This is a genomic window from Planomicrobium stackebrandtii, assembly GCF_030814955.1.
Classification (GTDB): domain Bacteria; phylum Bacillota; class Bacilli; order Bacillales_A; family Planococcaceae; genus Planococcus; species Planococcus stackebrandtii.
Genome location: NZ_JAUSWB010000002.1, coordinates 1 through 57,671, shown reverse-complemented (window position 1 = coordinate 57,671; position 57,671 = coordinate 1). Strand labels below are relative to the sequence as shown.

Here is a 57,671-nt window from a genome sequence, read left to right as displayed (position 1 = left end):
GTGCTTGTATCAGACGACTGTCCGCCGCGATGTTCCAGGTTACACAATATATTTATAGCATTTTGAACGATAGCATGTGATTTTTGTCCATTAATATTGGCGATCATACCTATTCCGCACGCCTCATGCTCTTGATCTGGATGATAAAGTCCTTGTGGGATTGGATATTCCTTCTTGCTCATCAAACCGCCTCCTTCATTACACTCTTGTGTCATAATATTTTGATAGTATATCATAAGTCTGAATATATATACAATTACTCTGAGTAAAAAAACGTTTATTCTAAGGCCAAAATCCTACGCTTCGTTGAAAACGCTTCCATAATTTGCAGGATACATTCTATTTTTTATAAGAATTAACTGCATAATTATACAAGTCTGACAATTTTAAAATAAAAAAACCCCGATTTAACCGGAGTTTTCCTGCTTATATTTATTCAGTTATTTATGTCGCCAAAAGAACGGATAGCCTGCAAAAAGGCTTCACCATACTTTTCGAGCTTGTTCGCACCAACGCCATTAACTTCTAAAAACTCTTCATCATTTTTGGGCTTTCGCGCTACCATATCCTGCAATGACTTATCAGAGAAAATAACGAATGGCGGTACCCCAGCTTCGTCAGCCAGACTTTTTCGAACTACGCGCAACTCTTCGAACAAAGGATCGTTTGAAGCAATCTGCTTTGTGGCAACCGCACCTTTTCTCAGCACTTTTCGCTTGCCCAGCAATACATCTCTTCCGCCATCAGGTACATAGATAGTCGGAAACGAACCTTGTTCCACCGCCAGTAGCTCCTGGGAAATCATAAACTCAATCAAATTTGAAACTTCTTTGGCATTTTGATGCTTTAAAATCCCGTAAGTAGAAAGTTTATCAAAACCAAAGTCCAGCACCTTTTTATTGCGTGAACCAGTCAGCACCTGAGCCGTCATCGCCTTTCCAAATTTTTGTCCCATTCGGATCACGCAAGACAGGACCATTTGAACGTCTTTTGTCACATCCATACTTTCCCGGTCGTCCAAACAATTTCCGCAATGGCCGCATTTTTCAGCTGCAGTATCCCCAAAATAATGAATGATAAATTGCTGCAGACAACTTTCAGTATGGCAATAATCAACCATTCCCTGAAGTTTCACCAATTCTCCCGGAATGCGGCTTGGGTCTTGCGCTTGGTCAATTAAAAAGCGCTGCGTCTGGACATCCTGGGATGCATACAGCACGATGCATTCACTCGGTAAACCATCCCGCCCTGCACGCCCCGCTTCCTGATAATAGCTCTCCATGTTTTTCGGCACTTGATAATGGATAACAAAGCGGATATTGGATTTGTCGATGCCCATACCAAATGCGTTGGTAGCAACCATGACCGTTACTTCGTCATTCAAAAAACGCTCTTGGCCGACTTTCCTCTCCTGATCCGGCATTCCGGCATGGTACTTCGCTGCTTTGATGCCTTTTTTTATCAGCATCTCGTAAACCGAATCTACCGTTTTGCGCGTAGCAGCGTAGATGATCCCCGCTTCCTTGTCGTTTTTTGCTACATATTCCTTTACAAACCGTTCCCGGTCCTGTCCACGTATGACAGAAAACGTCAAATTAGCGCGTTCAAATCCGGTCATGATAGTATGCTGTTCTTCAATATTTAAAATCCGGCAAATGTCTTCCCGCACTTGAGGCGTAGCTGTTGCCGTTAAAGCAAGCACTGTCGGATTATTGGGAAACAACTCTGTCATGCGGCTGATCAACCGGTAGCTCGGTCGGAAATCATGGCCCCACTGAGAGATACAATGAGCTTCATCGACTGCAATAAGCGGAACGTGGACTCCCTGCAGTTCATTCAGGAACATTTCCGAATCCAATCGCTCTGGAGCAATGTACAGCAACTTGATGGCCCCACGCTGAACGTCAATCAATGTTTCCCGAACTTCATCAAAACCAAGCGAACTGTTTATATAAGCAGCCGGAATGCCGGCAGCCAACAGGGCATCCACTTGGTCTTTCATCAATGAAATCAAGGGCGACACCACAATCGTAGTCCCTTCCATAACAAGTGCAGGGATTTGATAACACATGGACTTGCCTCCGCCGGTCGGCATGACGCAAATCGAATTATGTCCTTCAAACACCTGCGTAATAGCTTGTTCCTGCCCAATCCGAAAAGACTCGTAGCCAAAATGGGATTGCAGTAATTTTTTTGCGCTTTCCAACAAAATAAAACACTCCTAATACTCGTATCGTATGAGTTAGCTTACCACATTTTTGACCCTTTTTCCCCGATTAAATGCCAACAAAAAACTCCTGTAAAAACATAAAGAAACCGCCTTTCAAGCTTTCGCTTCCAAGGCGGTTCCCCTACTCTCCTCACTTTTCAATTAAAGGGAAAGGATGGCTGTTTCCTGCACATTTTCTCATGCGTTAATTACTTATAATGAAAGAAACAATTGTTAAATTTCTAAATCCCATCGCTTCGCTTCTTCTTCTTTCATTTGCTTTTCAGTTTCTTCAGGAAAGGCGGTACGGAATTTATGCGTATCAAGAGGAATGATTTCCACCATCTTCGTAATCATCTCAGCAGGATCGTATTGATTTTCCAAAGCTTGATCGGCCTCTTCCATATCTTCTTTCCGCGTAAAGTGAATGGCTTCATCGTACCATTTCCATTTCGCTTCTGCGCTCCGGTCATTAAAGCCGGTCGCGAATGCTCCTGGATTGATAGTTGCGACTTGTACTCCATGACCTTCCAGTTCCTTTTGCATCGTCGTCGCAATCGCTTCGATTGCATGTTTAGTCGCAGTATATGGCCCAACATATGGTGTTGCCATAATCCCTGCCATTGAAGACATGAAAATAATTTTTCCTTTACCTTTATCCACAAATTTACGCGCAGCAATCTGTGCAGTCTCCAAAGTGCTGAAGACGTTGACTTCGAATAATTCCCTGAAATTTTGCATTGGTACTTCCGATAGCGGGCCACCTTCATTGACCGCGGCGTTAGCAACAAAAATGTCGAAATCGTAATCGAGCATTTGCGCTAGATCCTGAGGGTTTTTGATATCCATTTTAAATACATCCAAATCCAGGCCTTTTAATTTCGCTTCCTCACGCAATGCCGTCACTTGCGGAGCCGTTTCCACCGGGGCAATTACTTTGTGGCCCTGTGCCGCAAGGCCAAATGCTGCCCCTTTAGCCAGTCCGCTTCCTGCTCCTGTAATAAAAATCGTTTTGCCCATTTGTTTTAGCCTCCTATTAATCAATTTGCTATAACCCGTGTCTTCCCGTCAGATTCTGAAGTAAAACGCACTTAAACCATTCTCTGTTTTCCCTTGATTTTTTTTAAACGAAAAAATGCTCAATCCCTCGAACAGGATTGAGCATTTCTATCGGGCTTTTATTAAGCAATCAGGAAGTCGCGACTCCATAACTGCCCATACGGCGTTTAACCTGGATAAAAGAAGCAGCTTCAGCAATTTCATGCTGATTAAGCGGCTGATCGTCCAGCATTAAGTTGTAATCGTTTAAGAAACTGGTATTTTGAAGATCCACATTAATTGTCCGTTCGTTGCGATCCAACAAACTGTCGACCGATATCTCAAAATAATCGGCAAGTCTTTCGAGATGCACTACAGAAACTTGTTTCTTCCCACTTTCATAAGCCCAGACCGTACTTTTTGCAAAGCCGATTTCTTCTGCCAACTCTTCAGTAGATAGTCCTTTAGCTTCTCTTAAGTCCTTGATTCGTTTGCTTAACTGTTTCATTTTATACTCCTGCTCCCTAATTAATATTCTAACTATTTTAAATATACTGCACCTTGCGCTTTTTCACAATCTTTTTTGGATAATTCTTTAAAAAAGTGTGAATAATTAGTGAACACTAACTAAAGGTTACTAAATATGGTAATTTAATAGGATATTATATTTACTTAAATTACCATATTGAAGAGTATTTCAATTAGCAGGTAAATAGACACTTTAAAGATTATTTCCTTCCGCCATGCCACATCACCCACAAAAAAAGTAATTAATAATACAAATTTGAATTATAAAATTATTCTAATAAAACTTAATTTGTTAAAAATTTATAGAAGTTCAAATTTACAAGTGAATAAACGCTTTATTTATAGTCGATAAAATAATTTTGATTTTTTTAACTAAAAAAAGTATTATGTTAGAATAAACAATTGGAGGTTAGTTTAATGTCTGAAAAGTATTCTCGACAAGAGATTGTCAATAGTGTTCCTCAAAAAGGCTTTTTTGGCCACCCGAAAGGACTTTTCACCCTATTCTTCACTGAATTCTGGGAGCGCTTCTCCTATTATGGGATGAGAGCCATTCTGGTCTTTTATATGTACTATGAAATTTCCGAAGGCGGTCTTGGCCTTGATCAAACGACTGCGTTATCCATCATGTCAATTTACGGTTCACTCGTTTATATGTCTGGGATCATTGGCGGCTGGTTAGCTGACCGGATTTTTGGCACTTCAAAGGCTGTTTTTTATGGAGGAATTCTTATTATGCTTGGGCACATCGCTCTTGCGATTCCAGGCAGCCTTGCTTTATTCTTTGTTTCCATGGTTTTGATCGTCCTTGGTACCGGTTTGTTGAAACCGAATGTATCCAGTGTTGTCGGTGAAATTTACGAGGAAAATGATGACCGCCGCGACGCCGGTTTCAGTATTTTCTATATGGGAATCAACATGGGCGGATTCCTTGCCCCGTTGCTCGTTGGTACTGTCGGCATGAACATCAGCTTTCATTTAGGCTTCAGCATTGCGGCAGTCGGCATGTTCCTAGGTTTGGTGATCTTTGTAGCTACAAAGAAGAAAAATCTCGGATTGGCAGGAACTGTCGTGCCAAATCCCTTATTGCCTTCTGAACGCAAGACCACCGTTAAAATCTTTACTATCGGTGCCTTGATCATCGCTGCGGCAATAGCCATCGGCATTCCAACAGGATTGCTGACTTTTGACAGCTTTGTAGCGATTGTCGGTATTTTTGGTATTTTGATTCCTGTCGCTTATTTCACAGTGATGTATCGCAGCAAAAAAACAACGGAAGTAGAACGCTCGCACCTGTTGGCATACATTCCATTATTCATAGCTTCGGTCATGTTCTGGGCTATTCAGGAGCAGGGTTCAACCATTCTTGCGGCATACGCGGATACACGTACAAATCTTGAATTTGCAGGAATCACCATTTCTCCTGCCTGGTTCCAATCTCTGAATCCATTGTTCATCATCATGCTTGCTCCAGTATTTGCTTGGCTATGGGTTAAACTGGGAAGCAGACAACCGTCTATTCCACAAAAATTCTCTCTAGGATTGCTGTTTGCCGGTCTATCTTTCCTGGTTATCCTATTGCCAGCTTATTTTGGCGGTCCTGCGGCACTGGTCAATCCACTTTGGCTCGTTCTTAGTTATTTCATCGTGGTGCTTGGCGAACTTTGCCTGTCTCCAGTCGGGTTATCAGCGACAACCAAATTGGCGCCTGCCGCCTTCTCTGCTCAAACAATGAGCCTATGGTTCTTATCCAACGCTGCGGCTCAAGCCATCAATGCCCAATTGGTCAAGTTCTACACAGTTGAAAATGAAATGATGTACTTCGGAATTATCGGAGGCGCATCTATCGTCCTTAGTATCCTGCTATTCATCTTCGCACCACGCATCCAAAGCTTTATGAAAGGTGTAAGGTAACAAGAAAAGCGGAAGCGCCCGTGTAGATTCAACCGGCATAAGACAGATCGACGAAGCGGCGCTCTTTGCCGCACAGTCGGGGTGGCTTATGACCCTAGAATCTGGGCGCTGGAGCTGGACAACAAGAAAAGCAGAAGCTGCCGTGTAGCCCCGAAAAGCGCTGGAAGCCTTTTCGGTAATGGCGTCCTTCAGCCATTGACGGTAAGGCTGAAGCGACTCGAGGGGCTGGCAGCTGGAGCTGGACAACAAGAAAAGCGCAAGCTGCCGTGTAGATTCGACGGGCATAAGACGCTCTGGCGAAGCGGCGTTTCTTCAGCCGCATAGCCAGAGTGGATTATGACCCTAGAATCTGGCAGCTGGAGTCTGGACAATGAAAAGCGCAAGCGCCCGTGTACTCTCAAACTCAAAAACATACTAAAAATATGCTCTAATTAAAAAATGCACGACAGTGGAAACTGTCGGGCATTTTTTCATGTTTCTTCTATAATACTAGTTGTTTTCGACGATCATTCCCATTTGCCGCGCAAAAGCGATTGCTTGATCGGGTGAAACCTTGCACCCTTGAAGCTTTTCAATGGATACTTGGATGCTGTCAAAAGTATTTGTGCTTAAGTCGATGCCTTTCAGACTGGTTTCCGTGAAATTGATATCATTCATTTCACACATCAGAAATTCACTGGTCTTCAGTTCCATCTGGTAAAAGTCTGCAAAACGTAGAGAAGAAGAAACAAAACTAACCGTGTTGCATAAAGAAAAACCGAAAGTTGCATAATTCATGACACATTCATCAAACAGAGTGTGCCGAATTCCTGCCTCGGCAAAATTAGTGCCAAGCAATTTGGAATTGCGGAATTCCGTCCGATGAAATACGGTGCGGCTCAAGTCCGCATTAGATAGATCGCAATTCAAAAAAATCACATCGACAAATTCGGAACGCGGCCAAACCGTTTCAAGAAAATTAACGTTTTCAAAAATTACCTTATCAATATGAAGGGCTTCTGCCGTGCTAAAATCAATGGTTTCCTGCGAAATTTTGCAATTGCTTATGTAATTATCATCTATCGCCTCAATAAAAGACTGCGTTTCCAGTTCTTTTGGGATTAGCGGCTCCAACCTTTTGGCTTTCTTCATGACTTCCCGATTCGCCTCCTGAATCAACAAAAGGCTGCATCGATGGCGAGGCAGCCTTTTGATGTTGATACTTATTTTTTCACTAATTCTTTCCCTAAACACTCATCTATAATTTCAGGCAAGTCAATCCGGTCTTCCGTCACTTCAACTTGATAAACTTTATTGTCCTGCATGAACTTAAAGATGCCATTGTCAAAGTCAGTGCCGATTTCTTTAAAGAAAATCCCTTCAAGCTGGCAGTTTTTCGATTGGGTAAAGTTGATTTTATAGCTGTCTTCATCTTTCACCAAATAACAGCGTACACCTTTTTCAAACTCGTCCCCTTCAACGCCTTTCACCGTGCGTGCCAGTGAAACGACGTGAAGATCCACTAATGGAATTTCGCGCAGCAGCATATTTAGGAATGACCCTTTGGTAATTTCTTCCCATCTGCTTCTTGCAGTCTGCCCAATAATAATTTGTGTGATATTAAATTCATGAGACACTTCCGCAATCACTTTTGCAGAGGGGCGCTTTTCATTGTCACGAACAATAAACTCTTCGGCTTCATATTCTTCTGCAAGTTCTCTCCACCGTTCAATATAGGCTGCTTTTTCAGCATCAAACTCACCAACGGACTTCTGATCCACCGTTAAAATATACAATGGACAATCCAACATGGTAGCGAGTTTATTACCCCGATTGATCAACCGCTCACCATTCGGCCCGTAAAAAACACATACCAGGATGCTTTCATCCATTCGTCCTCTAATCTTTTTCATTTATGTTCACCCCCCTGTAATATAATTCATATCCTGACATTCAAAACTATGAAATTATACTTCTTCCATTATAGAAAATCAAGGGTTTTCATTTACTTTCATGTTTTCTATTCAGTAAGAATTCCCGGACTTTTCGTCTCAGCGTGGGCTGACGCATGAAAAGCACTTGATTTTCCTGTATAATTTGTATTGGTTGCTTTACGAGCCCTTATCATATCATATTGCAGGAAAAACGAAACCCATTTCCCTTATTATATACCCACTCTCCGTTTTTTCCATTCACAATTGCTTTTCTAATCCAATACAGGAGGTTCTGCTGTGTATCTATTGATTTTAGCTATTTTAATCCCGTTTATCGCCACCGCCCTCATTCCGCTCATACATAAACGAATTGGAGCCTTTCATATTGGCTGGTTCGTGCTGTTGGTCCCGCTCGCCCTGTTCCTAATTTTCATCATGCAAATCCCCGCTATCTCTAATGGTGAAACCCTGATCCAGGCAGTCAATTGGATTCCTTCAATTGGCATTAACTTTACAGTTTATCTTGATGGCCTCAGTTTGATTATGGCGTTGCTGATTACCGGCATGGGAAGCCTGGTAGTTCTCTACTCCATCTACTATTTATCATCATCCGATTCCTTTCCGCATTTTTATGCCTACCTGCTGTTGTTTATGGGTGCTATGCTCGGCGTCGTCTTATCTGACAATCTCCTTGTTTTATACGTCTTCTGGGAATTGACCAGTATTTCTTCGTTCCTGTTGATCGCTTTCTGGTATCATCGTAAAAATTCACGTTATGGTGCTCAAAAGTCATTATTGATTACTGTATTCGGCGGATTCGGTATGCTTGCTGGATTCTTGATGCTGCATTCCATGACTGGCACTTTCAGCATTCGGGAAACCGCCGCTGTTGTCGGCCAATATACAGATCACGCATTGTTTTACCCGGCGATGTTCCTGGTGCTGCTAGGTGCCTTTACAAAATCAGCGCAATTCCCTTTCCATATCTGGCTGCCGGATGCAATGGAAGCACCGACTCCTGTCAGCGCCTATCTGCATTCTGCCACAATGGTTAAAGCGGGCCTCTACCTGGTGGCCCGGTTCACACCAATTTTCGGGGGGACAGCCGAATGGTTCTGGACAATCACAATTGTCGGTCTTATTACTTTGTTTTGGGGGGCATTCTGTGCCGTTCGCCAGACTGACCTAAAGGCTCTGCTCGCTTATTCAACCATCAGCCAACTGGGCCTGATCATGAGTTTGCTCGGCCTTGGTTCAGCAGCACTGCATTTCGGAGATGGAGAACAAGGTGCGCTATACGGCTTAGCCATATTTGCGGCTTTGTTCCATATGGTCAACCACTCTACATTCAAGGGTGCACTTTTCATGGTAGTCGGCATCGTCGATCACCAGGTGGGGACGCGTGATATACGGCGTCTCGGCGGTCTTATGGCATTTCTGCCGATTACGTTTACCTTCGCTGTCATCGGCAGCTTTTCAATGGCGGGCCTTCCGCTGCTCAACGGCTTTTTGAGCAAAGAAATGTTTTTCACAGCTTCTGTCAATGCGGTTAGCCTTCCAATTTTTGGAGTTTCTACTTGGGGGTTGTTAATTCCGATCATTGCCTGGACAGCATCCGTTTTCACTTTCGTTTACTGCATGATTTTTGTATTCCGTACTTTTTTTGGTGCTCCTCAGTTGAAAAAATTGGATAGAAAGCCCGTAGAACCTTCTATCGGCATGCTTATTTCTCCAGCTATCCTATGCGTACTGATTGTCGGTTTGTTTTTTGCCCCTAATCTGCTGGGCGACCATTTACTGAAACCGGCCTTGCATGGCATCATTCCGGGAATTTCTGGAGCTGCCCCGCACATTTCCGCATGGCATGGCTTCAATACTGAATTATTTATGACCTTAGGAATTATTGTAGTTGGGACGCTTCTTTTTCTTACTTTCCGCAGCTGGTACAAAATTTACCTTATTCAACCCGCTGGATGGAATTTCACTGTCCTATATAATTCTTTACTTCAGGATTTGAAAAGAGCAGCAAATTGGATCACTACACATTATATGACCGGCCATTTGCCAGCGTATTTTGCCTATATCTTTGTTTTCTTCATTGCAGCGGCTGGCGGCGCACTGATTTCTACGGGGGCTTTGTCAATTGATCTGACAGCCGATTCGCCCATCACGACTTATGAAGGCATGCTGATAGCCGTGATGGCGATTGCGGCCATCAGTATTCCCTTCGCTAAGTCCCGTCTTACAGCTATTCTACTGAATGGTGTGCTTGGTTTTTCCATCGCTATATTCTTCGTGCTTTTCCGGGCACCCGATCTGGCGTTGACACAATTGGTCATCGAAACAGTTACCACTGTTCTATTTCTTTTGTGCTTCAACTTTTTGCCGGAGTGGAAGACGGAAGATTCTTCTAAACGCATTAAAATCCGAAATGCAGTTATCGCAATCGCTGCTGGGGTTATAGTCACGCTGATCGGCTTGACAGTCAACAGCGGAAGATTGTTCGAAAGCATTTCAGGCTATTTCGAAGATTCCTATGAGCTGGCCGGTGGAGACAATATTGTCAATGCCATTCTCGGGGATTTCCGTGCTTTTGATACCATGCTGGAATCACTGGTTCTGTTTATTGCCGGACTTGGCGTCTATACATTAATCCGTTTAAAACATGGAAAGGGGCCGGGAAAAGATGAACATTAATGATGTGATTTTAAAAACCGTATCGAAAGGCGCCGTCTTGATTATTTTAACTTTCGGCATCTACCTGTTCCTTTCCGGACACAATCAGCCAGGCGGGGGATTTATCGGAGGATTGGTAATTGCTTCGGCTTTTGTGCTGATGTTTTTATCCTACGATTCTGAAACTGTCAGTGATGCATTGCCGATTGATTTTAAAAAGTTATCCGCGTTTGGTGTGCTATTAGCCATGCTAAGCGGAATAGCACCGATGTTTTTTGGCGGTGCGTTTTTAGCGCAAAGCTTCGGCTATTTCAATTTGCCCATTTTTGGAAAAACAGAGCTGGCCACTGTCACCGTATTTGAAGCCGGCATTGCATTGACCGTCGTTGGTGTTGTCGTGAATATAATTCTTAGCATAAGTGAGGATGAGTAGCCTGTGGAATCATTGATCATTATTTTGGTCGGCGTCCTTACCACGGTCGCCATCTATCTTGTATTATCAAAAAATGTAGTGCGCGTCATATTGGGGACCGCTATTTTGTCCCATGCTGTCCATTTGCTGATTCTGGCAATGGGCGGATTGAAACAGGGTACGGTCCCACTGCTCGGTGAAGAAGCTGAAATTTACGTGGATGCCCTGCCCCAGGCATTGATCTTAACTGCCATTGTTATCAGTTTTGCTGTTACAGCCTTTATTCTTGTGCTGGCTTACCGTGCCTATCAGGAATTGGAAACGGATAATTTAGGCGCAATGCGAGGTTCTGATGATGAATAATATTTTAGTCCTCCCTATGCTGCTCCCGATTGTCGTCGGGGTATTGCTGATTTTCCTCCGGACCTATGGCCGTATCCAGGCCTGGATCAGCATTGCCGCCATGGTGGTGACGGCTGGCACTTCAATCTATCTTTTGCATACAGTACAGGCCGATGGAATTTTACGTTTAGATTTCGGAGGCTGGGAACCGCCTTTCGGCATTTTGTTCGTTGCAGACTCTTTTTCCGTTCTGCTGGTGCTGACCGCCAGCATCGTGACAGCCGTCTGCTTAAGCTATGCGCTGATCTCCACCAGTAAAGAATTACAGACCATGTATTTTTATCCGACCGTGCTGTTTCTGGCAGCCGGCGTCAACGGATCATTTTTAACTGGCGACTTGTTTAATTTGTTTGTTTGTTTCGAAGTAATGCTGCTGTCTTCCTATGTATTGCTGACTTTGGGGAATTCCAAACGCCAGCTGCGCGAGGCTATCAAGTACGTGTCCATCAATATCGTTTCTTCCTGGTTTTTCCTGGTAGCCCTGGCTTATCTTTATGGAACCCTTGGTACATTGAATATGGCCCATGCGGCAGAACGGGTTGCAGAAGTGGGCCAAACCCCACTCCTGACAACTATCAGCCTCGTCTTTTTGGTTGTTTTCAGTTTGAAGGCGGGATTGCTTCTTTACTTCTGGCTTCCCGGATCTTATAGTTCACCGCCCATCGTCACCTCTGCTCTGTTTGGAGCATTATTGACCAAAGTCGGAGTATATGCCCTGTTCCGCATTTTTTCATTGATCTTTTACCATCAGCCTGAAATCACCCATACCATCATCGGCATCATGGCCGGCTTGACCTTGATCGGCGGCAGTTTAGGCGCGATTGCCTTTAATGATATACGCAGCATTGCGGCCTATAATGTTGTCATTGCGGTTGGATTCATGCTTGTCGGGCTGGCAATTGCCACTCCTGAGGCAATTGAAGGATCCATCTACTACTTAATTCACGATATGGTTGCCAAAGCACTGCTGTTTCTGCTTGTTGGTACGATGATTACGTTAAGCGGTTCTTCAAAAATGGCGGGCATGAGCGGACTTATGAAAAACTATCCGCTGCTTGGATGGTCTTTCTTCATAGCGATGCTGTCACTTGCCGGCATTCCACCACTCAGCGGTTTTATTGGCAAAGTTTTGATCTCAAGTGCCGCAATCGACAGCGGATCTTACGTGTTACTGGCGCTGGCGCTGTTATCCAGCATTTTTGTCCTTTACTCACTGCTTCGTATCTTTAAAAACTGCTTCTGGGGCGAAACAATTGTCAGCAAAGAAGAACAACTGCCATTGCGCAGAGGTGTATTGCTGCCTTGTTTAGCGCTCGTAGTCCTGACCATCGGCATCGGCTTAGGCGTTGAAGGTTTGTCTCTTTACGTTACAGATGCTGCTGAAACATTACTGAATCCAAGTACTTATATCAATGCTGTTTTAGGCATCATCCAGTAAATCCATTTTCTATTGAAAGGAGTGAATGAAAATGCCGGCTCAGTTCTTATTAAACATTACTATTGCCTTTCTTTGGACATTGTTGATGGATGAAGACGCTTTTTATATCACAACTTTTCTGACCGGCTATTTGATCGGCATCGGGATCCTTTTCCTTATGCATCGTTTCTTTGGAACGAAGTTTTACTTATTGCGGGTTTACTCCACCATTAAACTGCTGTTTATTTTCGTTTCGGAACTTTCCCAATCCAGTTTGTTGATCATGAAACAGATTCTTAGTCCCAGGCTGAAAATAAAACCCGGAATCTTTACTTACGAGCACAGCATGGAAGGTGATTATGAATTGACCACACTCGCCCTCCTGCTGACTTTGACTCCGGGCTCGGTCGTAATGGAAGTGTCTCCGGATGGGAAAACATTCTATATACACGCGATGGATGTGGAAAGTTCACGTGATTCTGTTTTAAAATCCATCAAGGTTTTTGAAAAAGCAATTATGGAGGTGACGAGAAATTGATCGATACGATATTGACCATCGCCCTATCCCTTTTCATCCTGGCTATTATCCTGGCGCTTTACCGGATCATCCGTGGGCCATCGATGCCGGATCGCGTAGTCGCGCTCGACATGATCGGCGTCAATTTAATCTCAGGAGTGGCCGTATTTTCGGTTGTTCTCAGCACACATGCATTTCTCGAAGTCATCCTGATTGTTGGTATTCTGGCATTTATCAGTACCCTTGCATTGGCACGTTTTGTGGAAAGGGGCGATATTGTTGAGCATAAACACGATCGGTGAATATTTCGGTGTTTTTCTGATTTTGATCGGCAGCATCATGGCTGTAATCAGCGCAATCGGAATTCTTCGTCTGCCGGATGTCTATACCCGTTCGCATGCCGCCACCAAAAGCTCGACATTAGCGGTGTTGCTGTCCTTATTAGGTACCTTCATCTATTTCTGGGCATCCGAAAATTTCATCAGCGTCAGGCTGTTATTGGGCATAACATTCGTCTTTTTAACAGCTCCTGTCTCGGGCCACCTCATTACTCGAGCCGCTTACCGTTCAAATGTTAAACTGGCTGATTCTTCTACAGAGGATGCACTTGAAGATATATTAAGAAATAAAAAGGATGTATGATTTGCGACGCACTTTACTGCATACTTTATAAATTCAGAACTTACAGGGCATTGCCACTCGAAAGAGTGCGCAAATGCCCTTTTTTTAATAAGAAAGCAAAAGTTTATGATTCAATTCACAGGGAATAGGAATAAAAAAACAGAATTGGAGACGGACATCTAATGGAAAATGTGAGAGACACTTTTAAAGAAGTTGCCGCCGCAATCCTTCCAGTCACGGTAGTCGTCATTCTTTTGCAGCTCGTCTTTATACAGGTCCCCTTTGAAGCGGTCATCCAGTTTCTTATTGGTGTACTTTTTGTCAGTCTCGGATTTTTTCTATTCCTTATCGGGGTCAACGCTGGGCTGCTGCCCATAGGTGAAATGATTGGCAGAAGGCTGCCTAGCACCAAAAAAGCCGGATTTATTATCGCAACCGGATTTTTACTGGGTCTAGCCGTCACCATTGCAGAACCGGATGTCCGTGTTCTTGCCAAGCAGATTGAAGAGGTTTCTGAAGGAACAGTCAGCGCAGCAATTCTCATCCTCTCAGTTTCTCTGGGCTTGGCTATTTTCGTCGCATTGGCCATGATCCGCACCATCTTTCGAATTCCTCTCCATTATTTACTCATCGGCGGCTATGCTCTTGTCTTCCTCTTATCCCTTTTTGTACCCGAAGCATTTGTTTCCATATCCTTCGATTCCGGAGGTGTTACAACCGGACCCATGGCGGTACCGTTTATCCTGGCGCTCGGCATTGGCGTCGCTTCCGTTCTTCGCACGGAAGATGACAGTTCCGGCGAAAAGTTCGGTTTGATTGGTCTGGCATCCATTGGACCGATTTTGGCAGTGATGATGCTGGGGGTGTTATTCAGGTGAATATTCACGTTTTCGATGGATTCCAAACCGTGATGGCCGAAGTCAGTGTGGCCCTGCTGCCGCTTCTGGTTTTCTTCGCTGCTTTTCAAATCTTCATGCTGAAACTGCCTATGCAGCGTGTTCTGCAGGTCGGACTCGGTTTTATTTTAACTTTTCTTGGTCTTTCTTTTTTTCTGCAAGGAGTCCACGTCGGTTTTATGCCTGTCGGAACCATGATGGGAGAAGAACTTGGCAGGTGGGACAATAAATGGCTGTTGATTCCCATCGGTTTCGTCCTTGGCTTTGCCGCAACTTTTGCAGAACCGGCAGTCAGCATTATGACAGACGAAGTCGATGAGGAAACCGGAGGGTACATCTCCCGGAAACTGATGCTTTACACTTTATCCATTGGAGTCGGCGTTTCGATCGCTTTGTCCATGTTGAGAATCTTAACTGGCTGGTCGTTGTGGTATTTTATCATTCCGGGTTACCTGCTGGCCTTCATACTTGTATTTTTTTCAACCCAGACATTTATAGGCATCGCCTTTGATTCTGGAGGAGTGGCAACCGGGCCTATGACCGTAACTTTTGTGGTGGCTGTGGCAGTTGGAATTTCAACTGCTATTGAAGGCAGCGACCCTTTGACAGATGGCTTCGGAATGATCGCGCTTGTTGCCCTTACTCCAATCATCGCAGTACTGATACTGGGTTTAATCTTCACTAGAAAAGGTGGGAAAAAAACCAATGGTTCTTAATCACAGGCTGATGATTGCCATCGTCAAAAGAGGACATTCACGCGACGTAATTGCGGCCGCTAAACATGCCGGGGTGGATGGGGCAACCGTTATCTATGGAGAAGGAATAGGAAGAAATGAAAAACCCACTTTTTTTGGTCTGCCGGCAACCCATGAAAAAGATGTTATTTTCCTGGCATTGGATGGCCAACTTGAAAGCGGGGTGGCCCAGGCTGTCTCCAAAGCAGGAGAATTAGGAAAACCGGGCTATGGATTGGGCTTTACTGTCCATTTAAGCAAGTTGCTGGGAGTGCCTCATTTATCCGAACGGAGCGATGATAGAAGGAAGAAGAGAGGAGCCATAGACTTGGAATCAGCAGCAAAAGACTTTCAATTAATTGTAACCATTGTAAATTCAGGAGATTCTGCAGCCGTTGTTAAAGCAGCCTCAAAAGCAGGTGCAGAGGGTGGAACCATTTTAAATGGCCGTGGCACCGGCGTCAACGAACAGCAAAAGTTCATGAACTTCACAATAGATCCCGAGAAAGATGTCGTACTGACGCTGGTACCTGCCAGCTATGCAGAAGGCGTGATCCGAAGCATTGAAGAAGCTGTAGATTTAAATGCTCCAGGTAAGGGCATCGCATTTCTCATTGATGTAGAAAATGTTTTTGGCGTCAACCATTCTTCTTTCGACCGCCATAATCAACAGCACCGGGATCGCTGAATTCGATTTTATAAAAGTAAAGGTACGCCCAATGGCGTGCCTTTACTTTTTATCTTACTTGGTATGGTTTAGCCACCTTCCCTCTTGCCGTTGCTCTTTACATCAAATTGCTGGATACCTGATCAGAACCTCCTTCACCCTTCGTTCCGGCCGCTTTGGGTAGATCAAAGAAAAGTGCTCCGGCACAGTTCGTCCCTGGACGCGCCAGCGCTTAGAGGTGGCGCGGAGTGAAGCTAGCCCAAGTCTTTCTGATGTATTCATAAAAGGTACGAAGCAGACCTGCAGGTGAAAAATATAGCCTCCTATCGAGTTTTGTCGCAATCAGAAGATATCCTAAAATGAATGAAAAATTAGTTTTTTAACTGAAGATAGACAAAGGCGGCGATATATGAAAAACTAAAGTAATGACAACTAGTAGAAAGCAGGGCTTTTAGATGAGTGTAGAATTAAAAGAAAAAGGGAGATGGGATCCTTTGAAAGTTTTTTCAAAAGTCTCAGCCGCATATCTCCTCGCCTTTTTCACGAAAAAGAAAAACGGAAAGAAAATTGCCTTGGTTGGAGGAAACTTGGGTGAAAAGTATGAAGATAATGCTGCGGTTTATCATAAATACTTAGTGAACAACCACAAGGAACAAGTAACGGCCTATTGGATGTACGATCCAAAAACTACTTATGCCCAGGAACAAAGGATCGAAAACGCTGTTCCACTTGGAAGTTTCAAAAATTATTTGCTGTTTTTCCAAGCCGATTACACGTTCCACGGACATTCTCTTCTGTATGACATTGTTCCCTCAGCCGACAAATTTCTTTTCCTCAACCGGAAAACCCTCATTACCCATGTCAGCCACGGAATTGAAGGCTTTAAAAAGATCTTGATTCAAAAAGAAGATATACCGTTGTTAAAGAGAACTGATTATTTCAATTGTGCTTCGCAATATGAATACGACTTGAAGCTCAACGAATGGAAGATACCTGAGCAGAAACTGATCATCACCGGTTTCCCTCGATTTGACCGGTACCAGCCAAACCAGCCTTCTGCGGCAGTCAAAAACATTTTGATGATGATGACATGGCGGGAATGGCTTTTTGACCTGACAAAAGAAGAGTTTACCGACAGCGCATATTTTAAGAGCACCGTTGGTTTATTGAAGCATGAAGGCATTCAAAAATTGCTTACTGACCACAATCTTCACCTGAACATCGCTCTTCATCCTTTTATGAAGAAGTTTGAAAAGTACTTTGCCGGTTTAACAGACAATGAGCACGGCATTAAATTTCTGGATTTCAATCATGAAACTATTGAGTATTCGATTGACCATAACGATATGCTGCTGACCGATATCACCAGTGTTTCCTGGGATTTTCTTTACCTTAATAAACCCATCATATTCTATATGTTCGACAAGCAGGAATACCTTGAAAAAAGAGGTGCTTACTTGAACATGGATACGGATCTTTATGGATATAACGCTGTTTCAATCGACAATGTTTATGAATACCTGAAAAAAATTATCGAAGAAAACATCACCTCCAACGAATGGTACCCAAAAGCGAAGGATTATATTGATTACTTTGACCAAGACAATTGCAAACGCCTGACAAAACGTGTCATGGGCCTCTGATAGTTTCACGTGAAACTATCAGCATGCAATCAAAGCAAAACACACTCAAAAATGAGTGTGTTTTTTTATATCGCTAACTGCAACTCAACCGGGCAATGATCAGAGCCCCATACATCCGCATGGATTTTTGCACTTTTCAAATGCGGCAGCAGTTTTTGTGAAGCAAGGAAATAATCGATTCGCCATCCTACATTCTTTTCACGACAATTGGAACGGTATGACCACCAGGAATAAAAGCCTGTTTCCATCGGATGGAAATGGCGGAACGTATCCACAAAACCGTTCGCCAGAAACTGGGTCATCTTGCCCCGTTCCTCAGGAGTGAAACCTGAATTTTTCTTATTGGCTTTTGGATTTTTCAAATCGATTTCTTCATGGGCAACATTTAAATCTCCACATAAAATAACCGGTTTGTGGCGATCCAAGGTTTTCACGAATGACAAAATCGCTTCTTCCCATAACAGGCGATAATCTAAGCGAAGCAAACCGTGCTGAGAATTCGGAGTATAGACGGTGACGACATAATGCCCCTCAAACTCCAGCGCAATCATCCGTCCTTCTGTATCATGCTCTTCCGATCCCAAACCATATTGAACGGACAGAGGCTCTTCTTTCGTAAAAATTGCTGTACCAGAATAGCCTTTTTTATGGGCGTAATTCCAATATGTATAATAGCCTGGAAGGTCTATCTCTATTTGGCCTTCCTGTAATTTTATTTCCTGGAGACAAAAGATATCCGCATCTGCTTCAGTGAAAAAATCCATAAAGCCTTTTTTCATAACAGCCCGCAGGCCATTGACGTTCCACGAAATCATCTTCAAAACAATCCCTACTTTCTTTTCCTTTATCAAGTTTAAACGAATGCTGAGCTCTACTCAACCAATGTGGTGGATTCCGGCATGCAGTCCCAACCCCCTTACTGCCATCCATCAAAGTAACTCGCAGAGCATTTTTTCTTCCGATGGAAATATGTAAAATTTCTGTATTTTTTTAAACAATATGCATCATTTTTTAGAGTGTTCTTGTACAATAAACTTAACGTATATAGAGAAAATTCAATCATTGAAGAAATCAATTCCATTGAGCACCACTTAGTTTATTGGTACTTTACGTGTGATAAAGGGGGAAGAGCCATGAAGAAGTTTTCCAAAGAAGAAAAAAGCTGGGCTTTATACGATTGGGGAAGTTCTGCTTATTCCATAATTATTACGACCGCAGTTTTCCCCATTTACTACAAAGCATCCGCAACTGAAGCAGGTGTCAGTTTATCCGATTCAACAGCTTACCTGGGCTACACAATTGCAATCTTCACTTTTATATTAGCCATGATTGGCCCTATCCTTGGAACCATTGCCGATTATCAGGGAATGAAGAAAAAGTTTTTTACTGCCTTCTTCCTGTTGGGTACCATTTCTACAGCACTATTAGCTTTTGTGCCAAGCGATGATTGGCTATTGATGCTGATCTGCTACGTTTTTGCTGCTCTCGGAGCAACGGGCGCCAATTTATTCTATGACGCTTTCATTGTTGATGTCACGACAGAAAAACGGATGAACAGCGTCTCCGCATTCGGCTACGGACTTGGCTATATCGGTTCAACCATTCCATTTATCATCTCTATTGCAATTATCCTGCTTGCCCAAAATGGCGTATTGCCAATTTCAGTTACGGTTGCCAGCCGGATCGCCTTTTTGATTACAGCAGTTTGGTGGGCATGCTTCTCACTGCCGATGTTCCGCCACGTGAAACAGCTTCACTATATTGAACGTGAACCCAATCCAGTTTATCAAAGCTTTAAGCGCCTTGGAAAAACCATTCGGGAGATCCGCCAATATCGCTCGTTGTTTTTATTCCTGATTGCCTACTTCTTTTATATTGACGGGGTTGGTACGATCATTTCACTGTCGACTGCATACGGCACTGATTTAGGTTTGAGCGCAACAAACCTTTTAATCGTCCTGTTTGTTACCCAAGTCGTCGCCGCTCCATTTGCCATTCTATACGGGCGCTTGGCCAATCGGTTTACCGGCAAGAAGATGCTTTATGTGGGGATCTGTGTATATATTGTCGTTTGTATTTACGCCTTCTTTTTGGAAACCATCACAGATTTCTGGATTCTGGCTATGCTTGTCGCCACCAGCCAAGGTGGAATTCAAGCACTCAGCCGTTCATATTTCGGCAAACTTGTACCTAAAGAGAATTCCAATGAATTCTTCGGCTTCTACAACATCTTCGGCAAGTTTGCGGCAATTACCGGTCCCCTGCTTGTAGCAGTCACTTCACAAGTAACCGGCAACTCCAGTATGGGCGTTTTCAGCCTTGTCATATTATTTGTTATCGGCCTCGTGATCCTTTCCCGCGTACCCGAGCCGACACCCCATGAACCAATAGACAAAGTCGCAGCGGAATAAAGAAAAGCGGAAGCAGCCGGTTAGCCCCGACAAGCGCTGGAAGCCTTACCAGTAATGGCGTCTTTTGCCATTGGTGGTAAGGCTGAAGCGACTCGAGGGGCTGGCTGCTGGAGCCTGGACAATAAGAAGAGCGGATGCGCCCGTGTAGATTCGACGGGCATTAGACGATCTGGCGAAGCGGCGTTCTTTGCCGCACAGCCGGAGTGGCTTATGACCCTAGAATCTGGGCGCTGGAGTCTGGCCAATAAAGAAAAGCGGATGCAGCCGAAAGCAGAAGCTAACCTAAGAGCGCGACTTCCTGTCGCAACGGTTAGCTGTTCCGCATCCTGCGGACCTCCGACAAGCGCTGAAAGCCTTACCAGTAATGGCGTCTTTTGCCATTGGTGGTAAGGCTGAAGCGACTCGAAGGGCTGGACGCTTTCTTGTTTTCAATAAAAAAAGGTGTCCGCCAAAAGTTGGCGGACACCTTTTTATAAAGCATTATTTTTTGTTTTTGTCTTCAGCTTTTACCGTTACGCTGCCGGTGCTGTCTTTTTGGACAGAAGCGTCACCTAACTCAACAACTTCGATGCCGCCTTTTTCTTTATCGGCTTCTTTATCGGCTTTTTTGATTTCTTTTTCTACTGCTTTTTCAGCTTTTTCATGTTCTTTTTCAGCCTTTTCCTGCTCTTTTATTTCTTTTTCAATAACTTTCTTCTGGTTCTTCAACTCTTTTTCTTCTTGTTTTTCTTCTTGTTTTTCTGCACGTTTTGCCTTTAGTTCATCAGCTTTCCCTTTGGCTTTTTCTGTAATGCCGCTGGTTTTATCTTTTAACTGATTGGCTTTTTCTTTTACTTGGTCCATCGCTCCGCCAGAACTTTCACCGTCTTGGTCTTTAGAGCTGGCAGCTTTTTCTTTAACCATTTCCTGAAGCTCTTTACCGCTTTTAGGGGCGAATAACAATCCGGCTGCTGCTCCGATTACTGCACCAGTTGCTGCACCGGCCAAGAATCCACCGCCGCCTCCGCCGCTATTGTCTTTGCGTTCAGCTTCTGTAGGCTGTGGCGCTTGAATTTTACCGCCGCGCACAAGACGCTCTTCTACTTCTTCCACGATTTCATATAATGTACGGCCTTTAGCTTCAACAAGTGAAACGCTCATGTGATAATCAGCTAAATCTTCCTGATCTCGAACAACAATCACATCGTAGTCAGTAGAATCTGACTTGTCTTCTAACATGTCTGTCTGATACCCTTTTTTCTCTAAAGCTTCGCGTACTGACGTAAATGGATGTTCAACTGCAATTTTTACCATATTCTGTCCACTCCCTTTTTAAAAGTCTATATTGCACTGTTTCCCCGCAATTAAGAATTTATAAACTCCTTCCAGAAAATTCCGTGATTTATTGCCACACTTTCAATGTTTCCACTCTTAAGAGACGAGCTGCTAAAACCATGCCCAGTATGGCTCCAGCCAGACTGGAGATAAAAAACGGCGGCACAAAAAATAAAGCGCCAAATTCAGTTCCAAGAAAAATTCGGGCATAGGGAACAGCCACCAAGGAAGCAATGATGCCCGTGCCTACCACTTCACCTATAGCAGCAAACCAGACCTTGCCAAATCTGGCGTACAAGATTCCTGCAAGCAAAGCCCCGATCATCCCACCAGGAAAGGCCAAAAGAGAGCCGGTTCCCGTCAGTACTCTGACAACTCCAGTCAAAAAAGCAATTAGTACGGCAGGGCCGGGTCCAAAAAGAACCGCTGCAAGTACATTAATCGCATGCTGAATCGGGTAGGCACGGGCAATTCCCGCCGGAAAATAAACAAAAGCGGAGCCTGCCACTCCAATAGCTACAAACATTGCCATAAGAACCAGTTTTTTTGTGTTCATTTCCTGTCACCTTCTATACGACCCGCTTGCAATGCCGCAATCTGTCCGGCAATATCATGAGCTTCTGTAATCGATGAGATAACGGCAATTCCTGCAACACCGGATCTCCAGACTTGTGCAGCATTTTCAGGATTGATGCCTCCGATGCCCACAATTGGCAAGAATGGAAACGCTGTTGCAACTGCCTGAATTTCTTGTACACCGGCTGGCTTTTTCGCATCCGCTTTTGAAGCTGTCCCAAAAACCGGACCCATCCCAACATAATCTGCACCGGCTTCGGCAGCCAGGTGTGCCTCTTTTACAGAGTGGACAGAAACACCCAAAAGTTTTTCTTTTCCAATCCTTTGGCGGACCTGTCCTGCCTCTGCATCGTCCTGTCCAATATGAACGCCATCCGCATCAATTTGGCAAGCCAGTTCAACAAGGTCATTGATGATGAGCGGAACACCGTAGCTGCGGCATAATTGCTGGCAGGCTAAAGCAAATTCAAGCAAGGCGGAACCTGTCAAAGCACCTTCTCCTTTTTCACGCAATTGAAAATGGCCGATGCCCCCTTTCAGTGCTGCCTCCAATACTTTAAGAGGATTTCGTGTCCCTGAATTTTTTGATCCCATTATAAAATAAACTGCCGCTTTATCGGAAAACTTCAATACTGTCCACTCCTCTTTTTACGGCCAGGTCTGCTTTATATGCAGCATGATTGGTTGGCCCATGGCCGGATCCAATATTCAGCGGCACTCGGAGCGCAGCTTGAATAAATTCCTTTGCCGTACAAATCGCGTTTTGCAGCTCCTCGCCTTTAGCCAATTGGGCAGCCACAGCCGCTGCGAACGTACAGCCGGTGCCATGTGTCTGCATAGTCGCAATGCGGGATGAGCGATACAGCACCGATTCTCCACTCGAATGCAGGAAATAATCTTCTGCATACTTCGGGTCCTTGCCATGCCCTCCTTTAATGACAACCGATTCTGCTCCCATGGACAAAATCCGCTGGGCTGCCAGGTGCCGGCTGGCGGAGTCTGTAATAGCAATCCCCGTCAGTGCTTGTGCCTCCGGGATATTCGGAGTAACCAGAAAAGCCAGGGGCAAAAGGTGAATTTTCAATGCCTCGACCGCCTCCTGCTGCAATAAACTGGCCCCACCCTTGGCGATCATGACCGGATCTACGACCAGCTTGTTCCAGCCAAACTGTTGGATGGCTGCGGCGGTTTCTTTGATGATTTCCGGATCAAATAACATCCCGGTTTTCAAAGCAGAAATTTCAAAATCACTGCCTATTGCTGTCAACTGTTCACGCACCGATTCAGCGGACATTGGATAGATGGCAGCGACCCCTGTTGTATTTTGTGCGGTCACTGCCGTGATGACCGAAGTGCCATAAACACCAAGTTCCTGAAAAGTTTTCAAATCAGCCTGGATGCCCGCTCCCCCACCCGAGTCCGATCCGGCAATAGTCAAAGTTTGTGGAGTTTTTGTCATATCCTCTCCTCCTGCAAATAGATTTGTCCCTCTACTTCGTTATCTGTCAAACCCGCAAGCTGATTGATGAAAGCCAGCTGAAAATCCCCCGGAAGAAGGGCAGTTTTTGCAGCCCGTTCCCCAGCAATCGCATAAAACCTCAGCGCGTTGCTGACCGTCTTCAATGGACCTTCAGGTTGAACGGCTAGGCTTGCGGCAACAACGCTGCTCAATAGACACCCTGTTCCCGTGATGGAAGCCATGATCGGATCCCCAAAAGGGATTTCTATTGTCGCTTTGCCGTCAGTGACAATATCCGTCTTTCCTGTGACTGCAACCAGCAAGCCCAATTGTTTGGCTGTCGAGGTGGCCAATTCTCTGACGTCCAGGTGGCCTTCTCCGGCATCCACCCCTTTTGACTGCCACTGCTCTCCAGCCACAGCGGCAAGCTCTCCTGCATTGCAGCGAAGGACGCTGACGCCAACTGTATTTAAAATTTTGTGTACAGCCTTTTTCCGGAAACTGCTCGCTCCTGCTCCAACCGGATCCAGAACGACTGGAATTCCCAGGCGGTTGGCAGCTTCCCCTGCAATCAGCATACTTTTTAGCGACTCTGCATGCAGGGTTCCAATGTTCAGTGACAGAGCCTGTGACAATGCGGCAAGCTCTGCCGCTTCTTCTGGTGCGTCTCCCATTATTGGAGAAGCACCTATTGCGAGCAGCCCATTGGCTTGGAAATTTGATACCACATGATTAGTGATGCAATGGATAAGCGGATTTTCTCTCTTGATTTGATGAATCATCCTATACACCTACCTTGTCGATAGAATCGATAGACCAGGATTCTTTTCGCCATGCCTGGTCCCAGAAGTTCCATTCGTAATAGCTGCTCTTCCGGAAGTGATTTTTCAGTTTTGTGCGGCGTTCTTCTGGAAGTCCTTCCGCCAATTGATCCATTCGAAGAATCTGTTCATGGACAAGTGCTCCGAATTCCTCTGAACCGTATGTTTCGATCCACTTGTCATAAATCGGATGATCCGGCTTGGCACTTTTCAGGCGTTCCCCAATCTCGTAGTAAAGCCAATAACAGGGCAGAATGGCTGCCAGTACATCCGCCAGATCCCCTTCAGCAGCGCGGTACATATGCGATACGTATGCATAAGCAGACGGCGAAGGCTCAAAGGCAGCCCACTCTTTTTCTGTGACTTCAAGCAGTTCCATGAACGATTCATGCAGCGCCATTTCTGCACTGCATGTATGGGCGGAGTGAACTGCAAATCGCTGAGTAGTTTCCAAATCGGTTGCTTTGGATGCTCCCAACGCCTGCACTTTGGCAAAATGCGATAAATAATAAGCGTCCTGCATCACGTAAAAACGGAAAACATCGATCGGCAAAGTACCATCTTCAATCCCCTTGACGAATGGGTGATCAAAACTTGCCTGCCACAGGTTGTTGCATTCTTTTCTCACTTCTTCACAAAATGTCATTTCTCCATCTCCCTTTCATTTTGGACAAAATAAAAACGCCGCTTCCCGGTAAAGGGAAGCGACGTATGCAGTCGATAAAAGAAATAGCAGACAATCGCCACTTCCCTCCGCTGGTATGATCCAGATCAGGTTCAAAGGGTCCGAGCTAATGCTCGTCTCAGCCGATATTCGACTCCCCCAGTGGTGTTTTTATTTATGTTTTCGAAAACACTATATCACAGTTCCAGATAATTCTATAGCTTTTATGCGATTTCCCGTTTCCTCGTCAAAGAAATGGACGTGAGCCATATCAAATGCCAAGGTTGCCGTATGGCCGGGCTCAATCGTCGTGGCAGCTTCGACACGTGCAATAAACTCCTGCTCTGCATAAACTGCATGCAGAATGGTTTCAGCTCCTGTCAATTCAGCAACCGTAATGACCGCTTCGAACTCACTTGCCGGAATACCGGACAAATCCTCATTGTTGACGTGGATATGCTCTGGACGGATGCCTAAAGTCACCGCTTTGCCTTCATAGCCTTCGTTCTTCAGCATCGCCATTATCGGCGCCGGAATATCCAACACTTTGTCCCCCAGCACATAAGTTCCTTTATCAATCTTACCTTCAAAGAAGTTCATAGCTGGCGAGCCGATAAATCCGCCAACGAACCGGGTTTCCGGAAAATCATACACTTCTTTTGGAGAACCTACTTGCTGGATCAAACCATCTTTCATGATGACGATTCGGGTGGCCATCGTCATTGCTTCTGTTTGGTCATGTGTTACATATATAGTCGTTGTTTTCAGCCGTCTATGCAGTTTGACGATTTCCGCACGCATCTGCACACGCAGTTTGGCATCCAGATTGGAAAGCGGCTCGTCCATCAGGAAGACTTTTGCGTCGCGCACAATGGCGCGTCCTAAAGCGACACGCTGGCGCTGCCCCCCTGACAATGCTTTCGGTTTTCTGTCCAAATAGTCTTCCAATCCAAGAATGGCTGCGGCCTCATCGACAAGCCGTTTAACTTCGGATTTTTTAACCTTCCGCAATTTCAAGCCGAAAGCTATGTTTTCAAACACAGTCATGTGCGGATATAAGGCATAGTTCTGAAAAACCATCGCAATGTCCCGGTCTTTTGGTTCGACACCGTTCATCAGCTTGCCATCTATATAAAATTCACCTTCCGTTATTTCCTCCAAGCCGGCAATCATTCGGAGAGTGGTGGACTTTCCGCATCCAGATGGACCCACAAAGACGATAAATTCTTCATCTTGAATATGGAGATTAAAATCCGATACGGCAAGAGCGCCTTTGTCATACCTTTTCCCCAGATTTTCAATCCTGATCTCTGCCATTTCGCATTCTCCTTCTTTTCAGTTTCCTCTAATTATAATCAGTTATCTGTAAATTACAAACAGGATCGGAAACTTTGGTTTGTTAATGTATACATCTTTTGAATAGAAGATGGAATATTTTGTGTTTCCAAACAGATAAAAAAGGGAAGTGATTTTAAGGAGATTATAGAGACTCTCGTTTGAACCTTCGAGAATCGAAGTTAATTTCATTCCATAAATACCCCAGCTCCATACAATTAAAACAAACGGAAACGGAGAGAATGAGATGAAAAAAAAGCGCTTACTTTTAACTGGTTTGATGGGATCGGCTCTGGCTCTCAGTGGATGTGCAGGTTTCCAGACGAGTAACAATGACGAATCCACTGTCAATGAAGACGGGAAAGTTGTAATTGATTTCTGGACATTTTGGGGTTCCGAAATCCGTCGTCCGGTCATTGAACAGATTATTGCAGATTTCAATGAATCACAGGATGAAATTGAAGTGAAGCACACCTATCTTCCTTTCGGTGATATTTGGACCAAGGAGCTAGCTTCCATTGCTGCTGGTGATCCACCTGATGTCGTCATCAATGACATCAATACTACAGCACTAAGAGGCCAGGAAAAACAAGCGATGAACCTATCCGAGTTCCTCGAAGAAGACGACATTTCAGAACGTTTTTATCCGGAATTGTGGAATGCCACACTTCATGAAGGTGATTCTTACGGCATCCCTTTTAATACCGACACACGCGTTCTCTTTTATAACAAAGATGCTTTTGAAGATGCCGGTTTAGATCCAGAGAAGCCGCCTGCAACATGGGCAGAACTCGAGGAATATGCTGCAAAACTGGATGTGAAGAATGGCGATGACTACGAGCGCATCGGTTTCTATCCGCGCTGGGGAATCGATTTTGATGTCTGGATGCTGAACGCAGGCGGCCAAAACTATTTTGATGAAAACAACAATGTTCAAATCGACACAGCATCGAACTTGGAAACACTTGAATGGCTGAAAACCTGGCAGACAAAATATGGCGATGATGTCATCAACGCCTTTAAGGCACAAATCGACAGCCAGCAAGGAAATCCTTTCTTTAACGGGAGCCTTGCTATGTACGCCATCACACCGACTTTCTATACACAGATCCGCGATTATGCAGAAGAGCTGAATTTTGGTGTGGCTCCCCTTCCAGAACGTGAGTCCGGAAGCGGCAATACCAGCTGGGGCGGCGGTTTCGTAGCCGAAATTCCAGAAGGGGCCGCAAATCCTGAAGCTTCATACGAATTCATTAAATATTTGACTGACGTTGATGCACAAGAATACTGGGCAGTCCAAAACTTTGATAACGTAGCGAATATCGAAGCCGCTGAAAATGCCGCGGCTAGCGATGAATTTACAGAAGACGGTTCAATGGTTTATCAAATGGCAGTCGACAATATGGAGCATACACTCCTGACACCGGTGCCGGTTATTGCGCCTGATTTCACGAGTTATATAAATCCTAACGTGGAAGAATTCTTCCTGGGCTCTATGACAGCGGAAGAAGCGTTGGCCAAATCACAGGCCGATGTGGAGAATCTGGTAGACAACAACAGTCAGTAAGGGGGAAATCCTTTGGGGAAAAAAAGATTGACGATGCGCCGGAAGGAAAGCATTTACGGCTATATTTTCGTTATGCCGTGGATTATCGGATTTCTTGCCTTTACTGCGGGACCTTTGGTATTTTCCTTTATGGCAAGTTTCACCAACTATAATATTACATCACAGATGGACTTTGTCGGAGTGGACAATTATCAAGGGCTCTTTACAGAAGACAGTCTTTTTTGGACCTCCCTTTGGAACACGCTGTATTTTGTCGCATTTTCCGTGCCCTTGACGACAATCGGAGCGATCCTGCTGTCGGCTCTTTTAAATCAGGACATCCCGGGTATCAGGTTTTTCCGCACCCTGTATTATTTGCCTGCTGTGCTATCGGGAGTAGGCGTTTACCTGCTGTGGATGCAATTATTGGATCCAGGCACCGGTATGGTCAATTTAATTCTGAGCTGGTTTAATATCGATGGCCCCAGTTGGCTTTTTGATCCAGATTGGACAAAACCATCACTTATTTTGATGAAGATGTGGAGTGTCGGGGGATCGATGCTCCTGTACTTAGCAAGCATGCAGGGAGTTTCCAAGTCATTGTATGAAGCGGCTGAAATCGATGGGGCAAATACCTGGAAGCAATTCCGTCATATCACTATTCCGATGATCACTCCAGTCATTTTCTTCGACGTGGTCACCAGCCTGATAGGCGGGTTCCAAATTTTTCAGGAAGCCTATGTCATGTCCAGCAATGGTGAAGGCGGACCCGCCAACTCCCTGCTATTCTATAATTTATACATGTGGAGACAGGCATTTGAAAACTTTAACATGGGTTACGCCATGGCCATGTCGTGGATTTTATTCGTAATCGTCTTTGTGCTGACTTTGATCAATTTAAAACTTGCTCCACGCTGGGTGCATTACGAAGGGGAGGAGAAATAAATGGCCAAAACCACCGATGATGCATCTTATGTGGAGAAAAAAGATGGCTTGAAAACCCTCTCCGGTACAAATAAAAATCCGGGATATTTTGAACATCGCGGAAACCGTAAAAACATGTTGAAGCTTATCAATTTCATTCTACTAGCAGCGGGCAGTTTACTTATTTTATCTCCTCTCTGGTGGATGATCTCAACTTCTTTGAAAACGATGGCTGAAGTCATGTCTTTCCCTCCAACATTCTTTCCGGAATCCTGGAATTGGTCCAACTATATCCGGACATGGGAAGCGGCACCTTTTACGCGGTACACCATTAACACTTTGACCATTACGACACTTGTCGTCATCGGCAACGTTATATCCAATTCATTTATCGCCTACGGTTTTGCCAAAATCCCTTTCCGCGGCAAAAACGTATTGTTCGCCATTGTGCTGGCAACTATGATGATTCCAGGATTTGTTACACTGATTCCCCAATACGTGCTGTTTGCAAAGCTAAATTGGGTCAATACTTACTTTCCACTCGTAGTTCCTGCGTTTTTCGGAAGTGCATTTAACATTTTCCTGCTGCGCCAGTTTTACATGACCATTCCAAATGAATTAATTGAAGCAGCCAAAATGGAAGGTGCCAACCATTTTTATATTTGGTGGAAGATCGGCTTACCCCTGACAAAGCCCGCAATTGCGACGGTAGCCATCTTCTCTTTCAACGGTGCCTGGAACGACTTCCTCGGGCCCTTGCTGTACTTGAACGACGAAAATCTATATACCCTCCAAATTGGCCTGCAGGTTTTCAAAGGCCAGATGAGTACCCAATGGAATTATTTGATGGCAGGATCCTTGCTCGTCCTGTTGCCGGTTATTTTGCTGTTCTTCTTCTTCCAAAAGTACTTTATCCAAGGGATCAATTTGCAATCCGGTGGAAAATAAGAAAAGCGGAAGCGGCCGTTTAACTCCGACAGGCGTAAGACGATCTGGCGAAGCGGCGTTCTTTGCCGCACAGCCAGAGTGGCTTACGACCCGAGGAGTTGGCCGCTGGAGTCTGGACAATAAGAAAAGCGGAAGCACTCGTATAGGCACAAAAAAGCGTTCCTGAAATTTCAGGAACGCTTTTTCCGACTCTATTAAACTGTAGCCACTTTTTTCTCTTTTTTAATTTGCTTGCTTCGCAACTGTCCGCAAGCTGCATCGATGTCGGCGCCCTGCTCATGACGGACTCCGCAGTTGATGCCTTTCTTTTTCAAAGCATCGTAAAAAGCGGTGATCGCTTCCGGCGTGCTTTGCTGGTACTGATCGTGTTCATCAACCGAGTTGTAAGGAATCAAGTTAACGTATGATAGATGACGCTTGTCTTCCAGCAATTTCGCCAATTGATTTGCTTCTTCAACATGGTCGTTGACGTCACGCAATAAAATATACTCAAACGTGATGCGGCGGTTGGATTTCTCCAAATAGTAATCGATCGATGCCATCAGTTTTTCGATTGGATACGCTTTGTTGATTTTCATGATGCGTGTACGCAATTCGTTGGTTGGCGCGTGGATGGAAATCGCCAGGTTCACCTGCAAACCTTCGTCTGCATAGTCATAGATTTTCGGCACGATACCGCTTGTCGATACCGTAATGTGGCGAGCTCCGATAGCCAAGCCTTTTTGCGAATTGACGATGTTCAGGAAGCCCATCAAGTTCGTATAGTTATCAAATGGTTCACCGATGCCCATTACCACAATATGGCTGACACGCTCTTCTTTTTGCTGTGTGTCAAAATGCGCTTGTACCTGCATGATCTGCTCCACAATTTCGCCCGCGTTTAAATCACGGCTCTTTTTCAAGAGTCCGCTGGCGCAGAAACTGCAGCCGATGTTACAGCCGACCTGTGTCGTAACACAGACGGAGTTTCCGTACTTAAAGCGCATCAATACTGTTTCAATCAAGTTGCCATCCTGCATTTGGAAAAGGAACTTGATCGTTCCGTCTGCTGATTCCTGTTTAACGGTTTCTTTCAATGTGCGAATTGCAAAGTTGTCTTCGAGCAGCTGGATGCAGTCTTTTGAAAGATTGTTCATTTCTGCAAATTCCGTGACGCGTTTAATATACAACCAGTCCCATACCTGCTCAGCACGATACTTTTTTTGGCCGTTTTCTAAAAACCATTCTTTTAACTGATCTATCGTTAATCCATAGATGGAATTTTTCATTTTAGTACCCTCATTTCAAATTTCACAATTGCTTATTATAATACTAAAAATAACGCTTGACAACAACTATTTTTGTTTAGACAGAAAAATCTGACTGGTTTTTTTGCTTAATTTGTTCTGGCTGAGGGTAGAGAATGTTAGAAAGGAGCTGTTGTTATGAGCGCCATTACCCATGTAGGACTGGCCGTACCCGACTTGGAAAAAGCCATTGAATGGTATAAAAAAGTACTGGGCTTCTACATTTTAGCTGGTCCATTCGACTTTGACGCAGCGGATGACAATCCAGAAGCGATGACATTAAACTTGCAAGGCGCTGCACTGAAAAAAATGCGCAATGTCCACTTGATGTCTTCAAGCGGTGTCGGCATCGAACTTTTTGAATTTCAGGATCCTACATATCATGCTGAACATTATTCCCCTCATGCCGGATTCATGCACATTTGCCTGATCGTTGATGACCTGATCGACACGATTGAAAAGGCGGTGCAGCACGGCGGCAAGCAGCGAAGCAAGATATGGAACATCAACAAAGGAAAGCCTCATTTCCTGGTTTACACCGAGGACCCTTTCGGCCATATCATCGAATTGTACACACGCAGCACATCAGAAGTATATGGAAATCGGTAATTGAAAAAACCAGGCAGCCTGAAAAAGGCTGCCTGGTTTTCATTTGAGTGATATAGCCCATATTACTTCAGCGAAAGCCGTTTGGGTTGATTCGCTTCGCCAGATCGTCTTACGCCTGTCGGAGGTCCGCAGGATGCGGATCAGCTAACCGTTGCGACAGGAAGTCGCGCTCTTAGGTTAGATTCTGCTTTCGGCTGTCTCCGCTTTTCTTTATTGTCCAGACTCCAGCGCCCAGCTCTTCGGGGTCATAAGTCATTCCAGTTGCGCGGCAAAAAGCGCCACTTCGCTGATCTGCCTTATGCCCGTCAGAGCTACACGGGCGCTTCCGCTTTTCTTATTGTCCAGACTCCGACAGCCAGCCCCTCGAGTCGCTTCAGCCTTATCACCAATGGCAAAAAACGCCATTATCGATAAGGCTTCCAGCGCTTGTTGGGGCTAAACGCCTGTCTCCGCTTTTCTTTAGACCAATTGTTCTTTCTTCTGGAGCATCGTGCCGTTTTTTGCCAGATCTGCGTGCCATGAGAAAGCTTTTTCCAATACATGCGGTGTTTGGCCGCCGCGTGTTAAAGCTTCATCATAATATTCGCGAAGTTGCGCACGGTATGTTGGGTGGACACAGTTTGCTAGGATGACTTCCACGCGTTCACGCGGTGCCAGGCCGCGAAGATCTGCGTAGCCCTGCTCGGTTACGACTACATCCACATCGTGCTCCGTGTGGTCCACGTGGGATACAAACGGTACAACACTTGAAATGTTGCCGCCTTTGGCAATTGATTTTGTTACAAAAATCGCCAAGCGTGCATTTCGCGCAAAGTCGCCTGAACCACCGATGCCATTCATCATTTTTGTGCCGGATACATGCGTGGAGTTTACGTTGCCGTACATGTCAAACTCCAAAGCGGTGTTGATTGAAATCAAGCCGAGTCGGCGGATAATTTCAGGATGATTGGAAATTTCCTGCGGGCGCATAATAATCTTGTTCCGGTAGTTTTCAAATTCACCAAAAACCTGTTTCATTTTCGGTTCAGACAATGTGATGGAGCAGCAAGATGCGAAATTCACTTTTCCTGCATCGATCAAATCAAAGACAGAGTCTTGCAGCACTTCCGAATACACTTCTAAATCCTTGAATTCTGAATCGACCATGCCATGCAAAACGGCATTCGCAACAGATCCAATGCCTGATTGCAAAGGAGCCAACTTCTCGGTCAATCTTCCAACGCGAATTTCAGAACGTAAAAATTCAAGCAAATGATCTGCCATGATTTTAGTTTCTTCGTCCGGCGGCACAATATTTGAAGGTGAATCCAACTGCTCAGTGAAAACAATACCTTTGACTTTTTCCATGTCAATTGGAATTCCAATAGTGCCGATGCGCTGATCGACTGCTGTTAATGGAATCGGCGAACGCTCACCCTGTTTGCCTGTGTCATAAATGTCATGCAGTCCTTCAAATAATTCAGGCTGCGACAGATTAATTTCAACGATGATATTTTTCGCATGCTTTGCAAAAACAGCTGAGTTCCCAACAGAAGTTGTCGGAATGATCATGCCATCTTCTGTAATAGACAAGGCTTCAATGATTGCAAAATCAATCGTTTCCGTGACTCCCGTGCGGATCCATTCTGCCGTATGCGACAGGTGGTGATCCACAAACAGCATTTCCCCAGAGTTAATTTTATTGCGCATCGCCGGCTCTGCCTGAAATGGCAAACGTTTGTTGACGATGCCTGCTTCTGCAAATAACCGGTCAATGTCTGAGCCTAAAGAAGCTCCTGTAAACACATTCACTTTGAAACTTTCGTTTTCTGCACGTTTCACTAACGCGAAAGGAACCGCTTTCACGTCTCCAGCACGTGTAAATCCGCTAAGCCCCAGTGTCATGCCGTCCTGTATCCATGAAGCCGCTTCCTCTGGTGTCGTTACCCGATCCTGCAGCTGTTTCGCTTTAATGCGTTCTAGTTTCTTTTCCATCTTTATCACTCTCTTCCAAAGTTAGTTTGGCAGTTCATCTTTATTAATAAAGCGTTTTCATGAACGGTCGCTCAATAGCAAGTCACATTTCGCTTAAAAAGGGTAGAGCTGCTCATCATCTATCATCTTTTAATTATTAGATAACTTTAACTTATTCTATTTAGGAATTGAGATTTACAGAGCGGAAAAGAGTTTAATACAGCCAAGCAGAGAAAAGAGTGGCTCAAGCAGCATTTTTTGAAGAAAACACAAAAAAAGCGCATCTTCCAGCGCTTATTTTGGCCTGATCAGGCGTTTCTTTTTTTAAAAACCTAGAAGTTTTCTAAAATAGCTCGAGTAGGATTGGCTGACTGGGATCCGTTGTCCGTTATTCATCGCCAGCACAAATGTTGAATGCGTATCGGGGTAAATTTCTTCTATATGATTGACGTTGACGATGAATGAACGATGGCAGCGGATAAAAGATTCGCGCGGCAGCAAAAATTCAAATTCCTGAAGAGAGTTTTTATTGGTTCCAGAGTAGCCTGCTGCATGGACATGAGTTTTGCGGTCTTTTACTTCCAGGTATTTAACTTCTGTAAACGGAATCGGCTTCCAGCCATCCGGGCTCTTCACCGTGACCACCGACTTTCCTTCAGTAAATGCTGGATAGATGGCCATGACACAGCCCTGCAATTCTCCATTGTGATCGAACGGCACAGCCATTCCGTGATAGGGCACACCAAAAAGCTCCCGGTTGATGAACTCGGAAGTTTTCTGATTTGCCGTCAATGCTTTGTGGGCAATGGTTCCGGGTTTTACCGGATCCCCTGCCTTGATCTTTAGATCCACCCGCTTGCTTGGACGGTAATAAATATATTCTTTCGTATTTGTTACTGCAATTGAAATCTCATCGGAAAACAGTTCCCCCATGACATTCAGCAACGAACCCAGTGTAAAACTTTCCATCATAACCCTCCTGTTTCAACTCAATGCTTTGATTATACATGAAAAGCTTTTCTTCCATTAGAAAAAACCAGTCCTCTTATGAAAAGGACTGGTTTAGAATTTCATTCCTATAACAGCATCGTTCCGTTGTTCGCCAAATTTGCATGCCAGGAAAAAGCTTTTTCCAGCACGTGTGGTGTCTGGCCGCCACGCAGCAGCGCCTCTTTATAATAACGATGCATTTGGTCTCGATACATGGGGTGCATACAATTTTCAATAATCAAATTGACCCGTTCACGCGGAGCAAGTCCGCGCAAATCTGCATATCCTTGTTCGGTCACGACAATATCTACATCGTGTTCGGTATGGTCCACATGTGTAGCAAACGGAACAATGCTGGATATGATGCCGTCTTTGGCAATCGACTTGGTGACAAAAATCGACAAACGGGCGTTGCGGGCAAAATCGCCGGAACCGCCAATTCCGTTCATCATTTTCGTGCCTGACACATGAGTCGAGTTCACATTGCCATAAATATCAAATTCCAATGCCGTATTGATAGAAATCAGCCCAAGCCGGCGAACCAAACCTGGGTGATTCGTAATTTCCTGCGGCCGCAAAATGATTTTATCGCGGTACTTTTCAAAGTTGCCAAATACCTGCTCCATCTTTTCTCTAGACAAAGTAATCGATGATGCGGAAGCAAATTTCACTTTCCCAGCATCAATCAAATCAAAAACAGCATCTTGCAGAACTTCAGAGTATACTTCCAAGTCATGAAATTCCGAATCAACGAGACCGTGAAGTACCGCATTCGCCACAGAGCCAATTCCTGATTGCAGCGGTGCGAGCTGATTGGTCAACCTGCCGGACGCTACTTCTGAGCGCAGGAAATTCAATAAATGATCAGCCATCACTTCAGTTTCGGCATCCGGCTGCAGGATGGTCGAAGGCGAATCCGGTTGTGAAGTAAAGACAATGCCCCGTACTTTTTCCGGATCGACCGGTATTCCGATTGTCCCGATGCGGTCATTGACGCGCGTCAACGGAATAGGGGAACGCTGCCCTTGTTTTCCAGGTTCGTAAATATCGTGCACGCCTCTAAACAACTGGGGCTGCGCAAGATTGATTTCGATTATAACGTTTTTGGCGTGCGTGACGAAAACCGAAGAATTCCCCACTGAAGTTGTTGGGATAATCATCCCGTCTTCCGTAATCTCCAAAGCTTCAATAACAGCAAAATCAATCGGTTCAATAACTCCTGCCCGAACCCATTCAGCAGTTTGCGATAAATGATGGTCAACAAACAGCATCTCTCCGCTGTTGATTTTTCTGCGCATGGCCGGGTCTGCTTGAAAAGGCAAACGCTTATGGACGATTCCGGCTTCCGCCATTAGCTTATCCACATCCGAGCCTAAAGAAGCGCCCGTAAAGACATTTACTTTAAACTGCTCTGTTTCTGCACGGCGAACCAATGCATACGGTATCGCTTTGGCATCCCCTGCACGTGTAAATCCACTTAATCCGAGTGTCATTCCGTCTTTGATCCAAGACGCTGCCTCGTCAGCAGAGACAACCCGATCCTGTAATTCAATGGCTTTGATACGATGAAGTTTATTGTCCACCTTTATCACCTTTCGTAGGCTTTAGTTTGTTAGCCTGTACATTTATTATATCTTATTCCCGTTTATGCCAAAATTAAGCCGACTCTGGAATGCTCGGTTTCATCCGCTTTCTTTCACATCTCTGCAACAATGTAGTATAGATATCCCAAGGACCAAACCATTTTTCTTGCATTCTGAAAATGCTTTTTATTTGTGCCAATTGGCCATTGTTTGACCTCTATTCTCCAGCAAATCTACGTTCCTTTTTACATACTTAAGAGTTGGAAAATATATCAAGCCGGTTCCGTTGACAAGAAGTTTTTGCTCAAATAATATAGAAAAGCTGAAGAAAATAAATTCGGATTACTATATAGAAGAAAAGAGGATACCTGCTATGTCTGCGGACCAAAAAAAGAAAATTTCCATCTTGATGATCAATATGTTCATCGCCATCGCCAGCTTCGGAATTGTCATTCCAATTCTGCCTTCTTATTTGGAATCAATCAATCAGGGCGGCATGGCCGCCGGTTTGATGATTGCCATTTTTGCTGCTGCCCAATTCGTCTTTTCACCAATTGCCGGCAAATGGGCCGATCAGCATGGCCGCCGAAAGATGATCATTTACGGCTTGCTCGGCTTGACCATCTCCATGTTCGTCTTCTATGCTTCTGATTCCATTTGGGTTTTGTATTTATCCCGTGTTATTGGCGGCGTAGGAGCCGCAATGCTGATCCCGGCAATCTTCGCGTACATTGCGGACATTACGACTTTTGACCAGCGTGCAAAAGGAACCAGCCTGGTTTCGGCCGCCATGTCGCTCGGAATTGTCGTCGGACCTGGAATCGGTGGATTTTTAGCTGATTACGGATTGAAATTGCCTTTCCTTGTTTCGGCACTTGTATCCTTGGGAGCTGTCCTCTTTTCGGTCATCTGGCTGAAAGAACACGATGCCACAGATGCCAATCCTAAGTTGGCCGCCAAGTTAACAGATGAAGAATCCATGCTTGTCAAAATTGGCCGTTCCACCAAGATGCCGTACTTTATTCCATTGGTCATTACACTCGTCATGAGCTTTGGCTTGCTGGCATATGAATCGGTGGTCGGCCTGTATTTAGACAATCAGTTTGACTCTACTGCGAAGGATATCGCCTTTATGATTACCGCGACAGGTGTCGTCAGTGTTATCGTCCAATTGTTTATCGTGGACCGGATTGTTCGCCGCTATGGAGAAGTGACCATCCTCATCGCCTTCTTGGGTGTGGCAGCATTTGGCTTCCTGATGTCCTTGTTTGCCGGAAGCTACGCTATGTTCTTTGCCGTTTCACTAGTGATTTTCCTGGCTACTTCCATTTTGCGCCCTGTCCTCAATACTTTGATCTCAAAAATGGCTGACGGTGAAGTTGGCTTTGCAATGGGCATGAACAATGCTTACATGAGCATCGGGAATGTCATAGGTCCCTTGCTGGCAGGTGTTCTTTACGATATCAATATTGTATACCCCTTCATTTTGGGCCTCATCATGTTGATGATAACCATGTTTATCACAGTGGCTTGGCAGCGTTCGCGTGCCGCGAAAGCTTCTACGGCTGTATAGCCAGCGGGCTCTCTGAGGAGAGCCCGTTTTATTGTCCTTTTTGTCGAATATTGTATCCAGCTTTACGGGTTTGATTATACGTTGTATAATATTTGTACAACAAATACCATAAATCTATAGAATGAAGGTAATGCTATGTATAATATTAAGGCAGCTGCCAAAATCTTAGATATGCCGAAAGTGACGATCCGTTCCTGGGAAACGCGCTACAGCGCAATCACCCCTGCCCGAACGGAATCTGGACACCGCTTGTATTCGGATCAAAATCTGGAAGATTTGAAATGGCTAAAAATACAAGTACAAGACAACGGCATGAAAATCAGCGAAGCTGTAAAAAAGCTTCATGCTTCACGCAAGCAATTCATCGTTCCGAATAAAGAACAGCCGCCAACAGAGGCGATGGAATACGATGAACAAATCAATCAACTTTTTCAGGCTGCAGCCGAGATGGATACTGAGCGCTTCAACTATTTGTTGGATCTGCATTTTTCCCTATTCCACCACCAGACAGTCTTTTTCCATATAATCGCGCCGCTGATGGTGCGCATCGGAGAGGCATGGGAAAATGGCGTCATCAGCGTTGCCCATGAACACATGATCACTCACATTGTTCAGCAGCGCTTTAATCAGTTTTTCCGTGTTTTCCCAGTTTCTTCAAAATTACCGAAAGTCATAGCTCTCAGCCCAAGTGGTGAACAGCATCAGCTAGGCTTGCTGCTGTTCACCTTATTCCTGCGGGAGAACGGCTTTTCTGTGGTCTATATCGGCCCGGACACTCCTCTGGATGGCTTGGAGGAAATGGTCAGCAAACAAAATTTCAAGTTGATGTGCATGTCTATCGCTTCAAGCAAAATGCTGCCCGTTGCCAATCGGTATATCGATGCTTTGTCCAAAGCCAACCCCGAAATGCATTTTATTCTCGGGGGACGTGGAGTAGATTACGAACAAGTCGAAGGCAACCGCTGGTACTTGGGAAGCGATGTGAATTACTGGAAGGAATGGCTTGATACACAAAATTTTTAACGGCATAGAAAAACACCCTCGATTTGTATAATGAGGGTGTTTTTCTATGATTTTATTCCCAGTCGAGATCCTGATAATCTTTCTGATAAGGTCCGTTGTCGGTCACTTCTGAATGGTAGAGCGCTTTTAAGGCAAAGCCTTTTTCAAGCTCCATTTCTTTCATCAGCACTTTCAGCCGTTTTTTGAGTTCCGGATGATCGCTGACCAACTGTTCCATTTTGGATTTGGTGTATTTCATCTTTATCCGCTCCTTTTGGATCTTCTTGCCTTTATTGTACACTGCAATAGAAAAAAACGCACTTGCCTCAACAAGTGCGTTTCCCTTTATCGGCTCTAGCCTAAATAATGAAATACGAAATTCGCCAGGAACAGGCCTGCGATTACATACAGAATTGGTGAAACTTCACGCGATCTGCCGGTAGCAATCTTCAAAATCGGATACAAGATGAATCCGATGGCGATGCCGTCCGCAATGCTGTACGTAAAAGGTATCAACGCCACAATCAGCAAGGCCGGGAAGCTTTCAGTCATGTCCTTCATATCAAGATTTTTGATATTCTGTAACATCAAACCACCGATGATAATCAAGATCGGCGCAATCGCGCTGTCCGGAATCAGTTTGATGACCGGAATGAAGAACGATGCGACCAAAAACAACAGTCCGGCTGTAATGGTCGTCAAGCCGGTCCGTCCGCCTGCTGTCATGCCCGCCGCGCTTTCGACTGTCGCCACTGTAGGGCTCGTTCCAAAAACGCCGGAAGTCATCGCAGATACGGAAGTTGCCTGGAACGCACGCCCAAATTTCTCGGGGCGTTCGATAAACGCCACTTGTCCATGGACTAGCCCGATGTTTTCAAACACCAGCACCATCGTCAGCGAAAACACCGCAACCCAAAACGTCATGGACAGGATATTGCCAAAAGACAGTGCTCCGAATACCGCAAATGCCTCGGTCGCATTGATTGACGACTCGTTCATGCTGCCGAAATCAATCAAACCAAAGAACGAAGCAATTACCGTTCCGACCACAATCGTGATAAGGAAATTCCCCGGTACGTTGCGGATAAACAGCACGATCGCAATTAGGAACGTCAGCACCGTTGCCAGCACCTGTGCTTCTGCAAGCGAACCGAGTGCCAGAATCGAACTCGTTCCGCGCTCAACAATGCCGCCTTTTTCAAGGCCGATCAGCATCAGGAACAAGCCCAATCCGACCGTGATCGCTTCCTTCAATGAATGCGGTACCGCCGCGCTCAGTATTTTCGCAAAACGCGTAAATGCCACCGCCACAAAGATCACTCCGGAAACAAAGACCACTGCCAGCGCTTCCTGCCACGACAAGCCCATCGACTGGACCATTGTGTAGGAGAACAGGGCGTTGATTCCCATACCGGGAACCAGCAAAATCGGGGCATTGCCCCAAAATCCCATGATCAAACAGCCGAACACCGACGCCGCAATAGTTGCAACAATCGCCGCTTCAAGCGGCATGCCCGCTTCCGACAAGATCAGCGAATTGACGGCGATAATGTAGACCACCGTAAAAAAGCCGACCAAGCCCGCTGTGATTTCACGTTTGACCGTCGTGCCGTTTTCCTGAAGACCAAAAAATTGGTCCATCCAATTAAACATAGTCATAACCTTCTATTAAATTAGCCCTCTCCCTACCCGCTCTGCCTATCGAAATAGGTAAGCCAAGATAGGAGTGTAATCTAAAAAGATAGCGCTGTCAAGAGGATATGCTTGATAAGGAGCAGCGCTAGCCGTGAACGACTGTAAAAATTTTTGAGCGACCGTAACTTTTTTTGACTCCCTACCTGTCAAGTAGACAGTAGTTTAACGGCGTTTTGATTTTCCCATCGATCCCGACATATCGGCTCTTTTTACCTCTGTCTGTTTTTTCGCCCCCGATTCGCTTCAACTAAACGACCACTGAATAAGGGCGCGGCTCAAGCGGCGAGTACTTGTGAGTTTCGGTAGGTAATCGGCGAGGTGCCGAGCTTCAGCTGCGGCCGTTTCTCGTTGTAATAAGCGATATACTTCGCAACGGCAGCTCGGACTTCGTCTTTCGTTTCCGGGATGCTGAAGCCGGGCATTTCGGTTTTGAGTTTACCAAAAAAACTCTCAATCGGCGCATTGTCCCAACAGTTGCCTCGGCGGGACATCGATTGGGTCATCTCCAGTTTTTTCAGGAGCCCTTGGTAGCTATGGCTGGTGAACTGGATGCCCTGATCACTGTGGATGAGGGCGCCTTTCTCGAATCCGCGCTCTTCTAACTGACGGACCGCCGCGAGGACAAAATCCACATCCAATGTGTCATTGATCGTGTAAGCAACGATTTCATTGTTGTAAAGATCCAAAATGGCACAAAGGTAGAGAAAATCCTGAAAGGGCTGTTTCACTTCCAGGTAACTGATATCAACGGAAAACTTGAGACCCGGCCGCGTGGCTTTGAAGTTCCGGTTGAGGAGGTTGCCGATTTCCGCGTGACCGCTTCCTGCTGGGCGTGGTTTTCGGCGTGCTGTCTTAAGCGGCATGCGGTACATTTCCCGCATCCGGCGGATGCGTTTGAGACTGACGATATGAGCGTATGTATTCTTCAACTCCAACTTATATCGCTCGTGTCCCAGGTTTCCCCCATGAGTGACGTAGAGGGAAAGCATCTGTTTCAGGAGCGCTTGGTCCCGTTCGGTTCGAGACTGCGCAGGGTCTTTTTTCAGCCGTTTGTAATAGCCGGCACGGCTCAGGTTTTGGGCAATGCCGATCAGTTCCGTAATCGGAAAACGGTTCTTGTGTTCTTCGACGAACTCAAAATCGAGCTCGATCGGTTTCACCCCTTTCGCAGCGCAATAAGCTTTTTTAAGTACATGATTTCGAGTTCAGCGCGTTCCAGTTTCGCTTTTGTGACTTCGAGTTCAGTTTTAGGTGCACCACTCCCGGCTTCGCGTGGCCCTCGCCGTTTCTCACGAAGCACGTCAAAGGACTTGGCTTCTTTCACCAGCCCCGACCAATAACGGATACTCGAAGGGTTCTGAATCTCCAGACGATCAGCTACTTCTCTGGTGGATAACCCTTCAAAATACAGTTCCACCGCTTGTTTCTTGGTTTCATAGGTATAGCTTTTTCGTGTGTCCACGGTCATCACTCCTTGGTTTTATTTTGAAGGACCGATAAACTATTTGTCTACTTTTGGTTCATTGTCTCAACTCGAACGACCGTAAATCCATTTTAGCGCCCGTAAGCCAATCGCCCCCTCCAAAAACAAACCCTAAAACTCAATAATCCCCGCTTTCCGCAAGCGAAAAGCACCAAAACCCAAAAGGGACCTGCAGCAGCTGCAGATCCCTCAATAAATATAAATTTTAGACGAACATCCCAGCAATAGCTGCGCTCAGTAATGAAGCGAGCATACCTGCAGCAACGGCACGAATGCCGAGGCGAGCAATATCCGGACGACGGCTTGGTGCCATGGCACCAAGACCGCCTAGTAGAATTGCCAATGAGCTCAAGTTAGCGAACCCACAAAGGGCAAAGCTGACAACGATGACTGTTTTTGGCGACAAGTTGGCGATTTCCGGAGCAAAAGCCGTGTACGCAACAAATTCGTTGAGCACCAGTTTTTGTCCGATGAAACTGCCGGCTTGAACAGCTTCTGCCCAAGGCACACCAATCGCCCAGGCGAGTGGTGCGAAGATGACACCCAAAATGCTTTGGATTGTTAGGCCATCAAAGCCGAACCAGCCTCCGATGCCGCCAAGTACACCGTTTAACAAGGCAATCAACGCGATAAACGCAAGGAGCATTGCTCCAACATTCAAAGCCAACTGCAAGCCGTCAGATGCACCGCGTGCTGCTGCATCCACGACGTTGACTGAGGTTTGGTCTTTTTCCATCACAAATTCTTTTTCTTCAACTTCCTCTGTTTCCGGCATCATGATTTTAGCCATGATCAAACCAGCCGGTGCAGCCATGAAACTTGCAGCCAACAAGTATTCAAGCGGTACGCCGAGAAGTGCATAACCGGCTAAAGTGGAACCGGCTACTGAGGCGAGTCCTCCTGTCATAACTGCGAATAATTCAGATTTGGTCATCCCTGCGATAAACGGACGCACGACAAGCGGTGCTTCCGTTTGGCCGACGAAAATATTCGCAGCTGCTGAAATCGATTCCGCTTTGCTGGTTCCGAGAAGCTTTGATAAAGCGCCTCCGAGAAGTTTGATGATAATTTGCATAATACCCAGGTAATACAGTACTGAAATTAGAGAAGAGAAGAATATGATGATCGTCAATACTTGAAAAGCAAAGACAAAACCAAAACCTTCCGTATCAGCAGCTGGACCGAATACGAAAGCGATCCCTTCACCCGCATAGTTAATTACATTTTGAACCAAATTCGAGAGACCCAATAGAGCTTGTCTTCCCAAGTCCCATTCCAACACCATAAATGCAAACGTGATTTGGATGGCTAATCCGCCGAGAATTGTCCGTGGCTTAATAGACTTCTTGCCGCTTGATAATAGGAAGGCGATTCCAAGAACAACGAATACGCCAAAGATGCCCCACAATAAATTCACAACTTCACCTCATCAATATATTTTTTTATCAGAAAATTAAGCAAATAATATGTTTAACTCTGCTGTCGTCAGACATCTTACCAAATCTAAAGAAAGAAGTAAATGACTATCGTGTGACAAAATGATAACGCATACATAAGTCCTACAACTTGTTATATCAGGCTTTATTCGCCTTTTGGTTTGCCTCTTCCATTTCCGGGCCGGTTTTCCTGAGGAAAAAAGCCAAAACTACGCCAATAACACTTAAAATACCTACTACCATAAATGAAATGTTGACGCCGCGGATCAATCCTTGAACCCCGTACTGTTCCGGATCAAGGGCGGTACTGGTCATGATAGTCACTAAAAGCGCCGTCCCGATCGATCCCGATACTTGCCTCATTGTATTGCTCATCGCTGTACCATGTGGAATCAGCCGCTCAGGCAGCTGATTAAGCCCGGCCGTCGTCACCGGCATCATCACCATGGCCACACCAAACATCCGGATGGCATGCATGACAGTCAAGTAAAGAAAAGAAGTCGTGGCGGTCAGCACCGTAAACTGGAAAGTCGAGACCGTGACAATCGATAAGCCAACAACCGCGAGCCACTTGCCGCCGACCTTATCAAAAATCCGGCCGGTAATCGGATTCATCAATCCCATAATGATGGCTCCAGGCAGCAGCATCAGCCCCGATTCAAGCGCTGTAAAGCCGTGCATATTCTGCATATAAATCGGCAAGATCGTGGCGCTGCCAATCATGGAAATAAAAACGATGACACTCAGCACCGTTGATAAAGTGAAGATGCCGTAGGAAAACACCCTGAATTCCAAAATTGGCTCATCCAGACGGAACTGGCGGCGGATAAAGAACAGCAGTGAAACGATGCCGACCACTATCGAAACCGTAACCGCAGGACTGTCCCAACCGAGAGAACCAGCACTTGAAAAGCCGTAAAGAATTCCACCGAACCCCATTGTCGATAGAACAATCGATAAAATATCCAATGTAGGGAAAGTTTGCTTTGTGACATTTTTCAGGAAAAAATAGGCCAGTATGAGATCCAGCAGCGCAATCGGAATAACGATATAAAACAAGGCGCGCCACGGGTATTGTCCAACAATCCAGCCTGACAGTGTCGGCCCGATTGCGGGTGCGAAGGAAATCACCAGTCCGAACAAACCCATTGCCTGTCCGCGTTTTTCCACCGGGAAAATGATGAACAGCACCGTCTGGGTCAACGGCATCATAATGCCCGCACCTGCTGCTTGCACAATTCGCCCGACCATGAGTACTGAGAAACCAGGCGCAAAAGCACAAATGATCGTACCTGTTGCAAACAAGCCCATTGCGACAAAAAATAGATTGCGCGTCGAAAACTTGCCGATTAAAAAAGCAGTAATCGGGATCATGACCCCGTTTACCAGCATAAAGACCGTAGTCAGCCACTGCGCCGTGTTAGCGGTAATGTTCAGATCATCCATGATATGAGGCAAAGCTGTTGCCAATAAGGTTTGGTTAAGAATGGCAATAAAAACACCGGCCATTAAAACTGCCAGGAAAGGGCCTTGAGCAATATCAGCTTTTGTTTTCTTCTGTTGGATTTCTTCCATTGCCCTCTCCTCCAGTCACCTTTACTTTATTGCTTACCCGTTCGCTTTTCGAATATTCGCCGATTCGAATAAAAACTGCGCAGCCCGAGGACTGCGCAGTTCTTGATTATTATGCGACCCTATTTCTGCGCCGATTCAGACGATAAAACACCAAGTACAGCGCTGGAATCATTACCAATGTGAACAAGCTGGAGAACGTTAATCCTGCAATAATCGTTACCGCCAGCGGTTCAAACAACGGATCTCCCGATAAGGCGACCGGCACAAGTGCGATAATCGACGTGATTGAGGTCAGAAGAATCGGCTTAATGCGGGCATAGCCCGATTCCACGATGGCTTCATCGATATCAAACCCGCCCGACAACCGGCGTGTTTCCACAAAGTCGATAAGAACGACGGCGTTCCGCACCACAATCCCTGTCAGGGAGACAATTCCCATAACACCAAGGAAACTTAGCGGCGTCTGCGTCAGGAACAAGCCAAGAATCGCCCCGGAGATTCCGAGATACACAGCGATCAGCACAAGGAACGGCAGGCTGAACGATTTAAATTGGAAAGCAATAACCAGATAAACCAGCAGCAGAACTACCAGGAACAGCACGCCAATTTCAGCAAAAAACGCTTCCTGGTCCGAGTTTTCGCCACCTATTGATAATTCATAGCCTTCCGGCAATGACTCACGCTCGGCATCTACTATGTCCAGCATCTTATTTTCAAAGTCATCCACTTCACCGAATGCCCGGAGTGTAATAGAGCGGTTTCCTTGTTGATGCGGAATCTGTGCCAACCGTGTCGTTTCTTCCTCCGTCAGCAATTCATTCATTGGAATCAATTGCGGCGGGCCTTGTTCAGAAAGTGAAGGAACATTGAACTGAGACAAATCAATCGGTTCGCCATCTGCAATGCCAGATTGTTTCAGAGATACGTCGTATGGCATCTGCCCCTCATAAATCGTGTACAGCGGCACACCTTGCGTCAGGAGCTGCAGCTGATTGGTCACCGTACTGAGCGCTATTGTGTTTTCCTGCAGCGCATCCTGATTCGGCACGTATTCAATAGCGGGTACTGGATCTCCCAAGTTGTCAGCTACAATATCGGCTCCATTTCCAAGCATCTGTTCTTTTAGCCTGTCACGAAGCGATTCCAATTGTTCGATGTCTTCACCTTTGATGGCTACGGTCACAGGAGCGCCAACAGGCGGACCCTGCACAATCGTCTCCAGGAAGATTTCCGCTTCCGGGAAGCGCTCGCGCAAATCCGGCTGCCATTTGTTGATAAAGTCTGCAGCGGTCGTGTTTTCACGATCGATCCGGAATGCCACTTGACCCGTGTTGCCGCCTGTATTGTCCATGGAAGCAGAGAACAAGTTTGGCAAGCCTTCACCGGTAAAGATGGCTATTTCAGCTACATCCTCATCTTCGGATACCACCTGTTCGGTCAAATCAGAGAGGAATGCATCTGTTTCTTCGATAGTTGTCCCTTCTGCAAGACGGACATCCATCGTCACTTCCTCCCGGTCTGCTGCCGGGAAAAACTCAAACGGCGTGAAAAGCGCGAGAGATAACAGACCTGTCGATATCAACAAGCCGCCAAGTCCCACCAGAAGCGGGCGTTTTAATACGCCACGCAGCACTTTATTGGAATAAAACAAAGCAATTTTCTCCAACGGTTTCCCCAAGAAACCTGGAGTATCTGAAATTTTCTTCGCTCTGCGTTTTGTTTTCAAATATTGCATCATTGGCACGAGCGTGATTGACAGCACCGTCGAAGCCACAATCGTAGTGATCAAAATGCTTGGCAAAGCTTTGATGAAGGCTCCGTTTCCGCCGGACAAGAGCAGCAAAGGTGAAAATGTCACAACAATGGCCAAACTGGACGAAATAATCGATGGATATACTTCACGGACACCCGTTATGGCTCCGTTAAGCGGTGAGTCACCCAGCTTGTAGCGCCGCTGAATATTGTCGTTGACGACGATGCTGTCATCGACCAGAATACCGATGGCTATGATGAGTCCGATTACCGAAATCTGGTTCAAATCGACACCCATAAATGGAATCGGAATCATCCCGATCAGCACCGAAGCCAGTACGGTCAACGCAACTGCAAAAGCTCCGTATAAAGTTAAGCCAGCTGTTGTGACGATCAACACTGCCAATACCGCAATGGCCAATGAAACGTATAGACTATTGAAAATTGTGTTGACGTTATCTGCCTGTGATTCGTATTTTTCTGCCTGCACACCAGAAGGCAAGGTTTCCGTAAATGCCTCAATCACTTCCGAAACATTGCCGTCTACCGTAGGAACGTCCTGCTCTGTCTGCAAAAAGACCGTGTAGGAGATTGCGCGCTCTCCTTCGAACGTAACAATGTCTGTCGTTTCCTGGTCTACAGTTTCAATCGTTGCCACATCAGCCAGCGGAACAGCTGCTCCTCCCACCTGCAGCTGTTCGAGCTTTTCGATGCCATCGCTTTGCTGGACGGTCAGGCTGACTTGTTCATTGCCGTTGTTATGGGTTCCGAGCGACAGCGGCTGGTTGGCCTGCCGGAGCGATTCGAGCACTTCAAATGGCTGAAGGTTATTGGCTGCCAGTTCTTCACTGTCCAGTTCAATAAGGACTTGCTGCGTATTCAATCCCTTGACTGTCGTTCCGGCAACTCCCGAAACCGCTTCTACCTGTTCTGACAAATCGGATAAAGCGCTTTCCATATCGGCCAGTTCTTTCGCGTCCCCATAAAACATATACGATACCAACGGGAACGTCAGATCCAGCTTTTCAACCGTGGGCTCTTGTGCTGTATCAGGAAATCCTGAAGCTGCGCTGCCCGCCTGCTGCTGAATGCTATTGATCAATTCATCCGGATTTTCGCCATCCTCGATTTCCAACGTAATGATGGAAGCGGAATTGGCGGAAATCGACTGCATTGAAGCGATTCCGGCCACTCTCTGGATTTCACGCTCCAGCGGATTGGTTATGGACTTCTCCACTTCTTCCGGTCCCGCACCCGGCAAAATTGTCGACACTAAGGCCAGGCTCGATGGGGTTTCCGGGATTTCACGCTGAGGCAGCGTCAAAAATGTGTAAGCGCCAATAATTGAAAGGATCAAAATCAGGAAAATAAATAATTTGCTGCGCTCCAATAGATAGTTCATAGGCCTATCCCCTTTAATTTTTGTATAACTATTGTATAATCTCATAAAAAGAAATGCCAGCAGGATGCACAGAAAAACCGGATGGAAACTCCATCCGGTTTTACAAACTTTGTGTCTTTTGGTGTTTCATCAGAAAAGCACCGGCAAACAATAGCAGCGGCAAGAGAATAGCTAAGCGGAACCAAACTCCTTGTCCATCCATAGAAATGAGCAGCGTTGGCAGAAGCACAGCGGCTCCACTCCAGGCTAGCGCTTTCCACGACCGTTTCCAGAGGCCAATAAACGCCAAAATGGCTGCAGCAATGACCAGAGACCAGAGCAAAATTCCCATCAGAAATAAGCCCACCACAAAGCGCCTCCTTGTTGTTATGAATCTTCCCTTATCTATACCCTTTTTTCAGAATAAAACATCGTCAATATACGAAAAAACCGAACAGCCTCGTTCGCTGTCCGGGTTTCCATTTACTTATAGATTCTGGAAAAACAAGCGGATAACATCTATGCCGCCAATAACATTTCCTGCTGCAGTTCCGAGATTGGTCAATACAACAACCAGCAAAACGCGCGTGACTTTATTGTCCCAAAATCCTTTGAGAGTGAATACATCTTTTGATAAGGTTTGGAAATCCCCTACGTTAGGACGGCGCACGTACGCTTGTGCAAGGCCCGAAAACCAGCCTGCTGCAAGCAATGGATGCATGGCTCCTATCGGTCCGCCGACAAAAGCAGTCAGTATCGCCAGTGGATGGCCAAATGCAGCTGCAGCACCAATCGCACCAAGACATGCTGTCCATAAGACCCAACTGATGGTCTGATCAATGCCAGCAGCCGGGTTGTTCATAAACGTGATGGCGATCATTGCGACCAGCGCCAATGGAATCGCCCAGCCAATGATTTTCGGCCACTTCGATTTAGGCGGCACTTTTGATAACTCTTCCAGGTCGTGCTCGTTGTGGACTTCCTTAATAATTCCTGGAATATGAGCAGCACCAAGAACTGCGACAATTTTCTTGCCTGGTGCTTCTTTGATTTTTTGGGCCAAATACTGATCGCGTTCATCAATAAGCGGTGTTTTCAGTTTAGGGAAAGACTGGGTGAAATCATTCATGACCGCATTTAATGTATCCTGTGATTTCATTTTTTCCAAATCTTCTTCTGAGATCGTTTCTTTGCTGAAGATGCTGAAGAATACCGAAGTCAAAAGCTGTGCTTTGCCCATGAAGCCGATATTTCCCCAAATGCGTGAAAACGTCACTTGGATGTTGCGGTCGGCCAGCACCAATTCTGCGCCGCTTTCTTTGGCTGATGCAATCCCTTGGATCATTTCCTGTCCAGGCTTGATGCCGAACTGGTCGGCCAGACGATTTTGGAATGAGGAAATGGCCAAGTTCATCAACAAAAGACTGGATTTCTTTTCCTTGATCACCTTGAAAATATCGGTTTCCTTCCACTTGCTGCCTTGCGTCACCGATTCATAGCGCTGCGCATCCAATTCGATGCACACCGAATCCGGCTGTTCTGCTTCAATGACCGCTTTGACCTGCTCTGCACTAAGTTTTGAGACGTGAGCTGTGCCGATCAGGATCAATTCTTTTTCGCCGTATTCTATGCGCGTAATATTTTCATCCATCATGTTGTACTTCCTTTATAGAGCTGGATTTCTTTTCATATTACATGAAAAGACTGTCTATTCTTTATAATGAATCACAACAGCAAAAATATCAATGCCGCGCCCTTCGAATTCCAGCCCCTAAAACGGAGTGCAGTCACAAATCGGTCGCATTGAAGGTGTCGCCTTCTTTCAAGTTGCCGGCTTCAAAGCCTTTATAAAACCAGCTTTTGCGCTGCTCAGAACTGCCATGGGTAAAACTTTCCGGCACCACATAACCACGTGAACGCTGTTGGATTGTATCGTCTCCAACGGCACTCGCCGCTGTCAATGCTTCTTCCAGGTCGCCTTCCTCCAAGTAGCCCATGCCCTGCGCATGATGCGCCCAGACACCCGACAAATAATCTGCCTGCAGTTCCAGGCGAACCTGCACTTTATTGTATTCTTCTTCACTCAATTGACTGCGCAGCGGCTGCACTTCTTCCATGACGCCAAGCAGATTTTGGACATGGTGGCCTACTTCATGTGCCAGAACATAGGCCATGGCAAAATCGCCTGGCGCCTGGAACTGGTTCTGGAGCTCATCGTAAAAGCTTAGATCGATGTATAGCTTATAGTCGCCCGGACAATAAAAAGGCCCAACGGATGCACCGGCCATTCCGCAGGCAGACTCAACACTTCCGCTGTACAGAACCAAAGTCGGCTCGACATATTCCATGCCTTCTTCCTCAAATACTTCCGTCCAGACCTGCTCGGTGTCTGCCAAAACGACCGAGACGAATTCAGCCAGCTGCTCTTCTTCCGCAGTCGCTTCATATGGCTGATTTGATGAGGTCCCTGCCGATCCGCCCATCTGATCGAGGATAGCACCCGGATCACCGCCCAAAAACGCCACCAGCAGCACTATCAGGATGCCTCCGATGCCGCCGCCGGCAACTACCGCACCGCCTTTCCCTCTCCGGTCTTCTACATTTCTGCTTCTTGCTCTGCCCTTCCACTTCATACGGGTTCCTCGTTTCACCATTGGTTTTTAGTTTAAGCATACCCATTAACGGCTTGTTTCTAATCCATTTTAGGCAGCCGATAAATCAAAAAGCGTTCGCGCAAGTCCTTATCGAAATCCGGCAGCTGAATTTCTTCTATCAATTGAAAGGCCGTGCTGGTTTCCAGAAAGCCGCTGTAATCCTGAGAAGCAAAAAACAGGATCACCTCTATCGTTCGCGGGTCCGTTTCGGCTGACCGCAAAATTTTATTTATAAAAGCAATGAATAGTCCAACAGAAAAGGGATTAAAGAAATAAAACTTATTGTCGCGTGCCGCTATCGGGTAATCTTGCGCCAGGCAATTATAGAATTGGATGCGCTGCTCGGCCCCTTTGCGCTTGCTGGCATACTGTTTTTTGTTTTCAAGTGCCTCATCATAAAATGACGGATTCATCTCGATTCCGGCACTTTCTGCTCCAAAAAAATGATGGACATAAAAATTTAGCCGCCCTTTACCGCAGCCGACATCCACCAGACGGTCTGCTGGCGACAGGCTGTAATGCTGGAACAGCGTGTCCAGCAGTTCATAAGGCGTCGGTTCATAGCGGTTGTGATGCAGCGAATCCGTAAAGCCCTGCTGATTTCCCACCGTTGCAATGTTCAGCAGACGTTCATAATCTCTTTCATTCATCTTCAATCACCTCATCCCTCATAAGATTTTACGTTCTTCATCTTGCAATTGACAGAGAAATTTGTTATAGTACAGCTAATTAAATATTTCTTGCTCCAGCTTTTTTTGGAGTAGGATAGAGGCGCAAAAACCATTAGTACGCAAAACGAGGATGATGAGATCCATTGACGTTTGCCGAAAGGGGAATTTGCCGAAGTGGCGGAAATCTCATATTTCTGTTCGCTGGGTCTGCATTCAATAAATGCAGGACTGTCATATAGGAAACTATATGGAGGGCTATCTGATGCACAGGAACGAATGGTAAACATTGTTTCTACTGCAGCAACGGGACCCCTCGTTGCTGCTTTTTTGTTCCTTCCTGACTTTCCCCTCACCTCTAAGCTTCGACAAAAATTAGAAAAGGGTGTGTTTTTTATGAATTTCGGCCAAGTAATTACAGCAATGGTGACGCCGTTCGATCAACATGGAGAAATCGATTTTCCGGCAACACAGAAACTGATAGAGCATTTAATAGCAAACGGTTCAGACGGCCTTGTCGTCGCAGGTACAACAGGTGAATCTCCAACGTTATCGACAGACGAAAAAGCAGAGCTGTTCCAGTTCACCGTCAATACAGTCGCTGGACGGATTCCAGTAATTGCAGGAACCGGCTCCAACAACACACGCGCTTCTATTTCATTGACGAGACAGGCAGAAGAAGCAGGCGTTGACGGCATTATGCTGGTCACTCCTTATTACAACAAGCCTTCGCAAGAGGGCATGTTCCAGCATTTCGAGGCAATTGCCCAGTCTACAACCCTGCCGGTCATGCTGTATAACATTCCGGGGCGCAGTGCAGTCAACTTGTCTCCAGAAACCATCATTCGATTGTCCAAGATCGACAACATCGTTTCGGTTAAAGAAGCGAGTGGAGACTTGGACGCAGCTGCCGAAATCATCGAAAAAACACCAACGGCATTTTCAGTCTACAGCGGCGACGACAGCCTGACTTTGCCGATGCTGTCCATCGGCGGCACTGGCATCGTGTCGGTTTCCGCACACATTATCGGCAACGATATGCAGGACATGGTCACCAGCTTCAAAACAGGCGACGTCAAAAAAGCAGCAGCCATCCACAGACGATTATTGCCGACAATGAAAGCTTTGTTCGCTGCACCAAATCCAACTCCTGTTAAAGCGGCACTTAACTTGACCGGAATCAGAGTGGGCGGCGTTCGTCTACCGATGATCCCGTTGACAGAGGAAGAAACCTCAGCATTGCGCAAATCTCTGCCAGATTTGCATTCAGAGGCTGTCACCAACTAAATTTATTAACAGAAAAATGCCGAAGCCTGAGGGCTTCGGCATTTTTCTATTGTTAACTAATTTTCATCTGGTCCAGCACACGCTTCAAACTGCCGCCGATTTCCAAATTCCCTAGATCGACTCCAATTTCAGCCATTGTTCGGGCGATTTCTGGCCGAATGCCTGTCAGTATCGAACGCACACCGACCAACTTCAGGGATTGGATAATTTTAATGATTTGCTCTGCCACCATCGAGTCTACCCGCACCACTCCAGAAAGATCTACAATCAACACTTTGATTTTCAACTGGTTTGCAGACAACAGGGTTTTTTCCAAAATATAACGGGCACGGTCGATTTCAATGCTGCCAACTAACGGCAAAATGGCGATTTGGTCACTGACAGGCACTACAGGAGCTGACAGTTCCAAAAATTCCTTTCTGGACGCTTTCAATCTCCGCCTATAAGATTCCGTGTAAGCCTGTGTATACGAATATGCCGCATAATCCAATAGGGAATGAAAAAGCTCCATAGCATCAAAAAGACTTTGAAGCTCCATCTTCTTCCGTATCGCTTCCGTCTTGATCACCGTCCCGATATGTTTGCGGTAGAGCGAGGTTTCCGCTAACGCGTCTTCGAGCGATTGTTCGTTTTCAAGAAAAAAGTTCCCCGTTGCTTCTCCCCATTCTTGAATACTCGTATAAACTTTTTGCATATCACAACTATTGATGATCGATTCCCCAATCAATTTCACAAAATCAGTTCGCACCTTATTGACGATGCCGATAAAAGCTTCATGCATTTGGAGCTGCTCCACCGGTACATCCTTGACCGCTTCCTCATGGATTAATTGAGCGATTAATTCTTTATCCGCCAGCACACGTTCCCCCAGCAACTGATTATCTTTTTCCATCGCAACCTCCAAAGATAAAGATATTTTTCATATGCTTATTATAGCCTTTGAATCAAGGAATGTAATGGGTTTATTTTCCGATTTTCCTGCATAAAAATACACCCGCCTCAAAGGCGGATGTTCAGTACCGTTCTTCATTTAATTTCCGATAACACAATTCCTGCCGCTGGCTTTAGCTTTGTAAAGAAAACCATCAGCTCGAGACAGCAAACTCTCCACTTTATCCCCAGGTACATAAGCTGCAACACCGATACTGACTGTGACAGGTATGTGCTGCCAGTCAGCGTAGGCCAAACGGCTGCACAGCGCATTGCCCATGGCCTGCCCTTCCTCAGCTCCGGCATCAGGCATGATTACGACAAACTCTTCACCGCCAAGGCGTGCCTCAATATCTTCAGCTTTGATCTTAGCCAGCAGACACTGGGATCTGCTCTGCTGACAGGTAACTTTTGTGGAACAGTCTCTTTAAACTGGAACAAAATATCAGCTCGTTTCAGCTTAAAGAGTTGAAAGTCTGAAGAAACCTCTCTACCAGCTGGCCTTTTTAACGCCAGGAATCTGTCCTTTATGTGCCAGCTCCCGGAAAACGATGCGCGACATGCCGAATTTGCGCATAAAGCCGCGCGGTCTCCCTGTCACACCGCATCGATTATTCAAGCGGACTGGGGATGCATCCTTCGGCAAATTAGCCAATGCTTGAAAGTCCCCTTTTTCTTTTAGCTCTTGCCGCAGCTCCGCATAGTGTTCAACCATCGCTTGCTGCTTTTTGTGGCGTGCCACTTTTGATTTTTTTGCCATTTTGCTGCCTCCTAGTTGTAATTATTACGAGTTGAAAATTACAAAAAAGTTATTTTGTTTCACGATGAAGGGTGACCTTCTTGAGACGCGGACTGTATTTCTTCAATTCAATGCGTTCCGGGTTTGTACGTTTGTTTTTCGTTGTACTGTAATTCCGGTCCCCGGTTTCTGTACATGCCAATGTAATATTGACTCTCATCTTTTTCCCCTCCTTAAGAAAGTAATTGAAATACTGGCAGTGGATCGTGGAATGTTGTCCAATCCTGTTCAGCTTCTTCAGCTGTCAATAAACACCGATCCAACTCTTGGACAATGACTGTTTGGTTCATATCGATGCCGATCAGCACGAGCTCGGTCATTTTAACGCCATTTTCCAGATCCCAGCCGCCCGCATGCTCAATGCCGAGCGACGGGCCAGCCTGCGACAATAACACAACTGCTTCAGTTCTTGTTGCCAGCCATAAAAATCCTTTGGCACGAACAACTTCCACCGGCCATTCCAAAATCCATTGCATCAACCGTTCTGGATGAAACGGTTTCTGGCTCCGATAAACTAATGAAGCAATTCCGTATTCCTCGGATTCCGGAATGTGCTCTTCGTTCAACTCCTTGATCCAGCCCGCACTTTGGCTCGATTTCTCAAAGTCGAATAAACCGGTATTCACTACCTTGTCCAAAGCTACTTTCGAATGCACCGTTTCGATGATCTGCGCGTCTGGATTCAAAGCTGCAAGCAGCTCTTTCAGCCGCTTCCGTTCATGCGGTGCAACCAAATCCATTTTGTTTAATAAGATAACATCAGCAAATTCAATTTGGTCAATCAGCAAATCTGAAATTTCGCGGACATCTTCTGGAGTAGCTTCCTGATTTCTTTCCAGCAGCGACTCACCTGACGCAAAGTCCTTCCAAAAAGCATAGCCATCCACTACGGTGACCAACGTGTCCAAGCGGCATATTTTGGTTAAGTCGACACCGATTTCTTCGTCTTGGTATGTAAAGGTCTGCGCTACCGGCAGCGGCTCACTGATTCCCGATGATTCGATGACGATGCAGTCGATGTCTCCCAGTTTCACCAGCTTCTCAACTTCCAGCATCAGGTCTTCCCTCAAGGTGCAGCAGATGCAGCCATTCTGCATTTGCACGAGCTTTTCTTCTGTTTGCAAAAAGCCTCCTTGTTTGACCAAAGCTGCGTCTATATTCACTTCACTCATATCGTTGACGATCACCGCGACTTTGAGATTCTCCCGATTATGCAATAGATGATTGAGCAAAGTCGTTTTTCCGGCTCCAAGATATCCGCTCAGCACTGTTACCGGAACAAGTTTTTCCATGATGGCATATTCTCCTTTCAAATTTATAAATAGTAATGATTACGCTTTAAATTGTATTAAATATTGTTCAGTAAAGCAAGCCTTTCTTTTTCATCGGGGTTTATTCTGAAAAACATCGGGGTAGATTATCATTACCTTACTTTACAGGTGATTTATCACTATTAGGAGGAATTGACAATGACAAACAAAGGAACAACATTAATCCAGGCATATGATGTACAAGCGGAAGTTTTGCATAAAATCAGCGAATTGAAAGCGCAAGGCTATAAAGAAGAAGATATGTATGTAATCGCCAAGCATGACGATCAACTGTCCATGGTCCAGGGCCAGACAGATGTTCATTTGAATACCCAGGAAGATGATGACATGATGGGCAAATTCAAATCTTTTATTTCAGGAGAAGATTCTACCCGGGACGCTTTCACACAAATGGGGTTGGGAAGCAGCGAAGCCGATGAGTATTATCAACAAGTAGAAAACGGCAAGCTCGTGCTCTATGTCAACAGCGACTATGGCAATTCGTATAAGCCATACACCGGCACACAGACAGAAGCCGGAAACACAAATACAGCAGCTGCCAGCAGCCAGAGCGATGAAGAGCATCTGCGCCTCCACGAAGAGCGCCTCAGCGTCGACAAGGAACGCGTACAGACAGGTGAAGTAAATGTCGGCAAGCACGTCGTCGAAGAGCAGCAGACCATTGAAGTCCCTGTAGAACGCGAAGAAGTTTACGTCGAACGCCGGCCAGTGAACGAGGAAGTCAGCCCTGGAACAGGCGGTTTGACGGAAAAAGGCGCATACGATGACGGCGAATCCATTCGTATCCCGGTTTCCGAAGAGCGTGTGGAAGTGAGCAAAAAAGACGTCGTCAGTGAAGAAATTGTTGTCGGCAAACGCAAAGTTCAGGACACTGAAGTCGTCAATGAAACTGTCCGCAGAGAAGAAGCGGATATTGACGAACAAGTAAAACCGAAAAAAGATGATCGCAATTCATTTTAATAGAAAGTCAAAAGCGCATCTGGAAAGTGTTTTCCGGATGCGCTTTTTTCCGTCCAGGTTTATGCTGTACGCGACTGCGGGTAAATGAGCTTTAACAAAGTTTTTGGTGCAATAGACTTGGGAGGAATTGAGCATGGAGAAAAAAGGAAACAAACTTATCGGCACTTTTGATGCGCAAGCGCAAGTGCTGATTCAAGTCGGCGGATTAAGGGCTGCAGGTTACGAAGAAGAGGAATTATATCTGGTATCTAAGCATGATGAACAAATCAACTTGCTGATTGAACACACTAAAGTTCATGTGGACACGCAGGACCGGGATAACTTCAAAGGCAAAGTCATCGCCTTTTTAGCCGGCGAAGACATCACGAAAGATGCCTTTAACCGAATGGGATTGGAAGCAGAAGAAACGGATCATTATTTCCAGCAAGTTGAGAACGGCAAACTCCTCCTCTACACAAACAGTGAACCTGCAGCTGCCCCTCGACCGGAAACTGCTTTTCCGCCAGACCAGGAAAGCGACTCGCTTGTCCGAGATCCTGAAGAACGGAGCTTGGCACTGCACGAAGAACGGCTGAGCATTGATAAGGAAAAGGTCCAGACAGGCGAAGTCCAGGTCCACAAAAAATTAGTGGAAGAGGACAGAGAAATTCAAGTACCCGTCGAACGCGAGGAAATCGATATCGACCGCCGCCCCCTCTCTGCGGAAACGGATCCCGAAAAAGATGACCAGGTGCTGACACCGAAACAGGCTTATGAAAAAGGCGATGCGATCTACATCCCGCTTTCCGAAGAACGCCTGGATATCGGCAAAAAGAAGGTGGTGCGTGAAGAGATTGTCATCGGCAAACGCAAAGTCAAAGATGTTCAAGTCATCAATCAAACTGTCCGCCGGGAAGTAGCGGATATCGAAGAAAATGGGACTGTCCATAAAACGAATAAACCATAAATAAAAACAAGGCAGCCGGATAGGCTGCCTTGTTTGAGCTTGTAGACAAAAGAGTAGTTATGAAATTCAAAGAATGAATATTCATTTTAGCTTGTTTATACGGGATCCTGCGCTCCAGGCGGACGCTTTCCGCGGGCTTGCGCCGAACTAACTCGGACTTGGGTCCGAGTGGATTTCGGCACTTCGCTATCCC

The 57,671-nt window shown here is 45.7% G+C and carries 56 protein-coding genes and 2 riboswitches (1 of these 58 running past the window's edge); of the genes, 22 read left to right on the top strand and 34 right to left on the bottom strand.

All coding sequences use genetic code 11. The features are described 5' to 3' along the window. The 4 genes from gltB to QOZ98_RS03815 all read right to left on the bottom strand — a co-directional run. Positions 1–182, bottom strand: the start of a protein-coding gene (gene gltB, locus QOZ98_RS03830) for a glutamate synthase large subunit (RefSeq protein ID WP_308786185.1). 4,405 nt of this gene lie to the left of the window's left edge; only the first 182 of its 4,587 coding nucleotides appear in the window; it begins with the start codon at positions 180–182; the stop codon falls past the left edge of the window. 254 nt (positions 183–436) lie between these two features. Next, the gene (gene recQ, locus QOZ98_RS03825) at positions 437–2,209 is read right to left on the bottom strand and encodes a DNA helicase RecQ (protein WP_308786184.1); all 1,773 of its coding nucleotides are present in this window, start codon (positions 2,207–2,209) and stop codon (positions 437–439) included. Positions 2,210–2,443: 234 nt separating this feature from the next. Beyond that, positions 2,444–3,229 carry an SDR family oxidoreductase gene (locus QOZ98_RS03820; RefSeq protein WP_308786183.1) on the bottom strand — a complete coding sequence of 262 codons (786 nt, stop codon included), beginning with the start codon at positions 3,227–3,229 and terminating at the stop codon, positions 2,444–2,446. A 169-nt stretch (positions 3,230–3,398) separates the two neighbouring features. Further along, the gene (locus QOZ98_RS03815) at positions 3,399–3,755 is read right to left on the bottom strand and encodes a helix-turn-helix domain-containing protein (RefSeq protein WP_142826790.1); all 357 of its coding nucleotides are present in this window, start codon (positions 3,753–3,755) and stop codon (positions 3,399–3,401) included. 437 nt (positions 3,756–4,192) lie between these two features. Here QOZ98_RS03815 and QOZ98_RS03810 point away from each other — a divergent pair, with 437 nt between their 5' ends. Next, positions 4,193–5,689 carry a peptide MFS transporter gene (locus tag QOZ98_RS03810; RefSeq protein WP_308786182.1) on the top strand — a complete coding sequence of 499 codons (1,497 nt, stop codon included), beginning with the start codon at positions 4,193–4,195 and terminating at the stop codon, positions 5,687–5,689. Between the two features lie 489 nt (positions 5,690–6,178). Here QOZ98_RS03810 and QOZ98_RS03805 read toward each other — a convergent pair whose 3' ends face one another. Both QOZ98_RS03805 and QOZ98_RS03800 read right to left on the bottom strand, forming a co-directional pair. After that, the gene (locus QOZ98_RS03805) at positions 6,179–6,820 is read right to left on the bottom strand and encodes a pentapeptide repeat-containing protein (protein WP_308786181.1); all 642 of its coding nucleotides are present in this window, start codon (positions 6,818–6,820) and stop codon (positions 6,179–6,181) included. Positions 6,821–6,891: 71 nt separating this feature from the next. Further along, the gene (locus QOZ98_RS03800; RefSeq protein WP_308786180.1) at positions 6,892–7,581 is read right to left on the bottom strand and encodes a universal stress protein; all 690 of its coding nucleotides are present in this window, start codon (positions 7,579–7,581) and stop codon (positions 6,892–6,894) included. 318 nt (positions 7,582–7,899) lie between these two features. Here QOZ98_RS03800 and QOZ98_RS03795 point away from each other — a divergent pair, with 318 nt between their 5' ends. From QOZ98_RS03795 to QOZ98_RS03745, 11 genes are all read left to right on the top strand, one after another. Continuing rightward, positions 7,900–10,299 carry a Na+/H+ antiporter subunit A gene (locus tag QOZ98_RS03795; RefSeq protein WP_308786179.1) on the top strand — a complete coding sequence of 800 codons (2,400 nt, stop codon included), beginning with the start codon at positions 7,900–7,902 and terminating at the stop codon, positions 10,297–10,299. Beyond that, on the top strand, positions 10,289–10,711 hold the full coding sequence (locus tag QOZ98_RS03790; RefSeq protein ID WP_142826785.1) for a Na(+)/H(+) antiporter subunit B: 423 nt from the start codon (positions 10,289–10,291) through the stop codon (positions 10,709–10,711). The genes QOZ98_RS03795 and QOZ98_RS03790 overlap by 11 nt, the downstream gene beginning before the upstream one ends. Before the next feature lie 3 nt (positions 10,712–10,714). Next, complete coding sequence (locus QOZ98_RS03785; RefSeq protein ID WP_142826784.1) at positions 10,715–11,053, top strand: Na(+)/H(+) antiporter subunit C; 339 nt, start codon at positions 10,715–10,717, stop codon at positions 11,051–11,053. Further along, entirely contained in the window at positions 11,046–12,530 is a 1,485-nt protein-coding gene (locus tag QOZ98_RS03780) for a Na+/H+ antiporter subunit D (protein WP_308786178.1), read from the top strand. Before QOZ98_RS03785 ends, QOZ98_RS03780 begins: the two co-directional genes overlap by 8 nt. Before the next feature lie 31 nt (positions 12,531–12,561). Beyond that, positions 12,562–13,047, top strand: coding sequence for a Na+/H+ antiporter subunit E (locus QOZ98_RS03775; RefSeq protein WP_142826782.1), 486 nt, complete (start codon positions 12,562–12,564; stop codon positions 13,045–13,047). After that, positions 13,044–13,328, top strand: coding sequence for a Na(+)/H(+) antiporter subunit F1 (locus tag QOZ98_RS03770; protein ID WP_142826781.1), 285 nt, complete (start codon positions 13,044–13,046; stop codon positions 13,326–13,328). Before QOZ98_RS03775 ends, QOZ98_RS03770 begins: the two co-directional genes overlap by 4 nt. Continuing rightward, positions 13,306–13,668: a Na+/H+ antiporter subunit G gene (locus tag QOZ98_RS03765; RefSeq protein WP_308786177.1), complete on the top strand. Its 363-nt coding sequence runs from the start codon at positions 13,306–13,308 to the stop codon at positions 13,666–13,668. Before QOZ98_RS03770 ends, QOZ98_RS03765 begins: the two co-directional genes overlap by 23 nt. A 161-nt stretch (positions 13,669–13,829) precedes the next feature. Beyond that, entirely contained in the window at positions 13,830–14,525 is a 696-nt protein-coding gene (locus tag QOZ98_RS03760) for a DUF1538 domain-containing protein (RefSeq protein WP_142826779.1), read from the top strand. Then, complete coding sequence (locus QOZ98_RS03755; protein ID WP_308786176.1) at positions 14,522–15,259, top strand: DUF1538 domain-containing protein; 738 nt, start codon at positions 14,522–14,524, stop codon at positions 15,257–15,259. The genes QOZ98_RS03760 and QOZ98_RS03755 overlap by 4 nt, the downstream gene beginning before the upstream one ends. Continuing rightward, positions 15,249–15,965: a P-II family nitrogen regulator gene (locus QOZ98_RS03750; RefSeq protein WP_308786175.1), complete on the top strand. Its 717-nt coding sequence runs from the start codon at positions 15,249–15,251 to the stop codon at positions 15,963–15,965. The genes QOZ98_RS03755 and QOZ98_RS03750 overlap by 11 nt, the downstream gene beginning before the upstream one ends. Positions 15,966–16,399: 434 nt before the next feature. Further along, the gene (locus QOZ98_RS03745; RefSeq protein WP_308786174.1) at positions 16,400–17,587 is read left to right on the top strand and encodes a CDP-glycerol glycerophosphotransferase family protein; all 1,188 of its coding nucleotides are present in this window, start codon (positions 16,400–16,402) and stop codon (positions 17,585–17,587) included. Positions 17,588–17,652: 65 nt separating this feature from the next. Here the strand turns inward: QOZ98_RS03745 and QOZ98_RS03740 are convergent, their stop codons facing one another. Beyond that, positions 17,653–18,408: an exodeoxyribonuclease III gene (locus QOZ98_RS03740; protein WP_308786173.1), complete on the bottom strand. Its 756-nt coding sequence runs from the start codon at positions 18,406–18,408 to the stop codon at positions 17,653–17,655. A gap of 312 nt (positions 18,409–18,720) precedes the next feature. Here QOZ98_RS03740 and QOZ98_RS03735 point away from each other — a divergent pair, with 312 nt between their 5' ends. Continuing rightward, positions 18,721–19,998, top strand: a complete 1,278-nt coding sequence (locus QOZ98_RS03735; protein ID WP_308786172.1) for an MFS transporter — start codon at positions 18,721–18,723, stop codon at positions 19,996–19,998. 480 nt (positions 19,999–20,478) lie between these two features. Here the strand turns inward: QOZ98_RS03735 and QOZ98_RS03730 are convergent, their stop codons facing one another. The 7 genes from QOZ98_RS03730 to QOZ98_RS03700 form a co-directional block, all read right to left on the bottom strand. After that, positions 20,479–21,291, bottom strand: coding sequence for a YkuS family protein (locus tag QOZ98_RS03730; protein ID WP_308786171.1), 813 nt, complete (start codon positions 21,289–21,291; stop codon positions 20,479–20,481). 88 nt (positions 21,292–21,379) lie between these two features. Next, complete coding sequence (gene thiW / locus QOZ98_RS03725; protein WP_308786170.1) at positions 21,380–21,868, bottom strand: energy coupling factor transporter S component ThiW; 489 nt, start codon at positions 21,866–21,868, stop codon at positions 21,380–21,382. After that, a complete protein-coding gene (thiE, locus tag QOZ98_RS03720; RefSeq protein ID WP_308786169.1) occupies positions 21,865–22,518 on the bottom strand; it encodes a thiamine phosphate synthase in 654 nt (217 codons plus the stop codon). Before thiE ends, thiW begins: the two co-directional genes overlap by 4 nt. Beyond that, on the bottom strand, positions 22,502–23,347 hold the full coding sequence (gene thiD / locus QOZ98_RS03715; RefSeq protein WP_308786168.1) for a bifunctional hydroxymethylpyrimidine kinase/phosphomethylpyrimidine kinase: 846 nt from the start codon (positions 23,345–23,347) through the stop codon (positions 22,502–22,504). The genes thiE and thiD overlap by 17 nt, the downstream gene beginning before the upstream one ends. Next, positions 23,344–24,129, bottom strand: coding sequence for a hydroxyethylthiazole kinase (gene thiM, locus QOZ98_RS03710; RefSeq protein ID WP_308786167.1), 786 nt, complete (start codon positions 24,127–24,129; stop codon positions 23,344–23,346). Before thiM ends, thiD begins: the two co-directional genes overlap by 4 nt. A 1-nt stretch (position 24,130) precedes the next feature. Continuing rightward, positions 24,131–24,814, bottom strand: coding sequence for a thiaminase II (gene tenA / locus QOZ98_RS03705; protein ID WP_308786166.1), 684 nt, complete (start codon positions 24,812–24,814; stop codon positions 24,131–24,133). 85 nt (positions 24,815–24,899) lie between these two features. Beyond that, a riboswitch (TPP riboswitch) is annotated at positions 24,900–25,003 on the bottom strand. Positions 25,004–25,024: 21 nt separating this feature from the next. Continuing rightward, a complete protein-coding gene (locus tag QOZ98_RS03700; protein WP_308786165.1) occupies positions 25,025–26,149 on the bottom strand; it encodes an ABC transporter ATP-binding protein in 1,125 nt (374 codons plus the stop codon). Positions 26,150–26,414: 265 nt separating this feature from the next. On the opposite strand from QOZ98_RS03700, the gene QOZ98_RS03695 reads away from it, so the two are divergent. Genes QOZ98_RS03695 through QOZ98_RS03685 form a run of 3 tightly spaced genes read left to right on the top strand, consistent with a single transcriptional unit; the run spans position 26,415 to position 29,585 of the window. Continuing rightward, positions 26,415–27,734, top strand: coding sequence for an ABC transporter substrate-binding protein (locus QOZ98_RS03695; protein ID WP_308786164.1), 1,320 nt, complete (start codon positions 26,415–26,417; stop codon positions 27,732–27,734). 12 nt (positions 27,735–27,746) lie between these two features. After that, positions 27,747–28,658: a carbohydrate ABC transporter permease gene (locus QOZ98_RS03690; RefSeq protein WP_308786163.1), complete on the top strand. Its 912-nt coding sequence runs from the start codon at positions 27,747–27,749 to the stop codon at positions 28,656–28,658. Continuing rightward, positions 28,659–29,585: a carbohydrate ABC transporter permease gene (locus QOZ98_RS03685; RefSeq protein ID WP_308786162.1), complete on the top strand. Its 927-nt coding sequence runs from the start codon at positions 28,659–28,661 to the stop codon at positions 29,583–29,585. Between the two features lie 194 nt (positions 29,586–29,779). Here the strand turns inward: QOZ98_RS03685 and rlmN are convergent, their stop codons facing one another. Continuing rightward, positions 29,780–30,853, bottom strand: coding sequence for a 23S rRNA (adenine(2503)-C(2))-methyltransferase RlmN (rlmN, locus tag QOZ98_RS03680; protein WP_142826765.1), 1,074 nt, complete (start codon positions 30,851–30,853; stop codon positions 29,780–29,782). 156 nt (positions 30,854–31,009) lie between these two features. Between rlmN and QOZ98_RS03675 the strand changes: the two genes are divergently transcribed. Then, the gene (locus QOZ98_RS03675; RefSeq protein WP_308786161.1) at positions 31,010–31,480 is read left to right on the top strand and encodes a VOC family protein; all 471 of its coding nucleotides are present in this window, start codon (positions 31,010–31,012) and stop codon (positions 31,478–31,480) included. 459 nt (positions 31,481–31,939) lie between these two features. On the opposite strand, the gene QOZ98_RS03670 is transcribed toward QOZ98_RS03675, so the two are convergent. The 3 genes from QOZ98_RS03670 to QOZ98_RS03660 form a co-directional block, all read right to left on the bottom strand. Further along, positions 31,940–33,454: an acetyl-CoA hydrolase/transferase family protein gene (locus QOZ98_RS03670; protein ID WP_308786160.1), complete on the bottom strand. Its 1,515-nt coding sequence runs from the start codon at positions 33,452–33,454 to the stop codon at positions 31,940–31,942. A 303-nt stretch (positions 33,455–33,757) separates the two neighbouring features. Then, positions 33,758–34,402, bottom strand: a complete 645-nt coding sequence (locus tag QOZ98_RS03665; RefSeq protein WP_308786159.1) for a LytTR family DNA-binding domain-containing protein — start codon at positions 34,400–34,402, stop codon at positions 33,758–33,760. A gap of 107 nt (positions 34,403–34,509) precedes the next feature. Continuing rightward, positions 34,510–36,006, bottom strand: a complete 1,497-nt coding sequence (locus tag QOZ98_RS03660) for an acetyl-CoA hydrolase/transferase family protein (protein WP_308786158.1) — start codon at positions 36,004–36,006, stop codon at positions 34,510–34,512. Between the two features lie 373 nt (positions 36,007–36,379). Here QOZ98_RS03660 and QOZ98_RS03655 point away from each other — a divergent pair, with 373 nt between their 5' ends. After that, positions 36,380–37,579, top strand: a complete 1,200-nt coding sequence (locus tag QOZ98_RS03655) for an MFS transporter (protein ID WP_308786157.1) — start codon at positions 36,380–36,382, stop codon at positions 37,577–37,579. 135 nt (positions 37,580–37,714) lie between these two features. Then, positions 37,715–38,602: a MerR family transcriptional regulator gene (locus QOZ98_RS03650; RefSeq protein WP_308786156.1), complete on the top strand. Its 888-nt coding sequence runs from the start codon at positions 37,715–37,717 to the stop codon at positions 38,600–38,602. A gap of 52 nt (positions 38,603–38,654) precedes the next feature. Here QOZ98_RS03650 and QOZ98_RS03645 read toward each other — a convergent pair whose 3' ends face one another. The 11 genes from QOZ98_RS03645 to QOZ98_RS03595 form a co-directional block, all read right to left on the bottom strand. Then, complete coding sequence (locus QOZ98_RS03645; RefSeq protein ID WP_142826756.1) at positions 38,655–38,840, bottom strand: hypothetical protein; 186 nt, start codon at positions 38,838–38,840, stop codon at positions 38,655–38,657. 95 nt (positions 38,841–38,935) lie between these two features. Continuing rightward, positions 38,936–40,234, bottom strand: a complete 1,299-nt coding sequence (locus tag QOZ98_RS03640; RefSeq protein ID WP_308786155.1) for an NCS2 family permease — start codon at positions 40,232–40,234, stop codon at positions 38,936–38,938. 317 nt (positions 40,235–40,551) lie between these two features. Then, the gene (locus tag QOZ98_RS03635) at positions 40,552–41,436 is read right to left on the bottom strand and encodes an IS3 family transposase (protein WP_308786154.1); all 885 of its coding nucleotides are present in this window, start codon (positions 41,434–41,436) and stop codon (positions 40,552–40,554) included. After that, positions 41,433–41,738: a transposase gene (locus QOZ98_RS03630; RefSeq protein WP_308786153.1), complete on the bottom strand. Its 306-nt coding sequence runs from the start codon at positions 41,736–41,738 to the stop codon at positions 41,433–41,435. The genes QOZ98_RS03635 and QOZ98_RS03630 overlap by 4 nt, the downstream gene beginning before the upstream one ends. Positions 41,739–41,964: 226 nt before the next feature. Further along, positions 41,965–43,176: a NupC/NupG family nucleoside CNT transporter gene (locus QOZ98_RS03625; RefSeq protein WP_308786152.1), complete on the bottom strand. Its 1,212-nt coding sequence runs from the start codon at positions 43,174–43,176 to the stop codon at positions 41,965–41,967. Positions 43,177–43,333: 157 nt separating this feature from the next. Continuing rightward, positions 43,334–44,770, bottom strand: a complete 1,437-nt coding sequence (locus QOZ98_RS03620; protein WP_308786151.1) for a DHA2 family efflux MFS transporter permease subunit — start codon at positions 44,768–44,770, stop codon at positions 43,334–43,336. Positions 44,771–44,879: 109 nt separating this feature from the next. Continuing rightward, positions 44,880–47,924 (bottom strand): efflux RND transporter permease subunit, encoded by a 3,045-nt coding sequence (locus tag QOZ98_RS03615; protein WP_308786150.1) that lies wholly within the window; start codon positions 47,922–47,924, stop codon positions 44,880–44,882. Positions 47,925–48,024: 100 nt separating this feature from the next. Continuing rightward, the gene (locus QOZ98_RS03610) at positions 48,025–48,273 is read right to left on the bottom strand and encodes a hypothetical protein (protein WP_308786149.1); all 249 of its coding nucleotides are present in this window, start codon (positions 48,271–48,273) and stop codon (positions 48,025–48,027) included. Positions 48,274–48,390: 117 nt separating this feature from the next. After that, positions 48,391–49,557, bottom strand: a complete 1,167-nt coding sequence (locus QOZ98_RS03605; protein WP_308786148.1) for a TraB/GumN family protein — start codon at positions 49,555–49,557, stop codon at positions 48,391–48,393. 133 nt (positions 49,558–49,690) lie between these two features. Beyond that, on the bottom strand, positions 49,691–50,536 hold the full coding sequence (ypfJ, locus tag QOZ98_RS03600) for a KPN_02809 family neutral zinc metallopeptidase (protein ID WP_308786147.1): 846 nt from the start codon (positions 50,534–50,536) through the stop codon (positions 49,691–49,693). 59 nt (positions 50,537–50,595) lie between these two features. Then, entirely contained in the window at positions 50,596–51,207 is a 612-nt protein-coding gene (locus tag QOZ98_RS03595) for an SAM-dependent methyltransferase (protein WP_308786146.1), read from the bottom strand. A gap of 108 nt (positions 51,208–51,315) precedes the next feature. After that, a riboswitch (Lysine riboswitch) is annotated at positions 51,316–51,494 on the top strand. Positions 51,495–51,621: 127 nt separating this feature from the next. Between QOZ98_RS03595 and dapA the strand changes: the two genes are divergently transcribed. Continuing rightward, positions 51,622–52,512, top strand: a complete 891-nt coding sequence (gene dapA / locus QOZ98_RS03590) for a 4-hydroxy-tetrahydrodipicolinate synthase (RefSeq protein WP_308786145.1) — start codon at positions 51,622–51,624, stop codon at positions 52,510–52,512. 52 nt (positions 52,513–52,564) lie between these two features. On the opposite strand, the gene QOZ98_RS03585 is transcribed toward dapA, so the two are convergent. The 5 genes from QOZ98_RS03585 to QOZ98_RS03565 all read right to left on the bottom strand — a co-directional run bounded on the left by QOZ98_RS03585 (position 52,565) and on the right by QOZ98_RS03565 (position 55,533). Next, a complete protein-coding gene (locus QOZ98_RS03585; protein ID WP_308786144.1) occupies positions 52,565–53,404 on the bottom strand; it encodes an STAS domain-containing protein in 840 nt (279 codons plus the stop codon). Positions 53,405–53,542: 138 nt separating this feature from the next. Then, positions 53,543–53,818, bottom strand: a complete 276-nt coding sequence (locus QOZ98_RS03580; RefSeq protein ID WP_308786588.1) for a GGDEF domain-containing protein — start codon at positions 53,816–53,818, stop codon at positions 53,543–53,545. 114 nt (positions 53,819–53,932) lie between these two features. Continuing rightward, positions 53,933–54,202 carry a 30S ribosomal protein S14 gene (gene rpsN / locus QOZ98_RS03575; RefSeq protein WP_308786143.1) on the bottom strand — a complete coding sequence of 90 codons (270 nt, stop codon included), beginning with the start codon at positions 54,200–54,202 and terminating at the stop codon, positions 53,933–53,935. Positions 54,203–54,251: 49 nt separating this feature from the next. Further along, positions 54,252–54,401, bottom strand: a complete 150-nt coding sequence (gene rpmG, locus QOZ98_RS03570) for a 50S ribosomal protein L33 (protein ID WP_308786142.1) — start codon at positions 54,399–54,401, stop codon at positions 54,252–54,254. 13 nt (positions 54,402–54,414) lie between these two features. Further along, complete coding sequence (locus QOZ98_RS03565; RefSeq protein WP_308786141.1) at positions 54,415–55,533, bottom strand: GTP-binding protein; 1,119 nt, start codon at positions 55,531–55,533, stop codon at positions 54,415–54,417. 177 nt (positions 55,534–55,710) lie between these two features. On the opposite strand from QOZ98_RS03565, the gene QOZ98_RS03560 reads away from it, so the two are divergent. After that, on the top strand, positions 55,711–56,532 hold the full coding sequence (locus tag QOZ98_RS03560) for a YsnF/AvaK domain-containing protein (RefSeq protein WP_308786140.1): 822 nt from the start codon (positions 55,711–55,713) through the stop codon (positions 56,530–56,532). 133 nt (positions 56,533–56,665) lie between these two features. After that, positions 56,666–57,478, top strand: a complete 813-nt coding sequence (locus tag QOZ98_RS03555) for a DUF2382 domain-containing protein (RefSeq protein WP_308786139.1) — start codon at positions 56,666–56,668, stop codon at positions 57,476–57,478. Positions 57,479–57,671 lie beyond the last annotated feature (193 nt).

Excerpts from the sequence above, each read along its gene's own strand:
- QOZ98_RS03685 (WP_308786162.1), top strand. The coding sequence starts at position 28,659 with ATGGCCAAAACCACCGATGATGCATCTTATGTGGAGAAAAAAGATGGC.
- rpsN (WP_308786143.1), bottom strand. The coding sequence starts at position 54,202 with ATGGCAAAAAAATCAAAAGTGGCACGCCACAAAAAGCAGCAAGCGATG.
- QOZ98_RS03695 (WP_308786164.1), top strand. The coding sequence starts at position 26,415 with ATGAAAAAAAAGCGCTTACTTTTAACTGGTTTGATGGGATCGGCTCTG.
- QOZ98_RS03615 (WP_308786150.1), bottom strand. The coding sequence starts at position 47,924 with ATGAACTATCTATTGGAGCGCAGCAAATTATTTATTTTCCTGATTTTG.
- ypfJ (WP_308786147.1), bottom strand. The coding sequence starts at position 50,536 with ATGAAGTGGAAGGGCAGAGCAAGAAGCAGAAATGTAGAAGACCGGAGA.
- QOZ98_RS03760 (WP_142826779.1), top strand. The coding sequence starts at position 13,830 with ATGGAAAATGTGAGAGACACTTTTAAAGAAGTTGCCGCCGCAATCCTT.
- QOZ98_RS03665 (WP_308786159.1), bottom strand. The coding sequence starts at position 34,402 with ATGGAAAGTTTTACACTGGGTTCGTTGCTGAATGTCATGGGGGAACTG.
- QOZ98_RS03560 (WP_308786140.1), top strand. The coding sequence starts at position 55,711 with ATGACAAACAAAGGAACAACATTAATCCAGGCATATGATGTACAAGCG.
- QOZ98_RS03820 (WP_308786183.1), bottom strand. The coding sequence starts at position 3,229 with ATGGGCAAAACGATTTTTATTACAGGAGCAGGAAGCGGACTGGCTAAA.
- QOZ98_RS03700 (WP_308786165.1), bottom strand. The coding sequence starts at position 26,149 with ATGGCAGAGATCAGGATTGAAAATCTGGGGAAAAGGTATGACAAAGGC.
- QOZ98_RS03650 (WP_308786156.1), top strand. The coding sequence starts at position 37,715 with ATGTATAATATTAAGGCAGCTGCCAAAATCTTAGATATGCCGAAAGTG.
- QOZ98_RS03750 (WP_308786175.1), top strand. The coding sequence starts at position 15,249 with ATGGTTCTTAATCACAGGCTGATGATTGCCATCGTCAAAAGAGGACAT.
- QOZ98_RS03745 (WP_308786174.1), top strand. The coding sequence starts at position 16,400 with ATGAGTGTAGAATTAAAAGAAAAAGGGAGATGGGATCCTTTGAAAGTT.
- QOZ98_RS03565 (WP_308786141.1), bottom strand. The coding sequence starts at position 55,533 with ATGGAAAAACTTGTTCCGGTAACAGTGCTGAGCGGATATCTTGGAGCC.
- QOZ98_RS03555 (WP_308786139.1), top strand. The coding sequence starts at position 56,666 with ATGGAGAAAAAAGGAAACAAACTTATCGGCACTTTTGATGCGCAAGCG.
- QOZ98_RS03605 (WP_308786148.1), bottom strand. The coding sequence starts at position 49,557 with ATGATGGATGAAAATATTACGCGCATAGAATACGGCGAAAAAGAATTG.
- tenA (WP_308786166.1), bottom strand. The coding sequence starts at position 24,814 with ATGACATTTTGTGAAGAAGTGAGAAAAGAATGCAACAACCTGTGGCAG.
- thiM (WP_308786167.1), bottom strand. The coding sequence starts at position 24,129 with ATGATTCATCAAATCAAGAGAGAAAATCCGCTTATCCATTGCATCACT.
- QOZ98_RS03810 (WP_308786182.1), top strand. The coding sequence starts at position 4,193 with ATGTCTGAAAAGTATTCTCGACAAGAGATTGTCAATAGTGTTCCTCAA.
- QOZ98_RS03675 (WP_308786161.1), top strand. The coding sequence starts at position 31,010 with ATGAGCGCCATTACCCATGTAGGACTGGCCGTACCCGACTTGGAAAAA.
- QOZ98_RS03775 (WP_142826782.1), top strand. The coding sequence starts at position 12,562 with ATGCCGGCTCAGTTCTTATTAAACATTACTATTGCCTTTCTTTGGACA.
- QOZ98_RS03805 (WP_308786181.1), bottom strand. The coding sequence starts at position 6,820 with ATGAAGAAAGCCAAAAGGTTGGAGCCGCTAATCCCAAAAGAACTGGAA.
- QOZ98_RS03640 (WP_308786155.1), bottom strand. The coding sequence starts at position 40,234 with ATGTTTAATTGGATGGACCAATTTTTTGGTCTTCAGGAAAACGGCACG.
- QOZ98_RS03790 (WP_142826785.1), top strand. The coding sequence starts at position 10,289 with ATGAACATTAATGATGTGATTTTAAAAACCGTATCGAAAGGCGCCGTC.
- QOZ98_RS03645 (WP_142826756.1), bottom strand. The coding sequence starts at position 38,840 with ATGAAATACACCAAATCCAAAATGGAACAGTTGGTCAGCGATCATCCG.
- QOZ98_RS03585 (WP_308786144.1), bottom strand. The coding sequence starts at position 53,404 with ATGGAAAAAGATAATCAGTTGCTGGGGGAACGTGTGCTGGCGGATAAA.
- rpmG (WP_308786142.1), bottom strand. The coding sequence starts at position 54,401 with ATGAGAGTCAATATTACATTGGCATGTACAGAAACCGGGGACCGGAAT.
- QOZ98_RS03730 (WP_308786171.1), bottom strand. The coding sequence starts at position 21,291 with ATGGTAAAAATTGCAGTTGAACATCCATTTACGTCAGTACGCGAAGCT.
- rlmN (WP_142826765.1), bottom strand. The coding sequence starts at position 30,853 with ATGAAAAATTCCATCTATGGATTAACGATAGATCAGTTAAAAGAATGG.
- QOZ98_RS03800 (WP_308786180.1), bottom strand. The coding sequence starts at position 7,581 with ATGAAAAAGATTAGAGGACGAATGGATGAAAGCATCCTGGTATGTGTT.
- QOZ98_RS03655 (WP_308786157.1), top strand. The coding sequence starts at position 36,380 with ATGTCTGCGGACCAAAAAAAGAAAATTTCCATCTTGATGATCAATATG.
- QOZ98_RS03620 (WP_308786151.1), bottom strand. The coding sequence starts at position 44,770 with ATGGAAGAAATCCAACAGAAGAAAACAAAAGCTGATATTGCTCAAGGC.
- thiW (WP_308786170.1), bottom strand. The coding sequence starts at position 21,868 with ATGAACACAAAAAAACTGGTTCTTATGGCAATGTTTGTAGCTATTGGA.
- QOZ98_RS03735 (WP_308786172.1), top strand. The coding sequence starts at position 18,721 with ATGAAGAAGTTTTCCAAAGAAGAAAAAAGCTGGGCTTTATACGATTGG.
- thiD (WP_308786168.1), bottom strand. The coding sequence starts at position 23,347 with ATGACAAAAACTCCACAAACTTTGACTATTGCCGGATCGGACTCGGGT.
- QOZ98_RS03780 (WP_308786178.1), top strand. The coding sequence starts at position 11,046 with ATGAATAATATTTTAGTCCTCCCTATGCTGCTCCCGATTGTCGTCGGG.
- dapA (WP_308786145.1), top strand. The coding sequence starts at position 51,622 with ATGAATTTCGGCCAAGTAATTACAGCAATGGTGACGCCGTTCGATCAA.
- QOZ98_RS03595 (WP_308786146.1), bottom strand. The coding sequence starts at position 51,207 with ATGAATGAAAGAGATTATGAACGTCTGCTGAACATTGCAACGGTGGGA.
- QOZ98_RS03670 (WP_308786160.1), bottom strand. The coding sequence starts at position 33,454 with ATGGAAAAGAAACTAGAACGCATTAAAGCGAAACAGCTGCAGGATCGG.
- QOZ98_RS03815 (WP_142826790.1), bottom strand. The coding sequence starts at position 3,755 with ATGAAACAGTTAAGCAAACGAATCAAGGACTTAAGAGAAGCTAAAGGA.